Raw genomic sequence first — 56,464 nt, 5'->3', positions numbered from 1 at the left:
AATGCTGTTAAATTTTGTAGAGTTGGGGATATCATAACGATTTCTAATAAAAATGTAAACGGAAAATCCTTAATTGTCATAGAAGATTCAGGTATTGGGATTTCTAAAAACAATATAGATAAATTGTTTGCTTCTAATAAAAACTTCACAACCAAAGGAACTCAAAACGAAAAAGGAACCGGACTAGGTTTAACTATAGCCAAAGATTTAGTAGAACTAAACAACGGAAAAATTTGGGTAGACAGTACTGAAAATATAGGTAGTAAATTCTTTGTAGAGCTACCTAAAGCAGAATCCCTAGCATAAATTTCACTATAATATTTAAGTAAGTTAGAAGTTAGGTATTAGTTTTTAGGTAAAAAGACCTCTGCCATCATACAGCGCGCACTTCCTCCTCCACATGTTTCAATGGTCTCTAATGAACTTGAAATAATAGCACAATGCTTTTCAATACTGTTTATTTGAGATTTAGATAAACTACTATGAGCTGCTTCACTCATTACTAAGAAACGTTTATCATTTTCACCTTGCAACTGTAACATATTACCCGCAAAACTATGCATCTGAGCTTCTGTGATAGAAATGATTTCTTTTCCGTCTTGTCTTAAATGCTTTACAATACTTTTACGCTCTTTTTTATCATCAATACTATCTAAACAGATTACAGCAAAGTTTTCTGCGATACACATCATTACATTAGTGTGGTAAATAGGTAATCTTTTATTTTCAACAGACTGATAAGCTGTAAAAATCACAGGACTATATTCAAAATCTTCACAAAACTCTATAAATAATTCTTCATCTGCTCTTGGAGATAATGCGCAGTAAGCTTTTCTATTTACGCGATCTAAGATTACACTCCCCGTACCTTCTAAAAAATAGCCTTCGTGTTCTGCAGAAGTATAATCAACTATATTCTCTATAACAAAGCCTTCTTTCTCGAGCCTAACAAAAACTTCTTCTCTACGTTCCTTTCTTCTATTTTCTGCAAACATTGGATATTTTGCAACATCTCCATTGCTATGAAAACTTACCCAATTATTTGGAAACACAGAATCTGGAGTATCGTTTAATTTATCATCTTCTTCAACAATAACATTAATACCGACTGCTCTTAGCTTTTCTACAAAAGCATCAAATTCATTCTGAGCTTTAGCATTAATTTCAGCATTTTTTAAATCCAAATCTTCTTGAAAATAATTATTGACAGCCGTTTGTTCATTCATCCTGAAGTTAATAGGACGAATCATTAATATAGTGTTAGTCGTTTGTTGCATTAAATATAAATAAGGGTGTAAAATTAAACGCGAAGTTATAATTTTTTATATACAAATAACGTTAAAATCCCCCCTGTTCTTCTAACCTATTTACATATAGAAAACACCTCATTTAATTAGATAATTATTAAATTCTCTTAGAGCACCAAAATAGAGTATATATGTTTTCATGTTAATTATTATAAGTAAATTGTCACTCTAATTCTACATAATGAAAAAAATATTATTCCTAACGTTATTATTAGTTGCTTGTAACGAAAAGACTGATAAACCAACTGAGCCTGTTGATCCAGAAACACAACCCAAAACTGATTTTACGACTGTATTTGAAAAAAGCGAAGGATTAGAAACGGCAACTTATACCGAAACTATTACTTATTATGAAGCTTTAGCAAATACTTATTCTGAAATATCAATACAAGAAATTGGTAATACAGACGCAGGCAAACCTTTACATATTGTTACTTTAAACATGAAGGGTTCTAGTGACGATTTTGAAATCTTAAGAAAAGACAATAGAATTCTTTTAATTAATAATGGTATTCACCCAGGAGAATCTGACGGAATTGATGCTACCATGATGCTTTTTAGAGATATTGTTGATGGTAAAATAGAAGCTCCAAAAAACACAATTGTGGTAACTATTCCTATTTATAATATTGGCGGAAGTTTAAATAGAAACTCTACAACGCGTACCAATCAAAACGGGCCAGAAGAATATGGTTTTAGAGGTAATGCTCGTAATTACGATTTAAATCGTGATTTTATAAAATCGGACACTGAAAACGCTAAAACTTTTGCTGAAATTTTTCATTTAGTACAACCTGATGTTTTTATAGATAACCACGTTAGCAATGGTGCAGATTATCAATATACGCTAACTCATTTATTTACTCAGCATAATAAATTAGGAGGACCGCTTGACCAATTTATTCACACGGAAATGATGCAAACATTAGAACAAAAACTAGAAGCTAAATCTTGGGACATCACACCATATGTCAATGTTTTTAACCGCACACCAGATTCTGGATTTTCACAGTTTTTAGATACACCTCGTTATTCTACGGGTTACACTACTTTATTTAACACGCTTGGTATGATGGTAGAAACTCACATGCTTAAACCTTATAAGCAACGTGTAGAAGGCACTTATGAAGTTATGAAAAGCATGATTGAAATCACTGAAGAACAAGGTGAAAAAATAACGAAACTCAGAAAGGAACAAGCTAAATTATGGACTGCTGGTAACCATTACCCTTTAGCCTGGGAAATTGACACCACCAAATCATCAACAAGGGATTTTAAAGGTTATGAAGGCGAAATGATTCCGAGTGAACTTACCGGAGCCACACGTTTAAAATATGACAGAGCTAAGCCTTTTACTAAAGAAATTAATTATCAAGATTATTTTAAAGCTACAGATTCTGTTACCATTCCTAAAGCCTATATCATTCCACAAGGATGGCATAACGTCATTGATTTATTAAAATTAAATAATGTGGCATTCACTCAATTTGAAAACGATACAACACTAACCGTTGAATCTTATAAAATAGGAAATTATGAAACCCGAAAATCACCTTACGAGGGGCACTACGCTCATTACAATACAGAAGTAACAACGTCTAGCAAAAAAATAACATTTAGAAAAGGTGATTATTTGATTTCTACAAATCAAAAGGCAATACGCTATTTAATTGAAACATTAGAACCAACTGCTATAGATTCATTTTTTAATTGGAATTTCTTCGATACTATTCTTCAACAAAAAGAAGGATTCTCACCTTACGTTTGGGAAGATAAAGCTGAAGAACTTTTAAAAGGAAATAAAAAACTTCAAATGGAATTTAATGTAAAAATCAGCTATGATGATGAATTTGCAAATAATTGGTACGCACAATTAGATTGGTTACATAAACAAAGTAAACATTATGAGAAGGCTCATTTACAATATCCTGTTTATCGGGTAAAATAAACCTTGCGTAATAATAATATATTTAACTTTCTGAATTACAATAAATAATCATATCATGAAAAATAAAATTTTTAGCCTATTCTTTTTGGTTCTAATAGTTAGTTGTGCATTAGAATCTAAATTTGGTTTACCAAATGATGAAAAAATCAATACCGAATTAATAGGAACTTGGCTTGATATAAAAACTAACGAAACCCTTTTGATTAAAAAAAACAACGAAATGAGTTATAAGCTGATTCCTAACGACAGTACAGAGATCATTTTTTATTCTAAAAAAATTAAAGGGTTTAATGTTTTAAACATCGTTACAAATGACAACGGAGTTAAAACAAATTCCTTCTTTGGTTTTGAACTTAGAAATGACACATTAGAATTCTCTGAAGTAAATAAAGACCTAAAAGAAACCGATTTTAATTCTCAAGCTGAATTAATTAAATTTTTTAATGAAAATATTGATAAAAAAGGATTCTTTATTAATCCTACAATAGTAATTAGAGAGTAAAAAACGATATATAGAACTATATTTAAGACCTTATTTTCAACACATTAAAATCTGAAAAATATTTTTAAACGAATGTAAAAGCAATTAAAAAATAATATACATTTACTTAAAATTATAATAGCGTAATGCGCTCTAAATGAATAAATATATTGTTGTAAATCAACCTGAAAAATGGAACTTTTCAATTGATAATATAACTGTAATTTCTGCTCAAGATTATCTTACAAATCCTAAGTATTCTTTATTAAAAAATGCACGTATTTTTAATTTGTGCAAAGATTACTCGTATCAATCTAAGGGGTATTACGTATCACTTTTGGCAGAAGCCAGAGGTCACTTACCAATTCCAACTACAAAAAACATTGTAGATCTTAAAGCTTTAAAATTAGTAAGAATAGTCTCTGATGAATTTGATGACGTTATTCAACAAAGCTTAAAGAACATTAAATCGCAAGATTTTACGCTAAGTATTTATTTTGGACAAAATGTAGCTCAGAAATACAAAAACTTAAGTGCTTTGTTTTATAAGCATTTTCAAGTTCCGTTTTTACGTGTTAATTTTAACCATACAACAAAATGGAACATTCAGGGTATTAAAGCGATTTCAGAATCTGAAATTCCAGAAGAACACAAACCTAGCGTTCGCGAATTTGCTAATCAGTATTTTTCTAAGAAAAGATATGACACTGCTAAAGTTGCCAATCATGATTTTGACTTGGCTATTTTAGTTAACCCCAATGATCCGGCTCCACCAAGTAATCCTAAAGCCTTAAAAAAGTTTATAGAAATTGCTGAAAAGATGAATATCTATGCAGAGATTATTGAACCCAAAGATTTATCGAGACTCTCTTCTTTTGATGCATTATTTTTAAGACAAAGCACGGAGGTGAATAATGAAGCCTACACTTTTGCCAGAAAAGCACAACAAGAAGGCATAGCGATCATAGATTATCCAAATGCCATTTTAAAATGCTGCAACAAAGTATATATGGCAGAAGCCATGAACAATGCAAACATTAGTACACCAAAAACAGTCATTGTACACAGTAATAATCGGAATTCTGTTTTAGAACAAACAGGATTACCTTGTGTGTTAAAAGCACCAGATTCTACTTTTTCGTTTGGCGTTAAAAAAGCACAAACACAAAAAGAGTATGATATTCTAGTAACAGAAATGCTTAAAGAATCTGATTTAATAATTGCTCAAGAGTTTTGTCCTTCAGATTATGATTGGCGCATTGGTATTATAGATAATAAACCTTTTTTTGCTTGTAAATATTATATGGCAAAAGGACATTGGCAAATTTACAATTGGAAAGCAACCAATAAAAACGAACAAGATGGTGACGCCGATTGTTTAGCAATTGAAGATGTGCCAAAAAATGTTATTGATATAGCACTAAAATCTGCTAAATTAATGGGACTTGGCCTCTATGGTGTTGACATAAAAGTTGTAGATGGCAAATTAATGGTTATTGAAATTAACGACAATCCTAATATTGATTTTGGTGTAGAAGATGAGCATTACGGAGATGTCGTTTACAAAAAAATTCTTACTGCACTTAAAAAACGATTAGAGTAAATTAATGATTAAAAAATATCACTTATTCGAAGTTTATGGAATTGAACTCGAATATATGTTAGTTAATAATAAAACATTCAAAGTTGCGCCTCAAGTTGATGAACTACTCACCTTAAAAGCGGGTCAATTAGAAGCAGATATTGATAACGGAGCTATTGCTTGGAGTAACGAATTGGTCGCGCATGTCATTGAACTAAAAACTAATGGACCAGCAAAAAACACAGATGATTTATCCGACAAATTCCATGCTAACATTTTAGAAATTGATACACTTTTAAAGCCATTAGATTTACAGCTTCTGGGCTCTGCATCTCACCCTTTGATGAATCCAAACACAGATACACAACTTTGGAAACACAGTTATAGTAAAGTTTATGCACTTTACAATACTATTTTCAATTGCAAAGGTCACGGTTGGAGTAATGTGCAAAGCACACATATTAATCTACCTTTTTATGATGACAAGGAATTTGAAAAACTACATGCAGCAATTAGAATCATCTTACCTATTTTACCAGGATTATCTGCGAGTTCACCAATTTTAGACGGAAAAATAACAGGATTTAAAGACACAAGATTAGAGTTTTATAAAACGAATCAAAAAGAAATCCCTGAATTAACGGGTTTGGTTATTCCAGAACAGACATTTTCAAAATTAGATTATTATGCTACAATTTTAGAGCCTATAAAACGCGCCATTCAACCTTATGATAAAGACAAAATTTTAGATCAACATTTTCTAAATTCTCGTGGTGCTATTGCTCGTTTTGACAGAAATGCAATTGAAATACGTTTGCTAGATATTCAAGAATGTCCTAAAGCAGATATTGCTATTTGTGCTTTGATTATTGAAGTCTTAAAAGCTTTAGTCAATAAAGAATTTAGCACTATGAAAGATCAAAAATCATGGACTAAAGAAGACTTATTTCCTATTTTAAATGACACGATAAAACATGCCGAAAATTCTAAAATTGAAAATAAAGACTATTTAAAATTATTCGGGTTAAAAGAGTCTTCAAATGTTAGTGATCTTTGGAAACACTTATACCAATCTGTAAAACCAAAGTTGCAACAATCTCATTACTCTGCCATCGAATTCATTTTAAAAGAAGGAACTTTGGCTACAAGAATACTTAAAGCAGTTGGCACTGAAAATAATGACACTCATATTATTTCAGTTTACAGACAGCTTCAAGAATGTCTACAAGTTAATGAATTATTTCAACCTTGAAACTCATTTTAACCTGTGAGCATGGCGGAAACGAAATCCCTACGGCTTACAAAAAGCACTTTAAAAACAAAGCTATTTTAAAAACTCATCGTGCTTTAGACTTGGGTGCTTTAGATCTATTTCAAACTTTAAAACCGCTGTCTGATGCTTTCTATTTCAGTACAACATCACGTTTATTAATAGAACTAAATCGTTCATTGCATCATAAAAATTTATTTTCTGAGTATATAAAAGACCTCGCTAAAATTGAGAAAACAAAAATTATAAATACCCATTATTTACCGTACAGAACATCTGTAGAAGATAATATTAGAAGCTTTATTAAAAAGGGTGATTCAGTACTTCATTTATCTATTCATAGTTTTACACCTTCTTTAAATGGAGAAAATAGAAACTGTGATATTGGCTTATTGTATAATTCTTCTAACAAACAAGAAAAACAGTTGTGCAAACAATTAAAGTTAGAACTTTTAAAACAAGACCCGAACTTAAACGTAAGATTCAACTATCCGTATTTAGGAAAAGCTGATGGGTTTACAACCTATTTAAGAAAACAATTTTCAGTACATTATTTAGGAATTGAAATTGAAGTGAATCAGAAATTCACAATAAACAACGTATTTGATTCTGACACAAAAACAAAGTTGTTTAATGCTATTTCGGTATTAAATACTAAATAAGATATCTTCACGACATAATGCAGCAGTCCGTTAAAGTGAAATATTTTCGTAAAAGACAAGGGGAAAATCTACTAAGAAGTACTTTTAATTTAAGTTTAAAAAAAAATCGTTTTCAAAATTACAGGTACATAATTTTGAAAACGATTTTTTAACGACACAATAAAGCTGTTTTAAACTAAAATTCTAATATTAGCATAACTATTCTCTAAAGCTTTTTGAGATGCTTTATCATCTAACCACTCTACTTTAGTAATACCCTCTTTTTCTTGAGGAAACAATTGACCATCAAAACTTGTTTTCATTTCAAACCAATGGGTAATTTTTATTCTAAGCTTACCATGACGTTTAAAAATATGATAGGTCGTCGGTATAGCTTTCACAATTTTTAAACCCTCAACACCTGTTTCTTCTTCAACTTCTCTAATCGCTGTTTCTTCAATAGTTTCATTGCGTTCAGCTTTACCTTTTGGCAAATCCCATTTATCGTTTCTATAAATAAAAAGAATTTCACCTTTATCATTATAGACTTTACCTCCACCAGCAACAACATTAGGTAAAAGCTTTAAAAACTTTTTAAGTAACTTATCCTCATTCTTATGTATTAAATGCACGGCCTTTAAATCCGTATTATTTAAAGTTTTTATGACTTTACCAATATTCACAGATTTTAAAAGAAAAGATTTAAAGTCAGTTTCCTTAGTATTCTCAGTAGTTAAAATTATAGGTTTATCACCTACATATATAGTGTACATCGTTTCGGTTGTTTCAACATTCTATATGTAAAAATATTATTTTTTTCGAGAAAGTATTTGAAATGAAAATTTAATTAATTTAAAATTTCTTAAGATTTAAAAATCATTATTTTTGTAATATGATTTTTAACAAAGATACCGCCAAAAAAACAGCCGAGGTTTTATTGCAGATTAATGCTATAAAATTACAACCCGAAGACCCTTTTACTTGGGCTTCAGGCTGGAAATCTCCAATTTATTGTGATAATAGAATTGTATTATCCTACCCACTCGTAAGAAATTACATTAGGGAAACAATAGCTAGAAACATTGAAACACTCTATGGTAAGCCAGATGTAATTGCTGGTGTTGCTACAGGTGCAATAGGAATTGGAGCTTTAGTTGCAGAATATTTAAACCTACCTTTTGTTTACGTTAGACCAGAAGCAAAAAAGCATGGTCGTCAAAACCAAATTGAAGGTTATATTGAAAAAGGACAAACTGTTGTTGTTGTAGAAGATTTAATCAGCACAGGAATGAGTAGTCTTAATGCTGTTACTGCTTTAAATGAAGCAGAAGTTAACGTAAAAGGCATGGTTGCAATTTTTTCTTATGGATTTGATGTTGCTCAAAAGAATTTTGAAGAAGCTAATGTAGAATTACATACACTTGGTAATTATGAAAATTTATTAGAACAAGCCGTAGATACCTTTTATATTACTACAGAACAACAAGACATTTTAGCACAATGGAATGCCAATCCTAGCGAATGGAACGCTAATTGATGTAAATATCGTAAAGTTGCTTTATATAGATTTATTAAATAAATTTTATCAATTCAACTAAGCAGCTTAACAACAAACGGTTTTACACTATAATATACATAAGAATATGAAATTAGAATCTCCAAAAGTAACTTTAGATCAATCAGCAGAAACAACCTTTAACTTTCTATCTGATGTTAAAAATTTTGAAAGCTTAATGCCAGAAAACATTAGCAAATTTGAAGTTTTAGACAATGATAAATTTCTATTTGCGTTAAAAGGAATGCCAGAGATTGTTTTAAAGAAAAAAGAGGCAACTCCTAATAATAAAATTGTTTTGGGTGCTGCAGGTGGAAAATTAGATTTTTCATTAATTGCAGATATCACGGAAATTGAAGCTAATAAAACTGAGGTGAAATTAAATTTTGAAGGAGAATTTAATGCTATGATGGGCATGATGATTAAAGGCCCAATTAGTAAATTTATTGAGACTTTAGTTACAAATATGAAAACTAAAATCTAAAAACCTATAGTTACAAGTTTGGATTTAATATAGCAGTTTTATTTCCTTTAAGTCAAAAAACTCAACAACGTTATCTTCCATCCAAACTTGTAATAATCCAGTTTCAGAAACTCCTTTTATAATTCCAGAAAAACGCTCGTTTTTAGAATTCACAAAAGTTGAAGGTTTGTCTTTTCTGAATAATAAATCTTCATACGCTAACTTAATCTCTTCAAATTTCTGAGATTCTAATATTTTAAAATAAATTTTCAGCTGTTTTAAAACTTCCAAAAGCACTTCATCTTTACTGTATACAACTCCTGTTAATAAACTCATAGAAGAAGCTTGTGGTAAATTTTCGAAAAATTTCTGGTTTACATTCAACCCAAACCCAATAATAGATCCTTGTAATTTGTTTGTTTTTATGACATTTTCAATTAAAATACCACATATTTTATTGTTTGATGACAAAATGTCGTTAGGCCATTTAATATGCAATTGAGGTATTTTAAAACAATTTAGTGCATTGGTAATTGCTAAAGCAACAGCCATACTTATGTAAAACTGATCCGTTACTTTAAAATCAAGAAGCCTTTTAAATACACTAACAGTAAGACTCTTGCCTTCTTCAGAACTCCATTTTGCTCCCATTTGGCCTTTACCATTCGTTTGTAAATTAGCCACAACAACCGTATAATCTTTAGGTAATGACACAGTTGCCAAGTCCTTAAGATAGGTGTTTGTAGAGTCAATGGCATTAAGTTTGATTATGTACATTTAATAGACAAATTTATTTTATGGTTTTCTTATGACATTATGCACTCACAAGAACTAAAAAAATAATAACTTTGCACAAAATTAATACAAATTAATGACGAAAGATAAAATACCTACAGACCAACTCATTACAACTATCCTTGGAGGTATAGAAGAAGTTAAAGGAAAAGAGATTACAATATTAGATTTACGAGAAATAGAAAATACAGTTTGTGACTATTTTATTGTTTGCGAGGGTACTTCTAACACACAAGTAAACGCAATCGTCAATTCCGTTCAAAAACAAGTTAGTAAAACATTAAAGGATAAACCTTGGCATATTGAAGGTACAGACAATGCTGAATGGGTTTTAATGGACTATGTTAACGTTGTAGTACATGTGTTTCAAAAACACATTAGAGAATATTACGATATTGAAGAGCTTTGGGGAGATGCAAAAATCACCAAAATAGAAACGAGTTACTAATAAAGACAGACGCTTAGAATGGCAAAAGACAATAAAAATTTAAACAAAAAACCGAAATTAAACCCTTATTGGATTTACGGAATTATCATTGCTGTATTTATTTCAATACAGCTTTTTTCTGGTGGGTTTGGTGAATCTACAGGAACACAAACAACTCCTGCTCAATTCTTAGATTATTTAAATCAAGGACAAGTAAAGAAAGTAGAAATTGTAAATAAAAGAGAAGCTAGAGTTTTCTTAACTGATGAAGCTAAAGAACAAGCGCCTCACAAAAAAACAAATTCTGAATCTATATTCCCTTCAGTTACTGCTGCTCCAAACTACAAGTTTGAGTTTGGTGATCTTCAGAATTTTGAAAAAGAAGTTAATGAGGTTATTAAAACTAACAACCTTAATACAGAATTAGTTTACGAAACAGAACATAATGTTTGGGGAGACTTCCTTTTAACATTATTACCGTTTGTACTAATTATTGGTGTTTGGATTTTTATTATGCGTCGTATGTCAGGTGGCGGTGGCGGCGGAGCCGGTGGTCAGATTTTCAATATCGGAAAATCTAAAGCGAAACTCTTCGATGAAAAAATAGATATTAAAACATCTTTTAAAGATGTTGCTGGTTTAGAAGGTGCTAAAGAAGAAGTGCAAGAAATTGTAGACTTCTTAAAGTTCCCTGAAAAATATACTGCTCTAGGTGGTAAAATACCTAAAGGTGCTTTATTAGTAGGACCTCCAGGAACAGGTAAAACATTATTAGCAAAAGCTGTTGCCGGTGAAGCTAAAGTACCTTTCTTCTCTTTATCGGGATCAGATTTCGTAGAGATGTTTGTAGGTGTTGGTGCTTCTCGTGTAAGAGATTTATTTAAACAAGCTAAAGAAAAATCACCATCAATTATATTTATTGATGAGATTGATGCCATTGGTAGAGCTAGAGGAAAAAATAACATGTCTGGTTCTAATGACGAGCGTGAAAACACATTAAACCAACTCTTAACTGAGATGGATGGTTTTGGAACTAACACAAATGTTATTGTATTAGCTGCAACAAACCGAGCAGACGTCTTAGATAGTGCTTTAATGCGTGCAGGTCGTTTTGACCGTCAGATTTATGTAGACCTTCCTGATGTAAGAGAACGTCAAGAAATTTTTGAAGTGCATTTACGTCCACTTAAGAAAGAAGAAACTTTAGATATCGATTTCTTAGCAAAACAAACTCCTGGTTTTTCTGGTGCAGACATTGCAAATGTTTGTAATGAAGCCGCTTTAATCGCTGCTAGAAAAGGAAAAAAATCAGTAAACAAACAAGATTTCTTAGACGCAGTTGATAGAATTATTGGTGGTTTAGAAAAGAAAAATAAAATTATTACTCCAGCAGAGAAGAGAGCTGTTGCTTTCCATGAAGCTGGTCACGCTACTGTAAGCTGGATGCTTGAGCATGCTGCCCCTTTAGTAAAAGTAACAATCGTACCTAGAGGACGTTCATTAGGTGCTGCATGGTATTTACCAGAAGAGCGATTAATTGTACACCCAGAACAAATGTTAGACGAAATGTGTGCTGCATTAGGTGGTAGAGCTGCAGAAAAAGTAATCTTTGATAAAATTTCTACAGGAGCACTAAGTGATTTAGAAAAAGTAACCAAACAAGCAAGAGCTATGGTTACTGTATATGGTCTTAGTGATAAAGTTGGTAACTTAACTTATTACGATTCTTCTGGACAATCTGAATATGGTTTCACAAAACCTTATAGTGAGAAAACAGCTGAACTTATTGATCAAGAAATTTCTGATATTATTGAAAAGCAATACGAACGTGCTATCAATTTATTAGAAAATAATAAAGACAAGTTAACTGAATTAGCAGAAGTGTTATTAGACAAAGAAGTTATCTTTAAAGATAATCTTGAAAAGATATTTGGAAAACGTACTTTTGAAAATAATTTAGTCAATAGCGAAGAGAAAGAATAAATCTCGCATGACTTACAATCATATAAAAAACTTAAATTAACCCTGTGTTAGTTTAAGTTTTTTTATATTTGAAATTAACACCAATACCAGGATTAATAGCAATTATTGAATGAGCTTTTTTAGTAAAATCTTCGGAAAAAAGTCTGAAAAAACTGAAGAACATATACCAAATCATGAGCGTGGCAAATATATGCCTGAAGTTAAGCTACCTGTAGATGAACGCTTTACTATTAATTTTAAAGCCAATGGTGGCAAATTTCTTTATTGTGAAAACATGGAGGAAATAACACAGAGTTTTAATGCTATTTTAGATGAAAATGATTGGCATAACGATAAAGTTTTTGTCATTGATAAACGTTTAACGGAATTATTTAAAGATTTTAACATCGATAAGACTCAAAAACTATCAGAAAGCAGCTATTTTTTATCAACTTGTGAGTATTTAATTTCTGATGATGGTTCATTATTAATTTCTTCAAATCAAATTGCAGAAAAAAAATTAATAGAATTACCAGATAATTTTATCATTTACGCAACAACAAGTCAATTTGTTGAAACAATTGGTGAAGGGTTAAAAGGTATTAAAGCAAAAAGCAAACAAAAAATACCTACAAATATCACTACAATAAAACATTTTAAGACTGCTGACGATAAAGATTTTTTAACTTACGGAAGTAGCTCTAAAAACTTATACCTACTCTTACTAGAAGATTTATAATGAAAGAGTTAGCAATAAGAGCCTTTTCTGGCGCTATATACGTAGCACTACTTATAGGCTCACTTTATTCTCAAATGTCTACAGTCGTTTTAATAGGACTTTTTGGTTTTATCTGTCTAACAGAGTTTAGCCGTCTTATAAACCTTAAATCTATAGCTCAATACCTCATATACTTTATTATTTACGTTAGCTTTTGGTACATATGTGTCTACAGTTCAAACAGTATAATCGCAGACGAAGCAATCGAGATTCTATTAGTAATTACAGTATTTGTAAACCTTATCTTAATAAAAGACTTATTTACTTCAAGAAAAATTCCACTATTCAAATATAAACGCCACATTGTTACAGCATTTTACCTCTCTAGCGGTTTTGTGTTTATGTTGCTTGTTGCTAATTTTAAAAGTGAATTTACACCCCTTTTATTATTAGGAGGATTTATGCTTGTTTGGATCAATGATAGTGCAGCATATTTAGTTGGAAAGAATTTTGGAAAACAAAAACTATTTCCGAGTATTTCACCTAAAAAAACAGTAGAAGGTTTTCTTGGAGGTTTATTTTTCGCTTGTATATCTAGCTATTTCATTGCATTCTATACAGATACGCTTGGATTTACATCGTGGTTAATATTAGCAATTATTGTCAGCGTTTTTGGTACTTTTGGAGACTTAATAGAATCTAAATTTAAACGCCAAGCAGGCGCAAAAGATAGCGGAACTATAATGCCAGGACATGGAGGACTATTAGATAGACTAGATAGTATTATCTTTGCCGCACCATTTATATATTTATTCTTAAGAATTTTAAAGTATGTTTCATAAAGAAGGTCACAAAATAATATTCATAACTCTTGTTATGGTTGTAGGTTCAATTTTTTTAATTGATGAATTTATTACCAACGAATGGTTACGAAAAGGATTAATGATTGCTGTTTTAGCATTTTTTGTATTAATCTTACAGTTTTTCAGAAACCCTAAACGCAACACTCACCCTAACGAAAATCAAGCATTGTCTCCGGTTGATGGTAAAGTTGTAGTAATTGAAGAGGTACAAGAAAATGAATTTTTTAAAGACAAACGTATACAAGTTTCAGTATTTATGTCGCCTATAAATGTTCACGTTACTCGCTACCCTATTGCAGGAAATGTAACTTATAGTAAATACCATCCTGGTAAATATTTAGTAGCATGGCACCCTAAAGCAAGTGAAGAAAATGAACGTACAACTGTAGTGGTTGAAAATGAACATTTCGGAAAAGTATTGTATAGGCAAATTGCAGGAGCATTAGCAAAACGTATTGTTAACTATGCAAAGGTTAATACACAAGCTGTACAAGGAGGTGATTCTGGATTTATTAAATTTGGGTCACGAGTAGATTTATTCTTACCTTTGGATGCTGAAATTAAAGTAGAACTGAACCAAAAAGTTCGTGGTGGCGAAAGTATCATTGCTGAAATAAAATAATGAATCCCAAAAAATTAGACATAGAATTTAAAGACGCTGTAGATCTTGTAAACGATCATACAGAACCTTTTCCTGCAGATTTTTTATTACGTTTATATGCCTATTATAAAAAAGCTACTCAAAATTATGACAGACCTAGCAGTCGTAAACCCATAATTAATGCTTTTAAGGCTAATGCACTATTTCAAATTAAAAACATTAGTAGAGACGAAGCAAAAAAAGAATATATAAATCTTGTTTCCAATTACTTTTTGTACAGAAAATAAAATTATTAGTCTCTAATTAAAGGCATTGTAGAACAACGTAATAAACCTTCTTGTTTAGCTATCTCAGCATAAGCTACTTCTTCTACAGTAAAGCCATTATCACGTAACCACGCATTTAATCTTGTAAAGTTTTTTTCTGAAATTATTACATCTTCAGAAATTGAAAATATATTACTATTCATATTATACATTTCATCTTTAGTAATTTCAAATACATTCTCTTTTCCGAAGAAATTCAATAACCATTCATATTCTCTTTCAATTAAGAATCCATTTTTATGTAGTATAGCTTTGTTTTTTCCAATGGGTTGAAAGCAACAATCTAAATGAAGTGCATTTTCTTTAGGATCAGTATTAGATTTACGAAGTTCAAATGATTTTACCGTTTTATGAGGAAATAATTCCTGAATAGCAATTACAGCATCCATATTAGTACGGGCTGTAATGTAATCTGAATAGTCTTCACCTGAATAAGTTCCTATAAATATATAATCATTATAAGGCATAACATCACCACCTTCTACATGGCATTCTTCAGGTAAAACGATAATATTTTCTTCACCAACTCGATCTAAAACTTGTTGAATTGCTTCATATTCACGCTCACGATCTGGTAAAATATTGGCTTCAATTAACTTATCATCGATAACAAAGGCAATATCTCGTGAAAAAATTTGATTATAGTTCGCTATTAATTTTGGTCTATAAACAGTGACATCATACTTTTTTAAGACTTCAACCACAGCTTCAATCTCCTTAACCATATCAGCTTCTTTAGGATAAGTACCTGCTTTGATATGCTGAACTGATTTAGGGTCATAAGCGTCCTCTAATGACGGAACAGGACCTATACTTTCTGCTGTTCCTAAAATTACTGCCCTAAGACGTGAAGTCTCGTTTTGTATATTTAATTTCATATGTATCTGTATTCTTAGCTAAAATAACATTTATGATTAGCACTAAAAAACTTAATGATTTTAACTTTGTAATAAATCTAAAAAAAAAGCTCCATATTAAAAATATGAAGCTTTTTGTAAGTGTTTATAATAAATTATCTTTCATCAACAGGCACAAATGGTCTGTATGTTTCACCAACATATAATTGTCTTGGACGACCAATTGGTTCTTGATTTCTTCTCATTTCTTTCCATTGTGCTATCCAACCTGGTAAACGACCTAAGGCAAACATTACAGTAAACATATCTACAGGAATTCCCATAGCTCTATAAATAATACCTGAATAGAAATCTACATTTGGATATAATTTTCTTTCAACAAAATAAGGATCTTCTAAAGCTTCTTTTTCTAAGCCTTTAGCAATATCTAAAATTGGATCTTGGATTCCTAAGTCTGCTAATAATTCATCTGCAGCAACTTTAATTATCTTAGCTCTAGGATCGAAATTTTTATATACTCTATGTCCAAAGCCCATTAAACGGAATGGATCATTTTTATCCTTAGCCTTAGCCATGAATTTTTTAGTATCTCCACCATCTGCTTGAATTGCTTCTAACATTTCTAAAACTGCTTGGTTAGCACCACCGTGTAATGGTCCCCAAAGTGCAGAAATACCTGATGCAAGAGAAACAAAAAGTCCCGCATGAGAAGAACCTGTAATTCTTACTGTAGATGTAGAACAATTTTGCTCATGATCACCATGTAAAATTAAAAGTTTATCTAATGCATTTACAAGAATTGGATTTTGTTTGTACTCACAATTTGGACTCTTAAACATCATTTTTACAATGTTCTCAACGTAGTCTAAACTATCATCTCCGTACTCTAATGGTAAACCTTGCTTTTTACGCATAGTCCAAGAAACTATAACAGGAAATTTACCTAAAATTGTTGTTATAGAATTGTACATAGCTTCTTCTGAAGCAACATCTACTGAAGATGGATAAAATGCTGTAAGCGCACTGGTAAGAGATGATAACACGCCCATTGGGTGTGCTGATTTTGGAAAAGCATCAAGAATCTTTTTAAGATCATCATCTACAATTGAATGCGATTTAATATCAGCATGAAATTGATCTAATTTTTCTTTATTAGGTAATTCTCCGAATATTAGTAAGTATATTACTTCTAAGAAATGTGCTTTTTCAGCAAGTTCTTCAATTGAATATCCTCTATATCTTAAAATACCTTTTTCTCCATCTAGAAAAGTAATAGCGCTTTCACAACTTCCTGTGTTTTTGAAACCTGGATCAATAGTGATAATTCCATTTGTAGCACTTCTCAAACTTTTAATATCTATTGCAACTTCTTTTTCTGTTCCAATTACAACAGGGAATTCATATTTTTCACCATTAATTTCTAATGTAGCTTTATCTGACATATTTTCTTTTCCGATTTAATAAATTATAAGGATTGTAAAATTACGAAATATTCAACGATTTAAAAAACACATTTATAATGGTTTTAACAATTTCTATGAATACAACAAAATTCACAACTTTTTTTATTACATATTTCTATTCCTATTAAATCAACATATTACAAAAGTGACCTTATATCTATCTATTTTTAATGAAGTAATTTCAGTATAAACTGTAAATTATTTAATCTTCATTCTAATTTTAGAACACTTCTACATATACTGAATCAACCAGTTTAAATATTCTAATAACAAAAATACGAGGTCTATATTTAAAATCATAAATAATAAGAGATTTAAATGCAAATACAATAATTTGTGTAACTATTTATTAATGATTTAGAACTTCTATAATCTAAAGAGAATTCATTTTTAAAGAAAAAAGAATTTAAGAGATAAGAATAAACATGTATTTTCCTTACAATGCAATAGTTTATATAAACCCTAGGGCACATATTAAATAAAGCATGAATTAATTAACTAAATTGTATGAATGTTAAATTTAAAGCACAAAAAAACCATCTAAAAATTAGATGGTTTTGATTTATATAAATGTTAAACTTAAAAAATTAAGCTTTTACATTAAATGCATTAGCTCCTGGAAAATAAGCAACATCTCCTAATTCTTCTTCAATACGTAATAATTGATTGTATTTAGCCATACGATCACTACGAGAAGCAGACCCTGTTTTAATTTGTCCACAGTTTAATGCTACAGCTAAATCTGCAATAGTATTATCTTCTGTTTCACCAGATCTATGAGACATTACAGAAGTATAACCTGCATTTTTCGCCATATTTACAGCTGCAATAGTTTCTGTTAATGTACCAATTTGGTTTACTTTAATTAAGATTGAATTAGCAATACCATTTTCGATACCACGAGATAAACGCTCCACGTTAGTTACGTATAAATCATCACCTACTAATTGTATTTTATCTCCAATTTTTTCAGTTAAATCTTTCCAACCGTCCCAATCGTTTTCATCCATACCATCTTCAATTGAAATAATAGGATATTTTGATGCTAATTCTGCAAGATAAGTAGCTTGTTCTTTACTTGTTCTTACTTTTCCTTTATCACCTTCAAAAAGAGTATAATCATATTTACCATCTTTATAGAATTCAGCAGCAGCACAATCTAAAGCGATCATAATATCAGTACCAAATACGTAACCAGCTTTTTCAACTGCCATTTTAATAGTATCTAAAGCATCTTCAGTTCCTCCTGGTAAGTTAGGTGCAAATCCTCCTTCATCACCAACAGCAGTACTTAAACCTCTGTCATGTAATACTTTTTTAAGGTTATGGAAAATTTCAGTTCCCATTTGCATTGCATGTGTAAAGTTTTTTGCTTTAACAGGCATAACCATAAATTCTTGAAATGCAATAGGCGCATCACTATGAGAACCACCATTGATGATATTCATCATTGGTAATGGTATAGTGTTAGCAGAAACACCACCTACATATCTGTATAATGGCATACCTAATTCGTTAGCTGCAGCTTTAGCAACCGCTAAAGAAACACCCAAAATAGCATTAGCACCTAACTTAGATTTGTTTGGTGTACCATCTAATTCTATCATCATTTTATCTATAGCATTTTGTTCAAAAACAGACATGCCTAATAATTCTTGAGCTATGTCAGAATTTACATTTTCAACAGCTTTAAGAACTCCTTTTCCCATATAAGTATCTCCACCATCTCTTAACTCAACAGCTTCATGCTCACCTGTAGATGCACCAGAAGGTACTGCTGCTCTACCCATAACACCGTTTTCGGTAGTTACATCTACTTCTACTGTTGGATTCCCTCGAGAATCTAAAATTTGTCTTGCGTGTACATTGATAATAATACTCATTACTTTTGATATTTAGTTAACTTTTATTTAATATTTAAAAGGCTGAAATTTTGTATAACACTAACAAAAATCAGCATTATAATACCTTATAACAACAAATTTACGAAAATCTACGGGGCAAAACTTGACATAAATCATATTTATGATTAAAGTTTACGATATTGTTTTCGTAACTAAAAAAACGCAATAAAAACTAAGTTTCATTGCGTTTAATAAATAATTTATTTTTTAATATTCTCTATAAACTGATCAAACAGATATAATGAATCATTTGGTCCAGGACTAGCTTCTGGATGATATTGAACTGAAAAACAGTTTTTATCTTTTAGCTTAATCCCTGCAACTGTATCATCATTTAAATGAACGTGTGTAATTTCTACATTGGCGTTAGCTTCAGTTTCTTCACGATTTATAGCAAATCCATGATTCTGAGAAGTAATTTCACCTTTTCCTGTTATTAAATTCTTAACAGGATGATTAATACCTCTATGACCATTATGCATTTTATAAGTTGAAATACCATTAGCTAAAGCAATAACTTGGTGTCCTAAACAGATACCAAATAAAGGTTTATTTTTAGCTATGATTTCTTTTGCTAAGTTAATAGCATCAACTAACGGTTCTGGATCACCAGGTCCATTAGATAAGAAATAACCATCTGGATTAAATGCTTCTAAGTCTTCAAATTTAGAATTGTATGGGAATACTTTAATATAAGCATCACGTTTTGCTAAATTTCTAAGAATATTTTTCTTAATTCCGATGTCTAAGGCAGCTATTTTATAAGTTGCATTTTCATCTCCAACAAAATAAGGCTCTTTAGTAGATACTTTAGATGCAAGTTCTAAACCAACCATTGAAGGAATTTCCGCTAGTTGTTTTTTAAGACCTTCAATATTATCTACCTCAGTAGAAATAACGGCATTCATAGCACCATTATCTCTTATATAACTTACTAAAGCACGAGTATCTACATCTGCAATAGCTAAAGTGTTATACTTCTCGAAGAATTCTTCTAAAGATGCATCTCCTGCAGGTCTTGAATAATTAAAGCTGAAATTTTTACAAATTAATCCAGCAATCTTAATATCATCTGACTCTACTTCATCTGCCTTAGTACCGTAATTTCCGATATGAGCGTTAGTAGTAACCATTAACTGACCATAATACGATGGATCTGTAAATATTTCTTGGTAACCTGTAGTACCTGTATTAAAACAGACTTCACCGAAAGCAGAACCTTCTTTACCTATAGATTTACCGTGAAAGATTGTTCCGTCTGCTAAGAGGATGATCGCTTTTTTTCTTTGTTTATACTTCATGACTTAAATGTGAGTTATTAAGCTGTTAGTTATTTTTAAAATATTAAAGTATTTAAAACACTCTATATTAATTTATTATGCGTTAAGGATTGAACGGTTTGTTTGAGTTCCTCGCAGAGAGCGAGTAGTGAAAGCCTGACTTTTTTCTTAAAAAAAAAGTAACGCCCAAATTATCAATAATAACTTTTACAAAATTCCAAAAAAAAAGGATAAACTGAAACAGTTTACCCTTTATATTTTTAAATGCTTATTAACATTTATTCTTCTTCGTTTGAAGTCTCAGTTTCAGTAGCTGGAGCTGTTGTAGCTTTACTACCACCTCTTCTACTTCTACGAGTTGTTTTCTTAGGTGCTTTATCAGCATTATAGATTTCGTTATAATCAACTAATTCTATCATTGCCATATCAGCGTTATCACCTAATCTGTTTCCTAATTTGATGATACGTGTATAACCACCTGGACGATCACCAATTTTTGGTGCTACATCTCTAAACAATTCTGCAACTGCATCCGTTTGTCTTAGCTTAGCCATAACAATACGTCTGTTGTGTGTAGTATCTGTTTTAGATTTTGTAATCATAGGTTCTACAAACTGCTTTAAAGCTTTCGCTTTTGCAACGGTAGTATTAATACGCTTGTGCTCTATTAAAGAACATGCCATATTTGCTAACATTGACTTTCTGTGAGCTGTTTTTCTTCCTAAGTGGTTGAATTTTTTTCCGTGTCTCATGACTTTTGTTTTATCATCTTGCTACTAAACTCTATATTGAGGAGCAAAATATGATTATTAATAATTTTGTTAATTAAGTAAAATTAGATTCCTGCCTAAACAGGAATCTGAAATTATTTAATCTTTATCTAATTTATATTTACTTAAATCCATTCCGAAATTTAATCCTTTAACGTTTACTAGTTCTTCTAGCTCAGTTAAAGACTTCTTACCGAAGTTTCTGAATTTCATTAAATCATTTTTATTGAATGACACTAAATCTCCTAAAGTATCAACCTCTGCTGCTTTTAAACAATTAAGAGCACGTACAGAAAGATCCATATCAACTAATTTAGTTTTCAATAGTTGTCTCATGTGAAGTGATTCTTCATCATAAGTTTCAGTCTGTGCAATTTCATCAGCTTCTAAAGTGATACGCTCATCAGAGAATAACATGAAGTGGTGAATTAATATTTTGGCAGCTTCAGTTAAAGCATCTTTTGGATTGATAGATCCATCACTTTTAATTTCGAAAACCAATTTTTCATAATCCGTTTTTTGCTCAACACGGTAATTTTCAATACTGTATTTTACATTTTGGATTGGCGTAAAGATTGAATCAATAAATACAGTTCCTATTGCTGCTGAAGCTTTCTTATTTTCCTCTGCAGGAACATAACCTCTTCCTTTTTCAATAGTCAATTCCATATTGATGTTTACTTTAGGATCTAAGTTACAGATTACTAAATCTGTATTTAATACTTGGAAACCAGAAATAAACTTCTGAAAATCACCAGCTGTAATTTGATTTTGTCCTGAGATAGAAATTGTAACAGTTTCGTTATCAACTTCTTCAATTTGACGCTTAAAGTTAACTTGCTTTAAGTTCAAAATCATTTCAGTAACATCTTCAACTACTCCAGAAATTGTAGAAAACTCATGATCTACTCCTTCTATTTTAATTGATGTAATAGCAAAACCTTCTAATGAAGATAATAAAACTCTTCTTAAAGCATTCCCTACTGTTAAACCATATCCTGGCTCTAAAGGTCTGAATTCGAATTTACCTTCGAAATCAGTAGAATCAATCATGATTACTTTATCAGGCTTCTGAAAATTTAATATTGCCATATATTCTTCGTTTTAATTGTTATTTGGTTGCGCGATTTATAAGTTTGAAGAACTCCTATAAAACCTTTGGCCAAATACCAATGTGATTAATATTTATTATTTAGAGTAAAGTTCAACGATTAACTGCTCGTTGATTTGTTCTGGAATCTGAATTCTTGCAGGAACAGCAACATAAGTACCATTCATTGTATTAGTATTCCAAGTAATCCACTCAAAAACTTGACTAGAATTAGATAAAGAACTTTGAATAGCCTCTAAAGATTTAGATTTTTCTCTAACAGCAACAACATCTCCAGCTTTTAATTGGTAAGAAGGAATGTTTACTTTTTCACCGTTAACTGTAATATGTCTGTGAGAAACTAATTGTCTAGCTCCACTTCTAGAAGGAGAAATACCCATTCTGTAAACAACGTTATCTAAACGAGATTCACATAATTGAAGTAAAACTTCACCTGTAATTCCTTTAGCAGAAGTTGCTCTTTTGAACATATTTCTGAATTGCTTTTCTAAAATACCGTAAGTATATTTAGCTTTTTGCTTCTCCATTAACTGAACAGAATATTCAGATTTTTTACCACGACGACGAGTGTTTCCGTGTTGTCCTGGAGGATAATTTCTTTTTTCGAAGGCTTTGTCGTCTCCGAAGATAGCTTGTCCGAATTTACGGGCTATTTTAGTTTTAGGACCAGTATATCTTGCCATTTTAATTTGTTTTAAAGAGTGATAGTTGAATTAAGGTCTTAATCTTATCCTTCAAAAATCGTTGATCTCTTATTAATACTTGTTATAATTTTTCAGTTTGCAAATTTACACAAAATAAACTAATACCAACACATAAATGGATGATATTAGTTTATTTGAAAATTTTGGTAAGTCTTCTAACTAAAGTAAGTTAGAAATCTAAATGATATTTAGATTAAACTCTACGTCTTTTAGGAGGACGACAACCGTTATGTGGCATTGGAGTTACATCAATAATTTCTGAAACTTCAATACCTGCATTGTGTATAGATCTGATAGCAGATTCTCTACCGTTACCAGGTCCTTTAACGTATGCTTTTACTTTCTTTAAACCAGCTTCTTTAGCTACTGCTGCAGCATCTTCTGCAGCTAATTGAGCAGCGTATGGTGTGTTCTTTTTAGAACCTCTAAAACCCATTTTACCAGCTGATGACCAAGAAATAACGTCACCTTTTTTATTTGTTAAAGAAACAATGATGTTATTAAATGAAGCTGTAATGTGAGCTTCACCAATTGCATCTACTATAACTTTACGTTTTTTTGTACTTGCCTTTGCCATTTTATTTTTAGCTTTTAGTTTTAGTTAATAGTCGCTAGAATCCTAAACCGTTAAATTTCAAACAGATTCTTTCCAACGTCTAAAGACTAAAGACTATTATTACTTAGTTACTTTCTTTTTGTTAGCAACTGTTTTACGTCTTCCTTTTCTTGTACGTGAGTTATTCTTAGTACGTTGTCCTCTTAATGGAAGACCAACTCTATGACGAATACCTCTGTAACATCCAATATCCATTAATCGCTTAATGTTCATTTGAGTTTCAGAACGTAATTCACCTTCGATTTTGAAAGTTCCAACAGATTCACGGATTGCTCCAATTTCATCGTCAGTCCAATCTTGTACTTTTGTGTTTTCATCAACTTTAGCAGCAGCTAAAATTTCTTTTGATCTACTTCTACCTACTCCGTAGATATAAGTAAGAGAGATAACACCTCTTTTTTGTTTTGGTATGTCTACACCTGCAATTCTTGCCATAATTACCCTTGTCTTTGTTTGAATCTAGGATTCTTTTTGTTAATGACGTAAAGTCTACCTTTTCTGCGCACTAATTTACAGTCCGCGCTTCTTTTCTTTACTGATGCTCTAACTTTCATCGTATTAGTATCTATAAGTTATACGAGCCTTAGTTAAATCGTAAGGACTCATTTCTAATTTCACCTTATCTCCTGGTAACAACTTAATGTAATGCATACGCATCTTACCTGAGATATGTGCAGTCACTATATGACCATTTTCTAATTCAACACGAAACATTGCATTAGATAATGCTTCAATAATTGTTCCGTCTTGTTCTATTGCTGCTTGTTTTGCCATAATTATATCTTATTATTGCGCAACCGCTTTTCTATTTTTACCTGTTTTCATCAAGCCATCATAATGCTTATTTAATAAATAAGAATTAATCTGTTGCATTGTATCAATAGCTACACCAACCATAATTAAAAGAGATGTACCTCCGAAGAATAATGCCCAACCTTGTTGTACACTTAACAACTTAACTATAAATGCTGGAAAAATAGCAACTAAAGCTAAGAATATAGATCCTGGTAAAGTAATCTGAGACATAATTTTGTCTAAATATTCTGATGTTTCAGATCCTGGACGAATACCTGGAATAAATCCACCGCTACGTTTAAGATCATCAGCCATTTTGTTAGTTGGAACTGTAATCGCTGTATAAAAATATGTAAATACAATAATTAATAAAGCGAAAATTAAATTATACCAAAAACCAAATATATCAGAGAAGTTAGATTGCATCCATATTCCAGAACTTGTATCTTTTAACCATGCTGATTGACCAATTAAACCAGGTACAAACATAATAGCTTGTGCAAAGATAATTGGCATAACACCAGAGGCATTCAATTTTAAAGGTAAAAACTGACGTGAACCAAATACATTTTTCTCATATCCACCAGAAGCAGTTCTTCTTGCATATTGTACAGCTACTTTTCTAACTGCCATAACTAAGAATATAGCTCCTACTATAATTAAGAACCAAATTAAAAGTTCAATTAATATCATCATGAAACCACCATTTCCACCTTCTAATCGAGAGTACATATTCTGCACAAAAGCTTGTGGTAAAGTAGCTATAATACCAACCATAATTAATAATGAAATACCATTACCAATTCCTTTATCAGTTATTTTTTCACCTAACCACATTGCAAATACACAACCTGTTACTAAAACAATTACTGAAGAAAAGTAAAAAATACTTTCACTAAAACCAGGTACTAAAATAGCACTTAACGAAGTTGCACCTGATAATCCAGGAACACTAGCTAAGTAAGCAGGTGCCTGTACTAAACAAATACCAATAGTTAACCATCGAGTTATTTGAGTGATCTTCTTTTGACCACTCGCTCCTTCTTTCTGAAGTTTTTGTAAATAAGGAATCGCAATACCCATTAATTGAACTACAATGGAAGCAGAAATGTAAGGCATAATACCTAAAGCAAAAACAGATGCATTAGCAAATGCTCCACCTGTAAATGCGTTTAACAATCCTAAAATACCACTAGAAGTTCCATCTTGTAAACCACCTAATGCATCGATATTGATACCAGGTAATACAACCTGAGCACCAAAACGATAAACCAACAACAAACCTAAGGTTAGAATAATTCTATCCTTAAGTTCTGTGATTTTCCAAACGTTTTTTAATGTTTCTATTATTTTCATCCTAAAAATCTTATAAAGTTACAGCTTCACCACCAGCAGCTTCAATAGCAGCCTTTGCCGTAGCAGTAAATTTATGAGCAGTTACTGTTAATTTTGCTTTTAACTCACCTCTACCTAAAATTTTAACTAGCTCATTTTTGCCAGCTAAACCTAAAGATATTAATGTATCAAAATCAATACTATCTTCGATTTTCTTCTCATCAACTAACTTTTGTAAAGTATCTAAGTTTACACCTTGATGCTCTATACGGTTAATATTAGTGAAACCAAACTTAGGTACACGTCTTTGAATTGGCATTTGACCACCTTCAAATCCTACTTTCTTAGAATAACCTGAACGAGACTTTGCTCCTTTGTGACCACGTGTAGCGGTACCACCTTTACCAGAACCTTGTCCACGTCCAATACGCTTTCCTTGATTTTTTACTGAACCTTCTGCAGGTTTTAAATTACTTAAATCCATTCTTAAGTTATATTTTTAAGCTTCTTCTACAGAAACTAAATGTTCAACTTTCTTAACCATACCAAGGATGTTTGGTGTGGCGTCGTGCTCTACAACTTGTCCAATCTTTTTTAAACCTAAAGCTGCTAATGTAAGCTTTTGTCTTTTAGTACGATTGATTGCACTTTTTACTTTTTTTACTTTAATCTTTGCCATCTTATCCTATCGATTATCCGTTAAATACTTTTTCAAGTGAAATTCCACGCTCTTTAGCAACAGACTTAGCATCTCTTAATTGTAATAAAGCATCAAAAGTTGCTTTTACAACATTATGAGGGTTTGAAGATCCTTGAGACTTAGATAATACATCATGTACACCTACTGCTTCAAGAACAATTCTTACCGCACCACCTGCAATTACACCTGTACCAGGTGCAGCTGGGATAATGTTAACTCTAGCTCCACCATACTTACCTTTTTGTTCGTGTGGTATAGATCTATTTATAATTGGAATTCTCACCAAGTTTTTCTTAGCATCTTCAATAGCTTTTGCAATTGCAGTAGCTACATCTTTAGACTTACCTAAACCTTGACCTACAACATTTGTTTCGTCACCTACAACAACAATAGCAGAAAAACCAAATGCTCTACCACCTTTTGTTACTTTAGTTACACGCTGCACGCCAACTAAGCGATCTTTTAATTCTAATCCGCTTGGTTTAACAAGCTCTGCGTTTTTATATTTTTGATACATAATGTCTTAAAATTTAAGTCCTGCTTCTCTAGCACCTTCTGCTAATGATTTCACTCTACCGTGATATAAGTAACCACCTCTATCAAAAGAGATTGTTTCTACACCAGCTTTGATAGCTTTTTCTGCAACAGATTTACCTACTAAAGTAGCTATTTCAGATTTGTTTCCTTCAGACTTTACAATGTCTTTGTCTCTTGAAGATGCAGCAGCTAAAGTGTTACCAGTTACATCATCTACGACTTGAGCATAAATTTCTTTATTACTTCTAAAAACAGCTAATCTTGGTCTTGTTTGAGTACCAGATACTACCTTACGGATTCTGCTCTTAATTCTTAATCTTCTTTCGTTCTTTGTCAATGCCATAACTTAATTATTAAGCTGATTTACCTGCTTTTCTTCTAATTTCTTCACCAACAAACTTGATACCTTTTCCTTTGTAAGGTTCAGGTCTTCTGAAGCCGCGAATCTTAGCTGCAACTTGACCTACCAATTGTTTGTCAAAAGACGTTAATTTAACTCTTGGATTTTTACCTTTTTCTGAAATAGTCTCAATTGTTACTTCTGGAGCGATGTCCAAAACAATATTGTGAGAAAATCCTACGGCTAAATCTAATTTTTGTCCTTGATTAGACGCTCTATAACCTACACCAACTAATTCTAGTTCTTTGGTCCAGCCTTTAGAAACACCTTCTATCATGTTAGCAATTAATGCTCTATAAAGACCATGTTTTGCTCTTAAATCTTTCTTGTCAGAAGTACGTTCTAATGTAATAGTACCATCTTCTAATGTAATTTCAATTTCCGAATACTCTTGAGTTAATTCACCTAATTTACCTTTAGCGGTAATAGTGTTATCTTTAATCTCAACTGTAACACCTTCAGGAACTGTTATTGGGTTTTTACCTATTCTTGACATAATTTCCTGTTTTTAGTATACGTAACATAATACTTCACCACCTACATTTTCTCTCTGCGCTTGTTTTCCTGTCATCACTCCGTGAGACGTAGAAACAATAGCAATACCTAATCCGTTAAGGATTCTTGGCATTTCGTTAGATGAAGCATACTTACGTAAACCTGGTTTACTGATTCTTTGAATTTTTTTGATAACTGATTCTTTAGTCTCTTTACTGTACTTCAAAGCAATTTTGATAGTACCTTGTACTGAAGAGTCATCAAATTTATAACTTAAGATAAATCCTTGATCGAATAATATCTTAGTTATTTCTTTTTTTAAGTTAGATGCAGGAATCTCAACCACTCTGTGATTTGCCTTAACTGCGTTTCTAACTCGCGTTAAATAATCCGCTATTGGATCTGTATTCATATGTATTAATTTGCGGTAGCGGTTTTCGACACTATTGCCAAACCTAAAACCAATTTATAATTTTACCAACTTGCCTTTCTTACACCTGGAATTAAACCTTGGTTAGCCATTTCTCTAAACATTACACGAGAAACACCAAATTGTCTCATATAACCTTTTGGTCTACCTGTAAGTTTACAACGGTTGTGCTGACGTACTGGTGATGCATTTTTTGGTAACTTTTGTAATGCTTCGTAATCTCCAGCTTCTTTCAAAGCTTTCCTTTTCTCTGCATATTTAGCTACCGTTTTAGAACGCTTCACCTCACGGGCTTTCATTGATTCTTTAGCCATAATTTAATTCTTTTTAAAAGGTAATCCTAATTCTGTTAATAATGACTTAGCTTCCTTATCGGTTTCAGCTGAAGTCACAAATGTAATATCCATTCCTGAAATCTTATTAACTTTGTCAATATCAATTTCTGGAAATATGATTTGTTCTACTACACCTAAGTTATAGTTTCCACGACCATCAAAACCTGTAGCTTTAATTCCGTTAAAATCTCTAACACGTGGTAAAGCTGAAGTCACCAAACGATCTAAGAATTCATACATTTGCTCACCTCTTAACGTAACTTTTGCACCAATTGGCATCCCTTTACGTAATTTAAAAGAAGCAACATCCTTCTTAGACATTGTATGTATAGCTTTCTGTCCTGATATTTTTGTAAGTTCTTCTACTGCGTGATCGATTAATTTCTTATCCGCAACAGCAGCACCAACACCTTTAGATATCACTATCTTAGTAAGCTTAGGTACTTGCATTACATTTTTATATCCAAATTCTTCCGTAAGAGCAGGAACAACTTTGTCCTTATACTCTTGTTTTAATCTTGCAACGTAAGCCATAATTAAATTACTTCATTAGATTTTTTAGAAAATCTTACTTTATTATCACCATCCATCTTATAACCAACTCTAGTTGTTTCTCCTTTAGAAGTTAACAACGATAAGTTAGAAATATGTAAAGATGCTTCTTTCTCTACAATACCACCTTGAGGGTTTTGTGCGCTTGGTTTAGTATGTTTCTTAACCATGTTCACACCTTCTACGATGGCTTTGTTCTTATCTATTAATACTTTAAGTACTTTACCTTCTGATCCTTTATGATCACCAGCTATTACTTTTACTGTATCTCCTGATTTTATTTTAAGCTTTGTCATTTTATTTATCAATTAAAGCACCTCTGGTGCCAATGATACAATTTTCATGAATTGTTTATCACGAAGTTCTCTAGCTACAGGACCAAAAACACGAGTTCCTCTCATTTCCCCTTGAGGATTTAAAAGTACACAAGCGTTATCGTCAAATCTAATGTAAGATCCATCAGGACGTCTTACTTCTTTAGCTGTACGTACAACTACTGCAGTAGAAACAGCACCTTTCTTAATGGCACCATTAGGAGTAGCATCTTTAACAGCTACTACAATCTTATCACCTACAGAAGCATATCTTCTTTTAGTTCCACCTAATACACGGATAGTTAAAACTTCCTTTGCACCAGTGTTATCAGCTACTTTTAATCTTGATTCTTGTTGTAACATAATTACTTCGCTCTTTCAATTATTTCTACTAATCTCCAACATTTAGATTTACTTAAAGGTCTTGTTTCCATGATCTTTACTGTATCTCCTTCGTTGCAGTCATTTGTCTCATCGTGCGCGACATATTTCTTAGTCTTTAACACGAATTTTCCATACATAGGGTGTTTTACTTTCTTAACTTCAGCTACAACAATAGATTTCTCCATTTTGTTACTAGTTACGATCCCTATACGTTCTTTTCTTAAATTTCTTTTTTCTTCCATCTTTCAGCAGAATACAATTATTGTACGTCTCTTTTAGTTAGTTCTGTTGCCACTCTAGCTACTGTGCGACGCGCAACTCGTAACTGAATTGGATTATCTAAAGGTGATATAACATGTGCCATTTTCAGGTCTGTATAATTCTTTTTAGATTCACTAAGTTTCTCTTGTAACTCAGCTATTGAAAGCTCTTTAATCTCTGATTGCTTCATAATATCTTTCTATTAAGCTTCGTAATCTCTAGCTATGATAAACTTAGTTTTTACAGGAAGTTTCTGTGCTGCTAATCGAAGTGCTTCTTGAGCAGTTTCTAATGGCACACCACTTATTTCAAATAACATACGTCCTGGTTTTACTACTGCTGCCCAATATTCAACGGCACCTTTACCTTTACCCATACGTACTTCAAGAGGCTTTTTTGTAATAGGCTTGTCTGGAAAAATTTTAATCCATAACGATCCTTCTCTTTTCATGAAACGTGTAGCGGCTATACGTGCTGCTTCTATTTGACGTGCAGTTATAAAAGTCGATTCTAATGATTTAATACCGAAAGTACCATTTGATAACAAATGACCTCTTCCCGCATTTCCTTTCATACGTCCTTTTTGCTGCTTACGAAATTTTGTTCTTTTAGGCTGTAACATTTTGTCTTTTCTTTAAAAAATTACTTTCTACGACGAGATTGGTTCTTATTTCCACCACGTCCACCTTTGCTCTTTTGTTTAGATAAGCCTACTAATGGAGAAAGTTCTCTTTTTCCATATACTTCACCTTTCATTATCCAAACTTTGATACCAAGTCTACCGTATGTAGTATGTGCTTCTACAAGAGCATAATCAATGTCAGCTCTAAAAGTAGATAAAGGAATACGTCCTTCTTTATAGTGTTCAGAACGTGCCATTTCAGCACCATTCAAACGACCACTAATCTGAATTTTAATTCCCTCAGCATTCATACGTATTGCGGCAGCAATAGCCATTTTTATTGCACGTCTGTATGAAATTCTACTTTCAATTTGACGAGCAACACTAGCAGCTACTAAATAAGCATCTAACTCAGGTCTTTTAATTTCAAAGATGTTCAATTGAACTTCTTTGCCAGTAATTTTCTTAAGCTCTTCTTTTAACTTATCTACCTCTTGTCCACCTTTTCCGATAATAATACCAGGTCTAGCAGTAGTGATAGTAACGGTTACAAGTTTAAGCGTACGCTCAATAATTACTCTACTTACACTAGCTTTAGATAAACGCGCGTGAACGTATTTTCTAATCTTATCGTCTTCGGCAAGTTTATCACCATAATCGTTTCCTCCGTACCAGTTAGATTCCCATCCTCTGATAATTCCTAAGCGATTTCCGATTGGATTTGTCTTTTGTCCCATATCTCTATCTTAGCTTTGTGTTTTATTTATTGAATCTACTACCACAGTTACGTGATTAGATCTCTTTCTAATTCTATGTGCTCTACCTTGAGGTGCTGGACGCAATCTCTTTAACATAGAACCACCATCTACTCTAATTTCTTTGATAAACAATTTAGCTTCTTCAACATCAGCATCTTCGTTTTTAGCTTGCCAGTTTGCGATTGCAGACATTACAAGTTTTTCTAAACGACGTGAAGCTTCTTTTTGACTAAATCTAAGAATCTGAAGAGCTTTCTCTGCCTTCTCTCCTCTTACTAAATCCGCAACTAAACGCATTTTTCTTGGAGATGTAGGACAGTTATTTAGCTTAGCAAAAGCAACCTGCTTCTTCTCAGCTTTAATAGCATCCGCCATTTGTTTTTTACGACTTCCCATGATTCTTATTTTTTACCTTTATTCTTAGCACCTGCATGACCTCTAAAAGATCTTGTCGGTGAAAATTCTCCTAACTTATGCCCTACCATGTTTTCAGTAACAAATACTGGAACAAATTGACGACCGTTATGGACAGCTATAGTTTGACCAACAAAATCTGGAGAAATCATTGATGCTCTAGACCAAGTCTTAATAACTGTCTTCTTATTTGAAGCTACATTTTCTGCAACTTTTTTATCCAATTTATAATGGATATAAGGTCCTTTTTTTAATGAACGTGCCATACTTTCTTAATTATTTCTTTCTACGTTCTACAATATACTTATTACTCGCTTTAGTCTTAGAACGTGTTCTAAATCCTTTAGCAGGAATACCGTTTCTAGACCTTGGATGTCCACCTGAAGATTTACCTTCACCACCACCCATTGGGTGATCGACTGGGTTCATCACTACTGGTCTTACTCTTGGACGTCTACCTAACCATCTACTTCTACCTGCTTTACCAGACACAGTTAATTGATGATCAGAGTTAGAAACAACACCTATAGTAGCCATACATGTTACTAGAATCATTCTAGTTTCACCAGATGGTAACTTTACAGTAGCAAATTTATCACCTCTTGCCATTAATTGAGCAAATGCACCAGCACTACGAGCCATTACAGCACCTTGAGCAGGACGAAGTTCTATACAAGAAATAATTGTACCTAAAGGTATTTCACTTAAAGGCATTGCATTTCCAATTTCTGGAGCAATACCTGTTTCACCAGACACTATATTTTGACCTACTTGCAAACCATTCTGAGCGACAACATAACGTTTCTCACCATCTTGGTAATTTAATAGAGCAATAAATGCTGTTCTGTTTGGATCGTATTCAATTGTTTTAACTTCAGCAGGGATACCCGCTTTGTTACGTTTGAAATCGATAATACGATAACGTTTCTTATGACCTCCACCTACTTGGCGAATTGTCATTTTTCCTCGATTGTTTCTACCACCTGATCGTTTTTTCGGAGCAAGCAAGCTTTTCTCCGGCTTATCAGTAGTAATGGCATCGAATCCATTTACTACTCTAAATCGCTGACCTGATGTGATCGGTTTTAATTTTCTTACTGACATTAATGTCTAAAATTACATGTTAGTGTATAAATCTATTACTTCACCTTCCGCCAGTTGTACAATTGCTTTTTTAACAGCATTTGTTTTACCATGTTGAACACCAGTTTTTGTAAACTTGGTCTTACGATCTGGACGGACATTTATTGTACGAACTTTTTCAACAGAAACTCCATAAGCAGCTTCCACCGCTTTTTTGATTTCTACCTTGTTCGCCTTAGTGTTCACTTCAAATGCATATGCATTAAACAACTCACTTTGTTTCGTTGCCTTTTCTGTGATTATAGGTTTTCTTAAGATACTCATCTGTTCTATTTACTTAAATTCGATTCAATTCCTTCTAAAACACCTTCAATTAGAACTACTTTATTAGCATTCATAATCTTGTAAGTGCTTAATTCTGAGGTAGTTATTACTTCAGCCCCTTTAAAATTGCGGGAAGACAAATATACATTATTATTTGACCCAGCCAACACAATTAAAGATTTTTTCTTATCTAACTCTAAAGCCTTTAAAACATCAACAAAGTTTTTAGTTTTTGGAGATTCAAAACTGAAATCTTCTAATACTAAAATTGAATTGTCTTTTGCTTTAATACTTAATGCAGATTTACGAGCTAATCGTTTAAGGTTTTTGTTTAATTTAAAACCATAATTTCTTGGTCTAGGACCAAACATACGACCACCACCTCTGAATACACCAGACTTAATACTACCTGCTCTTGCAGTACCAGTACCTTTTTGTTTTTTAATCTTACGTGTACTACCTGTAATTTCTGCTCTTTCTTTTGCCTTATGCGTACCCTGTCTTTGATTTGCTAAGTATTGCTTAACATCTAAATATACAGCGTGGTTATTAGGCTCTATAGCGAACACTTGTTTAGAAAGCTCAGCTTTCCTACCTGTGTCTTTTCCGTTTATATCTAAAACTGCTATCTCCATTACTTCTCAATGATTACATAAGAATTTTTGTGACCAGGAACACATCCTTTTACCACTAGTAAGTTCTTTTCTGGAACTACTTTGTAAATTCTTAAATTTTGAACTTTTACTGTTTCACCACCCATTCTTCCGGCCATCTTCATACCTTTGAATACTCTCGCAGGATAAGAAGCTGCACCAATAGAACCTGGAGCTCTTAAACGGTTATGTTGACCATGCGTTGCTTGACCTACACCACCAAAACCGTGACGTTTTACTACACCTTGAAAACCTTTTCCTTTAGAAGTACCTGCAACATCTACAAATTCTCCTTCAGTAAATTGTTCTACTGTGATAGCATCACCTAATTTGTACTCCGAATCAAAACCTTTGAATTCAACAACTTTGCGTTTTACAGAAGTACCCGCTTTTTTAGCATGACCTAAGTCTGCTTTAGTAGCGCTTTTTTCTGTCGCGTCATCGAAACCTAATTGAAGTGCAGAATAACCATCCACTTCTTCAGTTCTGACTTGGGTAACGATACATGGTCCAGCTTCGATTACTGTACAAGGAATGTTCTTCCCATTTTCATCGAAAATGCTGGTCATACCGATTTTTTTTCCAATTAACCCAGACATAATTATTATTTATTTATTATTAATTAATCAAACTTTGTAAGTGTATATTAACTTACTATATAAAATTCAAGGCTGAAAATACGTTTCAGCCCTGAATTGTATTTATTACCGTTTTTCCCTCGCTCGCAGCTTAGGACATGTTAGTGTTTTATCACACTTTAATTTCAACTTCTACTCCACTTGGTAATTCAAGTTTCATTAAAGCGTCAATTGTTTTAGAAGATGAAGAATAAATATCTAATAATCTCTTGTAAGAGCTTAATTGAAATTGTTCTCTAGATTTCTTATTAACGTGTGGTGAACGTAATACAGTGAATATTTTCTTGTGAGTTGGTAAAGGAATTGGTCCTGTTACTACTGCACCTGTACTTTTTACTGTTTTTACAATCTTATCAGCAGACTTATCTACTAAGTTATGATCGTAAGACTTTAATTTGATTCTAATTTTTTGACTCATTTTCTTAACTTTTTAAGATTCTTCTCCTTTAGCTGCTTTGATTACGTCTGCTGACACGTTAGCTGGAGTTTCAGCATAATGTGAAAATTCCATAGTTGATGTTGCTCTACCTGAAGATAATGTTCTCAATGTAGTAACATAACCAAACATTTCTGAAAGTGGCACTGTAGCTTTAATAGTCTTTGCACCTGCACGGTCTCCCATACCTTCCATCATACCACGTCTTCTATTTAAATCTCCAACAATGTCACCCATGTTTTCTTCTGGTGTGATCACCTCAAGTTTCATGATAGGTTCCATTATAACCGCTTTTGCTGCTTTTGCTGAGTTTTTAAATCCAAGCTTTGCTGCTAATTCGAAAGATAGTTGATCTGAATCGACATCATGATAAGATCCATCTCTCAATGTCACTTTCATTGCGTCTACTTCAAATCCTGCTAATGGTCCATTTTGCATAGCCATTTTAAATCCTTTTTCAATTGAAGGGATAAATTCTTTAGGAACGTTACCACCTTTAATTACAGATTCAAACTGTAAACCTACAACACCTTCATCTGCTGGTTCAATCGTAAATACGATATCAGCAAACTTACCACGACCACCAGATTGTTTTTTATAAACTTCTCTATGATCTGCAGATTGTGTAATAGCTTCTTTATATTCAACTTGTGGCTGACCTTGGTTAACCTCTACATTAAATTCTCTCTTTAAACGATCTACAATTACATCTAAGTGTAATTCTCCCATTCCAGAAATAATAGTCTGTCCTGAAGCTTCGTCTGAACGCACTGTAAATGTAGGATCTTCTTCAGCTAATTTAGCTAAGCCCATTCCTAATTTATCTACATCTGCTTTTGTCTTAGGCTCAACCGCGATACCAATTACTGGATCTGGAAAGTCCATAGACTCTAATACTAAAGGATGTTTTTCGTCAGTAAGTGTATCTCCTGTTTTGATAGATTTAAATCCAACAGCAGCTCCAATATCTCCAGCTTCTATATAATCAATTGCATTTTGCTTGTTAGCATGCATTTGATAGATACGAGAGATACGTTCTTTTTTACCTGAACGATTGTTCAATACGTAAGAACCTGCATCTAAACGACCAGAATAAGCTCTAAAAAATGCTAAACGACCTACAAAAGGATCAGTTGCAATTTTAAATGCTAAAGCAGCAAACGGCTCCTTAACACTTGGCTTACGAAGCTCTTTCTCTTCTGTATCAGGATTCACACCAACAATACCATCCTTATCCATAGGAGAAGGTAAGTAACGACATACAGCATCTAATAAGAACTGTACACCTTTGTTTTTGAAAGCAGAACCACAAATCATAGGAATAATTGCCATATCCATTACAGCAGCTCTAAGTGCAGCATGCACTTCATCTTCCGTAATAGAATCTTCATCTTCCATGAACTTCTCTAGTAAGTTCTCATCGTATCCAGCAACTTCCTCTATAAGTAGTGCTCTATATTTTTTAGCTTCAGCTTTAAGATTCTCTGGAATTTCAATAACATCAAAAGTTGCCCCTTGAGTTTCATCATGCCAAACAATAGCTCTATTCTTAACTAAATCTATAATTCCTTTAAAATCTTCTTCGTCACCAATGTTTAAAACGATTGGCACCGCGTTAGATTTTAACATATCTTTTACTTGTTGACAAACACTTAAAAAGTCTGATCCTTGACGGTCCATTTTATTAACGAAACCAATACGAGGCACTTTATAGTTATCTGCAAGTCTCCAGTTAGTTTCAGATTGAGGCTCAACACCATCAACTGCACTAAACAAGAAAACTAAACCATCAAGTACACGTAAAGAACGATTTACTTCAACAGTAAAATCTACGTGACCTGGTGTATCAATAATATTAAAATGGTAACTCTGTGCTTCAGGAGTTGGTTGTGCATTTTCCTTTGGAAAAACCCACTCACATGTAGTAGCTGCAGAAGTAATTGTAATACCTCTTTCTTGCTCTTGCTCCATCCAGTCCATAGTTGCAGCACCATCATGTACTTCACCTATTTTATGTGAAACACCTGTATAATAAAGAACACGTTCTGTAGTTGTAGTTTTTCCAGCATCAATGTGAGCTGCAATTCCTATATTTCTTGTAAGTCTTAAATCTCTTGCCATTTCTTAAAATCTAAAGTGTGAGAAAGCCTTATTTGCTTCTGCCATTTTATGAGTATCAGTTCTTTTCTTAACTGCTGCTCCTTCTTCTTTAGCTGCTGCTAAAACTTCTGCCGCTAAACGTTGCGCCATAGATTTTTCGTTTCTCTTACGCGAAAAGCTAATTAGCCATTTCATTGCAGTTGAAACCTTACGGTCTGGACGAATCTGCATTGGAATCTGAAATGTAGCACCACCAACACGACGACTACGTACTTCTACGTGAGGCATTACGTTAGATAAAGCTTCTTTCCAAATCTCTAAAGCTGTTTTTTCGTCATCATTCTTTTTCTCTTCAACAATATCAATTGCATCATAGAATACTTTAAAAGCGATAGACTTCTTACCATCCCACATCATCATGTTAACAAAACGTGTTACTAACTGATCATTAAATCTTGGATCTGGTAAAAGCGGTCTCTTTTTTGCTGCTCTTTTTCTCATGTCTTCTTCTTAAAGTTTTAAATTACTTCTTAGGGCGTTTTGCACCATACTTAGATCTACGTTGCGTTCTTCCTGATACACCTGCTGTATCTAAAGCACCACGAACGATGTGATATCTAACTCCTGGTAAATCTTTTACCCTTCCACCTCTAACCAATACTATCGAGTGCTCTTGTAAATTGTGACCTTCTCCACCAATGTATGCATTTACTTCGTTTCCGTTTGTTAAACGAACCCTTGCTACCTTACGCATTGCTGAGTTAGGTTTTTTAGGTGTCGTTGTATAAACACGAGTACATACACCACGTCTTTGAGGACACGAATCTAAAGCAGCCGATTTACTCTTCTTGGTTATTTTGGCTCTTCCTTTTCGTACTAATTGTGAAATTGTTGGCATATATTTCTATATAAAATTTATTAATCCTCACTTTTGAGGGCTGCAAAGGTACAAATTAATATCTATAATTCAAATAGTTGTGTATTAATTTTCTAAAGAAATAGAAACTTTTATTTCAATCCTATATAATATGCTCTATTTTTACGTTGATATAATAGTTACACTATTAATTACTGATGCCAAATACAAGCCGTATTTTTTTTGTTTTTTATTCCCTATTGGTTTTCTCAAACTTAGGGAATGCACAATCTATTTTATTAAAAGTAGAAGGTGAATCCATAAAAAAGACAGAAGTCATTGACTCACTTGGATACCTTAAAAACTTTAATAATTATAATACACTTCAAGCAGAGCTAACTAGTTTAAAAACAAAACTAACAAAAGAAGGTTATATAGACACCGATATTAAAAACATAACCAAACAAAACGACACTCTTTTTTTAGCTTCTCTTCTTTTGGGCGAAAAAATAAACACCATCAGAATTTATTATAATTCTAGTTTCAATACCGAATTATTAAACTTTATTAATCATAAGAAAGGTGAAGCTTATTATGAAGTTGAAATAGCAGATCTTGAATCTTCATTAAATACATTAAATTCTAAAATTGCAGAACAAGGTGATCCGTTTTCAACTTTACAACTTATTGACATTACAAAATTAAATCCTGGAACTATTTCAGCACAGCTAAAAATTATAACCAATCAAAAAAGACGGATCGATAAAATCATAGTTAAAGGATATGAAAAATTCCCTAAATCTTACATCAAGCATTTTCTCAAATTAAAAACGGGGAAATCTTTTAATCTAAATGCTATAAAAGAAAAAATTGAACTTTTAAATAATATACAATTTGCTCGCAAGATAAAAGATCCTGAAGTGCTTTTTACAAAAGACTCAACAACCTTATATCTATATGTAGAAAAAACGAATACTAATAATTTTGATGGATTCTTAGGTTTCGGAACTAACGAAGACACAAATAAGATAGAATTTGATGGTTATTTAGACTTACGCCTTATTAACAACCTTAATTACGGAGAAACAATTAATCTATATTATAAAAGTGATGAGATAGACCAGCAAACCTTTAAAGTCGATGCCGACTTACCATATATATTTTCCTCTCCAATAGGTCTTCAACTTGGTCTTAACCTTTTTAAAAAGGATTCTACTTTCCTTAACGCGAATCAATCTGCAAAAATCAATTACCTTATCAACGCAGAACAAAAAATAGGACTAGGTATTACGTCTACTAAATCGACAAATTTACTAGAAGATGACACTACAACTCTGAATGATTACACTACAAACTATTACACTTTAAGCTACAATTATTCAAAATTTCAATCATATGATTCTTTATTTCCTATAAATTTTTGGCTAGATTTTTCTTCTGGATTTGGAGACAGAACAAATGATGTAGGAATTCAAAAGCAAACAGTATTCAATATTGAAACCTTCAAAATATTTAATTTCAATAATAAAAATAGTTTTTATACTAAATTAAGTGGTGCCATTTTAACTTCAGATGATTATTTAGATAATGAATTATTTCGTTTTGGAGGCATTAATTCCATAAGAGGATTTGAAGAAAATAGTTTAGTTGCAAATCTATACGGAGTTCTAAATACAGAATACCGTTATCGACTAAATAGCAATATCTATGTACACTCCGTAATTGATGCTGCATATTTAGAAAATCAACTTACCAACAGTAAAGAAAAGCTCTTTGGATTTGGCTTTGGTTTTGGTTTACTAACAAATGCGGGATTATTTCGGTTGAACTACTCTAGCGGAAAGACAGAAAATAAATCCTTTAAATTATCGGATTCTAAGGTACATCTTAGTTTGACTGCTACTTTTTAAAAAATTAAAAATATGCTTAAAAAATTACTCTTTATTTTTTATATAATTATAAATTTTACACACTCTCAAAACACTATTGGTACAACCTTAGTTACAAATCAAGCTTCTGATGGTTACACTTTATTCTCTGCCTTCACAGAAACTTATCTTATTAATAATTGCGGTCAAGTAATAAATCAATGGTCAAGTAATTTCACTCCCGGGAACGCTGTTTATCTACTAAAAGATGGAAGTATATTAAGAGCAGGAAAAACAGAAACTCAAGATATAACATTTGGAGGACAAGGGGGAGTGATTGAAATTTTTGATTGGAGCGGTAACCTTACTTGGCAGTATTTTTATGACACACTAGAAATGAGACAACACCATGATGTATTTCCAATGCCTAATGGCAATATCCTTATCTTAGCAGTAACTAGACTATCGAATTCTGAAGCCATACAATTAGGAAGAAATCCGGCATTATTAACAGAAAGTGATTTATATAACGAACAAATTATAGAAGTAACTCCCATAGGCACAAACAATGCACAAATTGTATGGGAATGGAATGTTAAGGATCATGTTGTTCAGGATTATAATTCTACAAAAGATAATTTTGGAAATGTAAGTTTAAGTCCCGAGAAGTTAAATATCAATTTTTTAAATGGTGGCAACGGAGACTCGAATTGGCTTCATTTTAATTCAATTTATTTCAATTCAATTTTAGATCAAATTGTTATAAGCTCAAGGAATTTAAGTGAAATTTACATCATAGACCATTCTACCACTACAATACAAGCTAGCAGTAATACTGGTGGTACTTACGGTAAAGGAGGTGATTTATTATATCGCTGGGGAAATCCACAAGCTTATAATCAAGGTAGTGAATTAGACAGAAAACTGTATGGACAACATTCCCCATATGTTATAGAGCCAGGATTTACAGACGAAAATAAAATTATGGTATATAATAATGGCCGAGGTAGAGAAGAAGAATTTTCTGAAGTCTATATACTAAATCCACAAACTGAAAGTCCTGGAGTATATTCCCATTTAACAAATACACCTTACAGCCCTTCTGAACCTGATTATACATATGGAAATACAGGTTCTGAAATGTTTTATTCTAGCACATTAAGTAGCTCACAACGCTTATCTAATGGTAATACGCTAATTTGTGAAGGTGCAAACGGACGATTTTTTGAAATAAATGAAAACAAGGATATTGTTTGGGAATATATAAACCCAATAAACACAACTACAGGAAATGTTATTTCTCAAGGTGCTAATTCATCTAGTTTTATTAATGTAAGCTTTAGAGCACATAAATACGAGAGTAACTATGAAGCCTTTAGAAATAAAGATTTAACTCCAGGAAATCCTATAGAAATTAACTCCAACATAACCCCATGTCAAAACCTAAGCACTACAACTTATAAAACACCAATAACCAAACTATACCCAAATCCCACAAATAAATCTGTAAAAATAATTTCTAATACAATTATTAATAAAATTGAAGTCTACAACTTAGTCGGTCAAAAAATTAGCAGCACAACTTTAAATAACATAGACTTAACAGATCAAGTAAATGGTGTTTATTTTTTTAAAATCCACACTAACACATCTATTATAACAAAAAAGGTGATTAAAAAATAAATGTAAAAAAACTAGAATTTATTTGATAAACCATCACAATATTAGGATAGATTTTTTTATACCTTTGCAGCATGAAGAACGAAACTACAATTTTTGGAATTAGAGCAATTATAGAAGCTATTAAATCTGGCGAAACCATAGATAAGGTTTTTATGCAGAAAGGACTCCATGGTGAATTGTTTCAAGGATTAGAACTTGCTATTCGTACTGAAGGCATTAATTCTTCATACGTACCTGTTGAAAAACTAAACCGATTAACAAAAGGAAATCATCAAGGTGCTGTTGCTCAAATTTCCCCAATAGAATTTCATGATATAGACGAATTAGTAACAAACGTCTTAGAATCAGGAAAAACACCTTTATTCCTATTATTAGATCAATTAAGTGATGTTAGAAATTTTGGTGCTATTGTTCGTACTGCAGAATGCACAGGGGTCAATGGAATTATTATTCAGAAAAAAGGTGGAGCACCTATAAATGGAGATACTATTAAAACAAGTGCTGGAGCTATTTTTAAGATTCCGATTTGTAAAGTAGATCATATTAAGGATGCTGTATTTCATATGCAAGCTTCCGGAATTAGAGTTATTGCTGCAACTGAAAAAGCTGAAGAATTTGTATATAATGTTTCCTTTAAAGAACCTTGCGCCATAATTATGGGATCTGAAGGTAGAGGTATTAACCCATCTGTTTTAAAAGTTGTTGATGATAAAGCTAAACTTCCTATACTTGGGGAAATAGAATCTTTAAATGTATCTGTAGCTTGTGGTGCTTTTTTATACGAAGCAGTAAGACAAAGACAGTAAAAAAAAACATCTTAATTTTAAATTAAACCCTATAGATTAAAATCTCATAGGGTTTTTATTTTGATCTAAAATCATCTTATTTACAAAACTCCTATTTTACCACCAACAAGTCTTACATAAAGTTTTGAATATTCTTGAGTATTTCACCTACTACTCATACATAAAAACATCACCCTTTAATTTCTTTACGCACTCGTTTATCATTTAAAAAGGGGTATTCTTATATCAAACTTGGCACCTAAATAATAACTTAAAGAATTATAGTAAAACTTATTATTCCTTATTTCACTCACACTCTGCCCTATAATTTTAAAACACAATGTCTCAACTATTCTTTGGAATGGTTAAAATCCTAAAAATAATAAACAAACCTTTAACATTCTCTCTAATCCGAAGAATTGAGTCTATCAAATAGTGGGAATTACTAAAAAAGATGATTTATAAATTATTATCTATTAATTTCTTTATCTTTTAATTAAGAACTCCTTAAATATCAAGATATTATTAGGTATTTAACATTTTTTAACCCATATTTACTAAAATTTTAACAAAAATATGGGAACAAATTTACAAAAAACACTAATGCTATTCATGGCTTTAGTCGTGCAATTAACATTTGCACAAGAAAAAACAATTTCTGGGACTGTTACAGATGCCTCAGGTATACCACTACCTGGAGCAAGTATTATTGTCAAAGGAACTTCAAATGGAGTTCAATCTGATTTTGACGGAAAATACATTTTATCCGCTAATGTAAGTGACGTTATAGTAATCACATACATTGGCTTAAAAACACAAGAAATAACAATCACCTCCGCTAGCATTTTTGACGTAAAAATGGAAGAAGATGCTTCTGCTTTAGATGAAGTAGTAATAACAGGTGTATCCGGACCAACATCAAGAAATAAACTTTCCGTGACAGTAAATAAAGTTGGCGAAAGAGATCTTGAAAATATTCCTACAACTTCTGCTGCAAGTGCCTTACAAGGTAAAGTGGCGGGTGTTTCTGTTACAAACTTTGGGCAACCTGGGCAAGGGGCAAGTATTCAATTAAGAGGAAGCAATAGTTTTTATGGATCTCAAACTCCATTAACAATCGTTGATGGTGTTTTTGTTGAAGGTGGTTTACAAGATATAAACTCTGATGACATAGCATCCATAGAAATTGTTAAAGGCGCCTCTGCTTCAGCATTATACGGATCTAGAGCAGGGAACGGTGTAATTGTTGTCACCACTAAAAAAGGAAAATCAGGAGTTGTTAGCGTAACTGTAAAATCTGAAATCGGATTTACACAATTAAACAACTTTGTAGACACTAATAATTCTCACCATTATGAACTAGCCTCAGACTGGCAAGACTATCAAGGTACTTATACAAAGTATCAAGGCATTACATACCCTTCGGATTACGACGGAGTAGATTACAGTAATATTTCTGGTACAAGAATTGAAAGTGATGATCATTATGCAGATAATCCTTATGGGGTTTACTACAACCCTCAAGAACAATTTTTTAGATCAGGTATTACTTCAAACTACTATGTTTCAGCAGCAGCAGGTAGCGAAAATTCTAACGTATTCTTTTCTGCCAATCAAACCAAAACAACGGGTGTGCTAAAAGAAACAGATGGATATGAAAAAGTTTCTGCTAGATTGAATGCAACCTATAATATTACAGATTGGTTAACATTTGAAACTTCTAATAATTTCATAAGAAGTATTGATAATTCTCCTGGTGGAACTGGAGACATCTTTTTTGACTTACTTGTATCTCAACCAGATTCAGATTTAACAGGGTCTAACCAAAATGGACAACCCTATGTTTTAGTACCTTCTAGGTTTTACAATACATCAACCAATCCTATTTATCCACTTTGGTCCAACCCTGAAGAAGAAACTATTAATAAATTTTTAGGTTCATATAAACTAAACATAGAATTTACGGATTATTTAAATTTAGACATGGATTATGCCATTGAGAGTATAGATGCTAAATTTACAGATTTTAATTCTAATTCAATGTTAACCACAGGAGGGACTCAAGCAACATTATTCTCTACTAATCAAGTTGGTAATTTTTATCAAAGCAACTCTAGAAATACATCTCAGAAAGCACAAATTACTTTAAACTTCTTTAAGGAATTTGGAGAATTAAATATATCATCAAAATTAAGTTATTTATTAGAAGATACAGATTATAATCAATTTGACGCATATGGCTTTAATCAAATATACGCAGGTATTAATCAATCACTAGACAATTACAGCGATAGTCTTATTGGATCTGATGTATCATCAGTAAACGCTAGAAACTTTTTTGGAATCGTTGGATTAGACTATAAAGACCGATATATTTTAGATGCCATGTACCGAATTGATGGAGCTTCTACTTTTGGTGAAAACGAAAAATGGAATGACTACTACCGTGTATCAGGTGCTTACAGAATTTCGAAAGATTTAAACATAGATAATATTAATGAAATGAAATTCCATGTTGCCTATGGTACAGCAGGACAAAGACCAGGCTATAGTTGGCAATATCAAAATCAAGAAATTATAAATGGAGTTTTAGCAGGAGGAGGTAGTACTGCTGCAAATCCTGATTTAAAACCATCTAAAACCACAGAGCTTGAATTTGGTTTTACAACAAGATTATTTAGTCGTATAAATTTCGAGGCAGTTTACTCAAAATCAAAAACAGAAGATCAATTTATGTTTGTTGATTTATTCCCTCCTACATCAGGTGCTAATGTAAGCACTTGGATCAATGGAGGTACAATAGAATTTAACACTTTAGAAATGAGCTTAGGTGTTGATATACTAAGAGATGGAGATTTTAAATGGAATTCTTCAGTTGTATTCGACACTTCATCTAATGAGCTTACAAAGCTAAATGTTTCACCACGAACCATAGGACCAAATTCTGACACTTCAACAAACTATGCAGGACAAATATTCAGAATAGAAGAAGGTGTAGAACATGGTACTATGTGGGGTTACTCTTTTGTAAGAAATTTAGACCAAATGGCAAATCAATTACCTTCTGGCGCGTCTATTGAAGATTATGCAGTTAACAGAGATGGCGTTGTAGTGGCAAGAAATACTATTGGAACAGTAAACGAACAACCAATTAGCTTAGTCGATGAAAATGGAGATAAAGTCATCGGAGAAATAGGAAATGCAAATGCAGATTTTAAACTTGGATTTAGAAATGACTTTAGTTACAAAAATTTCGGGTTATACTTTCTTTTTGATTGGAAACAAGGCGGAGATATCTACAACAGAAATGGACAATGGTTAACAAGAGATTACAGACATGAAATGTTAGACCAAACTGGTTATGCTGCTTCTGAAAAGAAAACAGTAGACTATTACCAAGGACTTTATGCAACTAATGAAGATAATGAATTTTGGGTAGAAGATGGTACTTATGTAAAGCTGCGTGAATTATCTATATTTTACACATTCCAAAAAGAGCAATTATCTAAAGTTGGTAATGGATTCTTCGATTCTATAAAAATTGGTTTAACAGGAACTAACTTACTAACCTTTACAGATTATTCAGGTTGGGATCCAGAAGTTCAATTATATGATTCAAACACTCAACAGTATTATGCCGTAGACCAGAATTCATACCCTATAACATCCAGTTATAACCTATCATTCACGTTTAAATTTTAAGAAAATGAAAAACTATAAATCATATACAATATTACTATTCATCCTAGCGATGTTTAGTGCCTGTGAGGACTTTGACGCTTCTTTAGAAGAATCTTACACACAAAATCCTACTCCAGAAGATATAGCAACTGAAGCAACAGCAATTAGTGCTTTTCAAAGTTGGTATTTTAATTCAAATGCCTATAATGGCCCAGGACTAATGTTAACAACTATGGCAGACATGAACACCTGCCCTTGGGGTAACGCAGCTATGCAAGACATGTCTAGCGAACCTAGAGCAGCATGGTCTAACGACCCTGGGTACTCTAATGCCGTCGCATTAGAGGAATATTACGCTAATATGTACTCATTACTTGCTAACCAAACAACACTTATAACAGCCATGGAAGGAGGACTAGAAGTAAGTGACCCAGCTAAAATTGAATGTCTTGCTAGATTTGGACAAGCTGCAGCAATTGGATACCTTGCTCTTGTTTTTGACCAAGTATGGATTGTAGACGAAACAGGTTTACTATTTGAAGGTGAAGCAGGGACACCAGAGCAAGCTATGGAAATCGCTTTAGAAAAATTAGACATCGCTATTGAATTAGCTAGTAATAACAGTTTCACTGTTGATGCTGTAAATGGCATGACTTTATCTAGTAGCCAATGGGCAGAATTTTTAAACACACTAGGAGCAAGATTACTTGCTAATGTTGCTAGAAATTCTACACAAAGAGACAACACAGATTGGCCCCGCGTTTTAACATACGCTAACAACGGATTAACTTATGATTTAAATGTACTAAGTGATGGTTGGATAAACTGGGCTACTGAATGGTCTTTATACATGACATACAGTGGCTGGGGAAGAGTAGATATGAGAGTTGTAAACTTAATGGATCCTTCAATGCCTTCAAAATGGACTAGTACAAGTGGTTACCTACCAGAAGCTACAAGCTTAGATAATAGATTAGCTACAGACTTTCAATATCTAGACAGCCAAGATTTCCCAGCAAATCGAGGAATTTATCACTATTCAAATTACAGACACTCTAGATATGATTCAGAGACACATTTAATAGAATACACCGGTTCAGTACCAGAAATGTTAAAAGCTGAAAACGACCTTTACAAAGCAGAAGCGATATTAAGATCTGGTGGATCAGTTTCTGATGCCGTAAGTGTAATAAACAGCTCTTCTAGAGTATTAAGAGGAGGATTAACTCCCCTTAGTTCTGGAGCTAACGCAACGACTGTTTACGACGCTATTAATTACGAAAGATCAGTTGAATTACAATCTATTGGCCTTGGCCTTGGCTTCTTTAATATGAGAAAGAATGACCTACTACAAATCGGAACACCTTTACATTTGCCGGTTCCTGGATCTTACCTGTTAGCTGGTGGATATGACAATTACACTTTTGGAGGAGTAGCCAATGCAGATGGTATTAATGTTTCAAATGGAGGTTGGTAAGCTTTATAAATTAAAAATATTATAAAATATGAAAAAATCAAATATAATTATCACTCTAAAAACTGTGTTTCTAGCATCTGCAATACTTTTTATATCTTGTGAAGATGATGACATAGAAAGTGACGCAGGCAAAGTAATCCCTAATATAACTAGCTTAGAAGGAGCAACCGTTGCTTATCAAGGCGATGTATTAACTTACAATGTATATCCACCTAGAGGCGGATCGGAATACACATGGACTGTAACAGGAGGGACAATTCAAATGTTAGAAGGTAGAACAGATAAAATCAATGTCTTATATGAAACTATTGGAACAGGTTCTATATCTGTTTTTGAAACTGCTGCAAACGGCTTAACATCAGACACCGTAGAAATACCAGAAATAACAATTTTTGGAACACCTTGTGAATGGACTGTAAATATGAATGATTCTTATGGTGACGGATGGAACGGAGCATCACTTAGCTTTAGTGTTTCCGGTATAGTAATCGGAGAGGCTAGCATAGATTCTGATACCGGAACTGCAATTATCCAAGTTCCTAACGAAGGAGATTTAGAAATAACCTTTAATTCTGGTGATTACGACGAAGAAGTAACTTTTGAGATATTTGACGCATCAGGAACTTCTATTTTAGCCGATGGCCCTACTCCTGCAACAGGTGTTGTTTATTCTGGAGTAAATATTTGTCCGTGATAAATTAAATAATAACACAACAACAAAAAGAGGTCTTCTAATTATAGAAGACCTCTTTTTAATTAAATAGTAAAGCTTGTAATATATTTTTTTACATCAAATAGTTAAATAAACACCTTGCATTCTAAATAAAATCAAAATATAAAATATTTCAATTTTCAGGTTCAGTTTTCTTGAATGTATAAGTAATCTTAAACTCTTGTGAGTTATTACTTATAATTTTATGGGTATCTATTTTAGATTCTGATTCTATTTCGGGCTCTGGCTCAATCTCAATAAAATTACCATTTTCATCAAAGTGCTTCATAAACGGATCATCATCTTCATTATAATCTGGCTCTTCCCATTTATAACGCTCTGGTTTAGCAACTTGTTTTCTAAAAATTAACGCAAATACCAAACCGGTGATTAATCCACTTAAATGACCTTCCCAAGACATACCACTTTTAATTGGAAACACATACCAAATCATACTTCCATAAAGAAAAATTACCACTAAAGACAATGCTATAAGTCGATAATGTTTTGCGAAAATTCCTTTAAAAAACATAAAACTTACCAAGACGTAAATCAGCCCACTTGCCCCAATATGATTACCAGAACTAGCAATGAGCCATGTTAAGAATCCTGAGATAACAATACCAAAACCGATAACTCTCCAAGCAATTTTATGGTAGAAGTAAAATAAGGCTATAGATAGCAAAAAAAGAGAAACAGAGTTATTGTAGATATGATTAATATCTCCGTGTAAGAATGGACTAGTAAAAACCCCTATAAGCCCTTCTACTTTTTGAGGCCTTATTCCAAAAGCTTTAATACTACTATCAATTCTAACCTGATACCAAAACACCATCCAAATAACAAACAACATCACCAACGGATAGATGATAATATTATTAGAGTATTTAAAATGTTGTGTTTTGTTCATATTCAAATTTATAAGAAAGTCTTTCAAAATTATAGCCAAAAACGAATTGTCTGTAATATTGGCAGAAACACGAAACTCATTCTCTTGATTTTTATATGAATTTAATCAAATTCATTAAACCATCACAAAAGCATTTTGTAATTTTGAGTTATGAATATTCCATTAGCAGAACGTTTAAGACCACATACACTGAATGACTATTTAAGTCAACAACATTTAGTAGGTAAAGAAGGTATGTTGTACCATCAGATTAAAAGTGGAGTACTTCCTTCACTTATACTTTGGGGACCTCCTGGAATTGGAAAAACCACATTAGCCAATATTATTGCTAATGAATCTGAACGCCCATTTTTTAAATTAAGCGCCATCAATTCTGGTGTAAAAGACATTAGAGAAGTTATTGATAAGGCTAAAAAAAGTGGTGGATTATTCACCGCTAAAAATCCTATTTTATTTATTGACGAGATTCATAGATTTAGCAAATCTCAACAAGATTCTTTACTTGAAGCTGTAGAAAAAGGTTGGGTAACCTTAATTGGAGCCACAACAGAAAATCCAAGTTTTGAAGTGATTTCGGCATTATTATCACGATGCCAAGTTTATACTTTAAATGCTTTTAGCAAAACTGATTTAGAAGACTTATTACAACGTGCCATAACGAAAGACACCGTTCTTTCTAAATTAAATATTGAATTAAAAGAGACCGAAGCTTTACTCCGATTATCTGGAGGAGATGCTAGAAAATTATTAAATATTTTTGAATTACTAGTCGCTTCTTTTGAAGAAGGAGATATTGTTATCACTAATGATTTAGTGATGAAACAAGTGCAACACAAAGCTGCTCGATACGATAAAACAGGAGAACAACATTACGATATAATTTCAGCATTTATAAAATCGATAAGAGGAAGTGACCCCAATGCTGCTGTGTATTATTTAGCACGTATGATTGAAGGTGGTGAAGATGTAAAATTTATTGCAAGACGACTTTTAATTTTAGCAAGTGAAGATATTGGTAATGCAAACCCTACTGCTTTAGTACTTGCTAACACTACTTTTCAGGCCGTTTCTGTTATTGGCAATCCAGAATCTCGGATTATACTAAGTCAATGCGCTACATATTTAGCTAGCTCACCAAAAAGCAACGCAGCTTACGAGGCTATTGGAAGAGCGCAACAATTAGTTAAAGAGACAGGTGATTTATCGGTACCAATACCGATGCGAAACGCACCTACAAAACTGATGAAAGAATTAGGCTATGGAGAAGCTTATAAATATTCTCATAATTATGAAAATAATTTTGCTCATCAAGAGTTTCTCCCAGAAGAAATAGCCAATACTAAGCTATATAACCCAGGAAATAATGCACGTGAGCAATCGCAACGTAATTATTTAAAAACGCTGTGGAAAGACAAATATGGTTATTAGAATTTAATATCTAAAACTCTCACTTCTAAACTTGTTCCTTCATTTTGAGAATAAATCCATTGATCATCTTTATTAAAAACAATGGCATTTTTATCTTTTACTAAAAACACATCTTTAGCGTATGTAGCCAATAAAATCATTACCACTTTTGGTTCTGAATTTACGAGTTGAAATCCATTAGTTATAGCTTGTGCATAATAAAGTTCTGATGTTGTTTCTTTACTTGAACTTACAACATCTTCTGCTTTCTTATCCTTAACTTCTACTTTAGGAACTAGAACTTTAGTATCTTCTTCTGTAATTTCCTTTTCCTTGGCAACAACCTTCATTACTGTAGGTTCTTCTTCTTTTGAAGTCTCTACAATCTTTTCTTTAGCTACATATTTATAATTTAAATTTTTAAAAGTTTCAAAAGCATCCCTCAAAGCCTGATTATAAGCTTTTGGATATTCCTTTAGTCTAGATTCACCAATCTTAGATTTTATTACAACCTCTCCATAACAATCTTTCAGTATAACTTCTACTCGGGTCTTAAACATGGTTTTTTCCTCATTAGACACATCAGCAGTTAAAGCTGAGCAACGATCAGATTTTATATCTTCTGGCACATTATCAATTAAATAAGCTTCATAACCATACTTTTTGAATAAAAATTCAGAAAGAGAATTTAATTGATATTGATCGTCACTTTTAGAAAACTCAAATGAATTAGGTATAATGATATATTTATAATCATTAATATTTTTTTGAGCATTACCACAAACAGTTATGATGATAAATGAAATTGTAAATATTATTTTCTTAATCATGATATTAAATTTTAAAGGTGATTTGCAAGCATTTTTAAATTTGTAATTCTTTTATAAGTATGATTATAATCTGAAGCTTTATAATCAAAATGAATTGTGTCCATCCCAATATTATGAGCACCTTCTATGTCAGCCTCAAGATTATCTCCAATCATTATGCTTTCGCTAGCTTTTGCTTTAGCAATATCTAATGCAAAATTAAAAATCTTAGGATTCGGTTTTTTAACACCTACCATTTCAGAATTTGTAACAGTCTTAAAATAAGATCTGATATTTGAAGAAATCATTTTCTTTTCTTGAGCTTCCTCAAACCCATTGGTAATAATATGCAATTGATATTTATCCTTCAGATAATCTAATATTTCAAAAGTACCATCAAATAAGTTATTAAAAGACGATAGGTTTTCAATATAAGCATCAGATAAATGATCAATCATAGCATCATCAACCTCTACTCCTACTTTATCAAAAGCATCTTTTAATCTGCCATAGCGTAATGCAGACTTTGTCACTTTTTCTTCTCTGTAAAGTTTCCAATAATTAAGATTTATAGGTTCGTAAACCGATAAAAAATCATTCAAACTAATTTCAATTTTATTCAGCTTAAAAATTTTCTCAAAAGTTAATCCTGAATTCTTATCAAAATCCCAAAGTGTATGATCTAAATCGAAAAAAACATGCTTTATTTGGTGTGTCATTCTTCTGAATCTAATATTAAGTTGAATAAAGATCGAAAACCTTCCCAACGGTCTAAATTACTAAATGAGTAATTATGAAATACAGGAGTAAAAATACCATTTACAGCTTTAACTTCGTCTATTACTTCTTGTAAATGCTCTGTTTTATCTAATAGAGAATCATACTTTAATAGCGCAAAATCTAAACAATGATATGGATTTATTTGAAGTGGTGTTTGTACTTCATAATCCAAATCGTAAAATTGAAATGGTGTACAAGTACCTGCCCTAAAACCTAAGGTATCAATATAACCCATTGTAAAATCTTGATTAATTTCTAACTCGACTAAGTTTCTATATGAAATAGGTAAATTTAACTTCGAAAAAGAGTGACGTACCGCATTTAAATCTATATGCGTTATCGCTTCCATTTTAAGTTTCTCCTTTTTAAGAATAGCAACATCATTTAGTGAAAAATAAGAGGCCTTAATCCCAACATTACAATAATCTGCAACCGACTTAATTAATGAAATAAAATCTTTTTTTGTTGTGCTTATTCCTTTATCATAAGTAGAATAATCACCTATTAAAAATAATACTGTAAATTTTATTTTATTAGCCTTTTGTTTTCTAATAATCCACTTAAAAGTATCATACGGATCTCGCTTAAAACCCATTAAAACAGTATATCTTAAATATAATTGTTTAAGTTTTAAACGTCTTAGATCATTCAGAGTTCCTCCAATGGTTCTCAAAAAACCTTTATGCTTAAAATAATACGCCATAGGCACATCAATCACAGGCTGTACGGTGTATTTTCGTTCAGGAAAATTATAATCAGGGAAACGTTGCATTAAAACATCTTTTAATTTATAAGCCCAAAGATCTACAACAGGTTGATTTAAAAATTTATGATGAAAAGCTAAACTTTCAGACGCTAAAAAACGCCCATATTCATCTTTTACATGAGGTAAATATTCTTCATATCGACTTAGCATATAAAAGGATGCTGCAAAAATATCGAAAGGCAAATCACTACGTTCACTTGTAGCAAAGAAACCTTTAGTATTACCCCATTGTTGCACATTGATTTCTAAATCAGATAAACCATGATCAAATAACAAGTCATGACTTCTAACAAACAATTCATTACTTAAAGGCTTTTTTGCATAAGACATTTTTAAGCTATCGTGTGCAATAAAATCTTCTACTTTAGATGTAAATCTCACTTCTATTCCTAAAACACGTCTGCATATATGCTTAAACGTATAGGTAACACGTGGTGTGATTTTGTGAGTATAAACTAATAACATAAGGTCTTGAAAATTCTAAAAGATAAAAATAACAAATTCCAACTGCATTCTCCGTTAATTCCACAGCGAGTTGGTATTGATTTTATTTGAAGTTTTATTATAAAGATTAGCCCATTTGATTTTCATCTGCAAAACTATAATAAGCGTTCTCGGTTATTATAAGATGATCTAAAACTGAAATATCTAAACTTTGAGCTGCAAGTTTTAATTTTTGAGTAATATCGATATCTGCTTTACTTGGTCTTAAAGCCCCTGAAGGATGATTATGACATAATATTAATGCTATTGCACCAACTTCTAATGCGTTTTTAAGCACTAAACGCACATCGACTAAAGTTCCTGTGATTCCGCCTTTACTTAATTGGTTTTTCTTAATCACTTTATTTGAATTATTAAGATATAAAATCCAAAATTCTTCATGAGGCAAATCACCAATGATGGGTTGCATTATATCAAAAACAGATCGACTAGAGTTAACCTTATCTAACCGCAACGCATCTTCTAGCCTTCTACGCCTCCCCAATTCTAAAGCCGCAGTAATCGTAATTGCCTTAGCTTCACCAATACCTTTAAACTCCATTAATTGCGCAATAGACAATTTACCCAAAGCATTAAGATTGTTATTTACACTTGCAAATATGCGTTTACAAAGAGCAACAGCACTTTCTTCTCGATTACCACTACCTATTAAAATAGCTATAAGTTCGGCATCACTCAAAGTCGTTTTCCCCTTGTCTCTGAGCTTCTCTCGAGGCTGATCATCTTGTGACCAATTTTTAATTGAAAACGAAGTAGGTTTCTCTGACATGCACTAAAGATAAAAAATTGTAAATTTCGAGTGTCATTAAATTCAAATATTATGAAATCTATTTTTGAAGAATCCGGTTATAACGATATTAAAACCCGTATTGAAACTCTAAATAAAGACTCTAAGTCTCAATGGGGAAAAATGAATATCGGCCAAATGGCATGGCATTGCCAAGGCCCTTTTAATATTATGCTAGAAAAAGAAGACTACAAATTAAAACCTAGCTGGTTAGCTAAAGTATTTTTCAAAAAGTCTTTATATAATGATAAACCTTGGAAAAAGGGATTGCCAACAGCTAAGGTTTTAAAAACTAAAGAATCTAAAGATTTTAACGCAGAAATATTAAAATTAAAACCATTAATTGACGAAAGTCACGCTCTTAAAGAAAAAACAGAATGGGCTTCTCATCCTGCTTTTGGTTATTTTACAGCACAACAATGGGGACAAATGCAATACAAACATTTAGATCATCATCTTAAACAGTTTGGTGCATAAATAAATCTAAGAACCATTTTTAATCATTAACTATATTTCATTTGTATCCACCAAAACAACATCAAGATAACGACATTAATCATTTAATTGAAGTCATCAAAGCATACCCTTTAGCAACCGTAATATCGGTAGAAAATAATCTTCCCTTAATTACACATTTACCTTTAATTTATGAAGACGAAAAGCTAATTGGTCACATTGATATTAATAACCCACAAGCTAAATTATTAAAAGACAATCGTGATGTAACACTTATTTTTAGTGGTCCAGAATGTTATATTTCACCAAGTATTTTTGAAACGGCGCATCTTCCGACTTGGAATTATATTAAAGTCCACTTAACAGGAAAAGTAAAAGCTAATACAGACAATGCAGCTTTAAAAAAGTCATTAATTACTATGACTGAATTTTTAGAAGCTCCTGACCCGAAATATATTTTAAATGCAGATAATCCTCGATTAGATAAAAATCTTGATTATATTGTAATGTTCGAAATTACCATCACCCATTGGGAAGGTAAATTTAAACTGTCTCAAGACAAAAAAAACATTGATATTAAAGCTGCTAGAGAAGAATTAATAAAAGCTAACACAACTAACATTGAAGAATTTTTAAACACTATATTTTAAATCCCAAATTATGAAGTATCTATTTACATTTTTTTTCATTCCTTTATTTCTACTAAGTTCTACAAGCCAAAAAGAAACATTTGTTGGCAAATGGATTGGTGAGGATCAAAACGAAATTGGTTATTTAATTTTTGACAACGAAGGTTATGCTGCATTTGAAATTAATGGCCAAGTTATGGGAGGTAAAAAATTTATTATGAAAGGTGAAAAAGGTAAAATGACCTATACTGTTAATTATAACACCACTCCTATTGAAATTGACTTAAAAGTAACAAAAATAGAATCAGGAGAATCACAAAACATCCTTGCAATAGCTGAATTTACCGACAAGGATACAATGAATTTTAATCTGAGTTTTGACAATGTAAGACCAACTGAGTTTGACAAAAATTCAATCACACTAAAACGCGTTAAGTAAAACTTACTTTTCAAATTATAAACTACCTTATATAATCGTGATTATAAGGTAGTTTTTTGTTATTTAGCAGTTCCAAAAAATTGAATCTAAAAATAGAATAAGGAATGCCAATTACACTTTTATCATCACCATTACAAGGGTTTACTGACTTTCGATTTCGAAATGCATTTAATCACTATTTTGGGGGAATTGATACATTTTACGCTCCTTACATAAGGTTCAATAAAAAATTAATTATAAAAAACTCTTATAAACTCGATTTACAACTCGAAAATAATTCTGAACTCGAAGTGATTCCGCAAATCATGACCAATAGTGCTGATGAATTTCTATTTGTTGTCGATTATATTCAAGAATTAGGCTACAAAGAATTAAACTGGAATTTAGGTTGTCCATATCCAATGGTAACCAATCGTGGTATGGGTTCGGGATTAATTTGTGATCCAGAAAAAATCAATCATATTTTAGATCGTGTGCACCGTGAAACAGATATTCTCGTTTCTATGAAAATGCGTATGGGTTATGAAAACCCAGAAGAAATATTAAACACCTTCCCTATTCTAGATCAATATCCACTAAAAAATATAGCGATTCACGCCCGTATAGGAAAACAACTTTATAAAGGTGGTGTAAATTTAGAGGCCTTTGAGAAATGTACAGAAAGCACCAAACATAAACTCTATTACAATGGTGATATTACATCTG

At 32.2% G+C, this 56,464-nt stretch carries 69 protein-coding genes (2 of these 69 only partly in view); 25 read left to right on the top strand and 44 right to left on the bottom strand.

What is annotated here, in order from left to right; genetic code table 11:
• On the top strand, positions 1-306 hold the end of the coding sequence (locus tag HSX10_RS09060; protein WP_217363256.1) for a tetratricopeptide repeat-containing sensor histidine kinase. Its footprint begins 1,863 nt before the window's first position; only the last 306 of its 2,169 coding nucleotides appear in the window; the start codon falls outside the window, past its left edge; it ends in the stop codon at positions 304-306.
• A 38-nt stretch (positions 307-344) separates the two neighbouring features.
• On the opposite strand, the gene ctlX is transcribed toward HSX10_RS09060, so the two are convergent.
• The gene (gene ctlX, locus HSX10_RS09055) at positions 345-1,277 is read right to left on the bottom strand and encodes a citrulline utilization hydrolase CtlX (RefSeq protein ID WP_173587893.1); all 933 of its coding nucleotides are present in this window, start codon (positions 1,275-1,277) and stop codon (positions 345-347) included.
• A 211-nt stretch (positions 1,278-1,488) separates the two neighbouring features.
• Here ctlX and HSX10_RS09050 point away from each other — a divergent pair, with 211 nt between their 5' ends.
• The 5 genes from HSX10_RS09050 to HSX10_RS09030 all read left to right on the top strand — a co-directional run bounded on the left by HSX10_RS09050 (position 1,489) and on the right by HSX10_RS09030 (position 7,250).
• Positions 1,489-3,255 (top strand): M14 family metallopeptidase, encoded by a 1,767-nt coding sequence (locus HSX10_RS09050; protein WP_173587892.1) that lies wholly within the window; start codon positions 1,489-1,491, stop codon positions 3,253-3,255.
• Positions 3,256-3,310: 55 nt separating this feature from the next.
• Positions 3,311-3,757 carry a hypothetical protein gene (locus HSX10_RS09045; protein ID WP_173587891.1) on the top strand — a complete coding sequence of 149 codons (447 nt, stop codon included), beginning with the start codon at positions 3,311-3,313 and terminating at the stop codon, positions 3,755-3,757.
• A 136-nt stretch (positions 3,758-3,893) separates the two neighbouring features.
• A complete protein-coding gene (locus tag HSX10_RS09040; RefSeq protein WP_173587890.1) occupies positions 3,894-5,339 on the top strand; it encodes a RimK family ATP-grasp domain-containing protein in 1,446 nt (481 codons plus the stop codon).
• 4 nt (positions 5,340-5,343) lie between these two features.
• Complete coding sequence (locus HSX10_RS09035) at positions 5,344-6,570, top strand: glutamate-cysteine ligase family protein (RefSeq protein WP_173587889.1); 1,227 nt, start codon at positions 5,344-5,346, stop codon at positions 6,568-6,570.
• Positions 6,567-7,250, top strand: a complete 684-nt coding sequence (locus HSX10_RS09030) for an N-formylglutamate amidohydrolase (RefSeq protein WP_173587888.1) — start codon at positions 6,567-6,569, stop codon at positions 7,248-7,250. Before HSX10_RS09035 ends, HSX10_RS09030 begins: the two co-directional genes overlap by 4 nt.
• A gap of 170 nt (positions 7,251-7,420) precedes the next feature.
• On the opposite strand, the gene HSX10_RS09025 is transcribed toward HSX10_RS09030, so the two are convergent.
• The gene (locus HSX10_RS09025) at positions 7,421-8,002 is read right to left on the bottom strand and encodes an NUDIX hydrolase (protein WP_173587887.1); all 582 of its coding nucleotides are present in this window, start codon (positions 8,000-8,002) and stop codon (positions 7,421-7,423) included.
• Between the two features lie 119 nt (positions 8,003-8,121).
• Here HSX10_RS09025 and pyrE point away from each other — a divergent pair, with 119 nt between their 5' ends.
• Positions 8,122-8,766: an orotate phosphoribosyltransferase gene (gene pyrE, locus HSX10_RS09020; protein WP_173587886.1), complete on the top strand. Its 645-nt coding sequence runs from the start codon at positions 8,122-8,124 to the stop codon at positions 8,764-8,766.
• 106 nt (positions 8,767-8,872) lie between these two features.
• Entirely contained in the window at positions 8,873-9,268 is a 396-nt protein-coding gene (locus tag HSX10_RS09015) for an SRPBCC family protein (protein WP_173587885.1), read from the top strand.
• Between the two features lie 24 nt (positions 9,269-9,292).
• On the opposite strand, the gene HSX10_RS09010 is transcribed toward HSX10_RS09015, so the two are convergent.
• Positions 9,293-10,024 (bottom strand): biotin--[acetyl-CoA-carboxylase] ligase, encoded by a 732-nt coding sequence (locus HSX10_RS09010; protein WP_173587884.1) that lies wholly within the window; start codon positions 10,022-10,024, stop codon positions 9,293-9,295.
• A gap of 94 nt (positions 10,025-10,118) precedes the next feature.
• Between HSX10_RS09010 and rsfS the strand changes: the two genes are divergently transcribed.
• The 6 genes from rsfS (at position 10,119) to HSX10_RS08980 (ending at position 14,900) form a co-directional block, all read left to right on the top strand.
• Positions 10,119-10,490 carry a ribosome silencing factor gene (rsfS, locus tag HSX10_RS09005; RefSeq protein ID WP_173587883.1) on the top strand — a complete coding sequence of 124 codons (372 nt, stop codon included), beginning with the start codon at positions 10,119-10,121 and terminating at the stop codon, positions 10,488-10,490.
• 18 nt (positions 10,491-10,508) lie between these two features.
• A complete protein-coding gene (gene ftsH, locus HSX10_RS09000; protein ID WP_173587882.1) occupies positions 10,509-12,452 on the top strand; it encodes an ATP-dependent zinc metalloprotease FtsH in 1,944 nt (647 codons plus the stop codon).
• Positions 12,453-12,561: 109 nt separating this feature from the next.
• Complete coding sequence (locus HSX10_RS08995) at positions 12,562-13,170, top strand: LUD domain-containing protein (protein WP_173587881.1); 609 nt, start codon at positions 12,562-12,564, stop codon at positions 13,168-13,170.
• Positions 13,170-13,991, top strand: a complete 822-nt coding sequence (locus tag HSX10_RS08990; RefSeq protein WP_173587880.1) for a phosphatidate cytidylyltransferase — start codon at positions 13,170-13,172, stop codon at positions 13,989-13,991. The genes HSX10_RS08995 and HSX10_RS08990 overlap by 1 nt, the downstream gene beginning before the upstream one ends.
• Positions 13,981-14,634, top strand: a complete 654-nt coding sequence (locus tag HSX10_RS08985; protein WP_173587879.1) for a phosphatidylserine decarboxylase family protein — start codon at positions 13,981-13,983, stop codon at positions 14,632-14,634. Before HSX10_RS08990 ends, HSX10_RS08985 begins: the two co-directional genes overlap by 11 nt.
• Positions 14,634-14,900: an acyl-CoA-binding protein gene (locus HSX10_RS08980; protein ID WP_173587878.1), complete on the top strand. Its 267-nt coding sequence runs from the start codon at positions 14,634-14,636 to the stop codon at positions 14,898-14,900. Before HSX10_RS08985 ends, HSX10_RS08980 begins: the two co-directional genes overlap by 1 nt.
• A 5-nt stretch (positions 14,901-14,905) precedes the next feature.
• Here HSX10_RS08980 and HSX10_RS08975 read toward each other — a convergent pair whose 3' ends face one another.
• From HSX10_RS08975 to rpsL, 36 genes are all read right to left on the bottom strand, one after another.
• The gene (locus HSX10_RS08975; protein ID WP_173587877.1) at positions 14,906-15,817 is read right to left on the bottom strand and encodes a dimethylarginine dimethylaminohydrolase family protein; all 912 of its coding nucleotides are present in this window, start codon (positions 15,815-15,817) and stop codon (positions 14,906-14,908) included.
• Positions 15,818-15,951: 134 nt separating this feature from the next.
• On the bottom strand, positions 15,952-17,238 hold the full coding sequence (locus tag HSX10_RS08970) for a citrate synthase (protein WP_173587876.1): 1,287 nt from the start codon (positions 17,236-17,238) through the stop codon (positions 15,952-15,954).
• A 608-nt stretch (positions 17,239-17,846) separates the two neighbouring features.
• Positions 17,847-19,142, bottom strand: coding sequence for a phosphopyruvate hydratase (eno, locus tag HSX10_RS08965; RefSeq protein ID WP_173587875.1), 1,296 nt, complete (start codon positions 19,140-19,142; stop codon positions 17,847-17,849).
• A gap of 221 nt (positions 19,143-19,363) precedes the next feature.
• Positions 19,364-20,464: a glutamine-hydrolyzing carbamoyl-phosphate synthase small subunit gene (gene carA, locus HSX10_RS08960; protein ID WP_173587874.1), complete on the bottom strand. Its 1,101-nt coding sequence runs from the start codon at positions 20,462-20,464 to the stop codon at positions 19,364-19,366.
• 257 nt (positions 20,465-20,721) lie between these two features.
• Positions 20,722-21,195: a 50S ribosomal protein L17 gene (rplQ, locus tag HSX10_RS08955; RefSeq protein ID WP_173587873.1), complete on the bottom strand. Its 474-nt coding sequence runs from the start codon at positions 21,193-21,195 to the stop codon at positions 20,722-20,724.
• Between the two features lie 117 nt (positions 21,196-21,312).
• Positions 21,313-22,305 carry a DNA-directed RNA polymerase subunit alpha gene (locus tag HSX10_RS08950; protein ID WP_173587872.1) on the bottom strand — a complete coding sequence of 331 codons (993 nt, stop codon included), beginning with the start codon at positions 22,303-22,305 and terminating at the stop codon, positions 21,313-21,315.
• A gap of 96 nt (positions 22,306-22,401) precedes the next feature.
• Positions 22,402-23,007: a 30S ribosomal protein S4 gene (gene rpsD / locus HSX10_RS08945; protein WP_173587871.1), complete on the bottom strand. Its 606-nt coding sequence runs from the start codon at positions 23,005-23,007 to the stop codon at positions 22,402-22,404.
• 214 nt (positions 23,008-23,221) lie between these two features.
• Positions 23,222-23,605 (bottom strand): 30S ribosomal protein S11, encoded by a 384-nt coding sequence (gene rpsK, locus HSX10_RS08940; protein ID WP_173587870.1) that lies wholly within the window; start codon positions 23,603-23,605, stop codon positions 23,222-23,224.
• 99 nt (positions 23,606-23,704) lie between these two features.
• Positions 23,705-24,079 (bottom strand): 30S ribosomal protein S13, encoded by a 375-nt coding sequence (gene rpsM, locus HSX10_RS08935; RefSeq protein WP_173587869.1) that lies wholly within the window; start codon positions 24,077-24,079, stop codon positions 23,705-23,707.
• A 2-nt stretch (positions 24,080-24,081) separates the two neighbouring features.
• Entirely contained in the window at positions 24,082-24,198 is a 117-nt protein-coding gene (gene ykgO, locus HSX10_RS08930; RefSeq protein WP_008269159.1) for a type B 50S ribosomal protein L36, read from the bottom strand.
• Positions 24,199-24,202: 4 nt separating this feature from the next.
• Positions 24,203-24,418, bottom strand: coding sequence for a translation initiation factor IF-1 (gene infA, locus HSX10_RS08925; RefSeq protein ID WP_007094967.1), 216 nt, complete (start codon positions 24,416-24,418; stop codon positions 24,203-24,205).
• A 12-nt stretch (positions 24,419-24,430) separates the two neighbouring features.
• Positions 24,431-25,795: a preprotein translocase subunit SecY gene (gene secY / locus HSX10_RS08920; protein ID WP_173587868.1), complete on the bottom strand. Its 1,365-nt coding sequence runs from the start codon at positions 25,793-25,795 to the stop codon at positions 24,431-24,433.
• 10 nt (positions 25,796-25,805) lie between these two features.
• Positions 25,806-26,258: a 50S ribosomal protein L15 gene (gene rplO, locus HSX10_RS08915; protein WP_173587867.1), complete on the bottom strand. Its 453-nt coding sequence runs from the start codon at positions 26,256-26,258 to the stop codon at positions 25,806-25,808.
• A gap of 15 nt (positions 26,259-26,273) precedes the next feature.
• A complete protein-coding gene (gene rpmD / locus HSX10_RS08910) occupies positions 26,274-26,453 on the bottom strand; it encodes a 50S ribosomal protein L30 (RefSeq protein WP_020897638.1) in 180 nt (59 codons plus the stop codon).
• 13 nt (positions 26,454-26,466) lie between these two features.
• A complete protein-coding gene (rpsE, locus tag HSX10_RS08905; RefSeq protein ID WP_173587866.1) occupies positions 26,467-26,991 on the bottom strand; it encodes a 30S ribosomal protein S5 in 525 nt (174 codons plus the stop codon).
• A 6-nt stretch (positions 26,992-26,997) separates the two neighbouring features.
• Positions 26,998-27,354, bottom strand: coding sequence for a 50S ribosomal protein L18 (rplR, locus tag HSX10_RS08900; protein WP_173587865.1), 357 nt, complete (start codon positions 27,352-27,354; stop codon positions 26,998-27,000).
• 10 nt (positions 27,355-27,364) lie between these two features.
• Positions 27,365-27,907: a 50S ribosomal protein L6 gene (gene rplF, locus HSX10_RS08895; RefSeq protein WP_173587864.1), complete on the bottom strand. Its 543-nt coding sequence runs from the start codon at positions 27,905-27,907 to the stop codon at positions 27,365-27,367.
• A gap of 12 nt (positions 27,908-27,919) precedes the next feature.
• Entirely contained in the window at positions 27,920-28,318 is a 399-nt protein-coding gene (rpsH, locus tag HSX10_RS08890) for a 30S ribosomal protein S8 (protein WP_173587863.1), read from the bottom strand.
• Positions 28,319-28,380: 62 nt separating this feature from the next.
• Entirely contained in the window at positions 28,381-28,650 is a 270-nt protein-coding gene (gene rpsN / locus HSX10_RS08885; RefSeq protein WP_173587862.1) for a 30S ribosomal protein S14, read from the bottom strand.
• Between the two features lie 3 nt (positions 28,651-28,653).
• Positions 28,654-29,205, bottom strand: coding sequence for a 50S ribosomal protein L5 (gene rplE / locus HSX10_RS08880; RefSeq protein WP_173587861.1), 552 nt, complete (start codon positions 29,203-29,205; stop codon positions 28,654-28,656).
• Positions 29,206-29,207: 2 nt separating this feature from the next.
• Positions 29,208-29,519, bottom strand: coding sequence for a 50S ribosomal protein L24 (gene rplX, locus HSX10_RS08875; protein ID WP_173587860.1), 312 nt, complete (start codon positions 29,517-29,519; stop codon positions 29,208-29,210).
• A 12-nt stretch (positions 29,520-29,531) separates the two neighbouring features.
• Positions 29,532-29,900, bottom strand: a complete 369-nt coding sequence (rplN, locus tag HSX10_RS08870; RefSeq protein WP_115818548.1) for a 50S ribosomal protein L14 — start codon at positions 29,898-29,900, stop codon at positions 29,532-29,534.
• A 2-nt stretch (positions 29,901-29,902) separates the two neighbouring features.
• Positions 29,903-30,163, bottom strand: coding sequence for a 30S ribosomal protein S17 (rpsQ, locus tag HSX10_RS08865; protein ID WP_173587859.1), 261 nt, complete (start codon positions 30,161-30,163; stop codon positions 29,903-29,905).
• A gap of 17 nt (positions 30,164-30,180) precedes the next feature.
• Positions 30,181-30,372 carry a 50S ribosomal protein L29 gene (gene rpmC, locus HSX10_RS08860; protein WP_173587858.1) on the bottom strand — a complete coding sequence of 64 codons (192 nt, stop codon included), beginning with the start codon at positions 30,370-30,372 and terminating at the stop codon, positions 30,181-30,183.
• 12 nt (positions 30,373-30,384) lie between these two features.
• Positions 30,385-30,804: a 50S ribosomal protein L16 gene (rplP, locus tag HSX10_RS08855; protein WP_173587857.1), complete on the bottom strand. Its 420-nt coding sequence runs from the start codon at positions 30,802-30,804 to the stop codon at positions 30,385-30,387.
• Between the two features lie 20 nt (positions 30,805-30,824).
• Complete coding sequence (gene rpsC, locus HSX10_RS08850) at positions 30,825-31,541, bottom strand: 30S ribosomal protein S3 (RefSeq protein ID WP_173587856.1); 717 nt, start codon at positions 31,539-31,541, stop codon at positions 30,825-30,827.
• A gap of 9 nt (positions 31,542-31,550) precedes the next feature.
• Positions 31,551-31,958, bottom strand: a complete 408-nt coding sequence (gene rplV / locus HSX10_RS08845) for a 50S ribosomal protein L22 (protein ID WP_173587855.1) — start codon at positions 31,956-31,958, stop codon at positions 31,551-31,553.
• 5 nt (positions 31,959-31,963) lie between these two features.
• The gene (rpsS, locus tag HSX10_RS08840) at positions 31,964-32,242 is read right to left on the bottom strand and encodes a 30S ribosomal protein S19 (RefSeq protein ID WP_020897652.1); all 279 of its coding nucleotides are present in this window, start codon (positions 32,240-32,242) and stop codon (positions 31,964-31,966) included.
• 10 nt (positions 32,243-32,252) lie between these two features.
• Positions 32,253-33,080, bottom strand: coding sequence for a 50S ribosomal protein L2 (rplB, locus tag HSX10_RS08835; RefSeq protein ID WP_173587854.1), 828 nt, complete (start codon positions 33,078-33,080; stop codon positions 32,253-32,255).
• A 12-nt stretch (positions 33,081-33,092) separates the two neighbouring features.
• On the bottom strand, positions 33,093-33,383 hold the full coding sequence (gene rplW, locus HSX10_RS08830; protein ID WP_173587853.1) for a 50S ribosomal protein L23: 291 nt from the start codon (positions 33,381-33,383) through the stop codon (positions 33,093-33,095).
• A 5-nt stretch (positions 33,384-33,388) separates the two neighbouring features.
• The gene (rplD, locus tag HSX10_RS08825) at positions 33,389-34,018 is read right to left on the bottom strand and encodes a 50S ribosomal protein L4 (RefSeq protein WP_173587852.1); all 630 of its coding nucleotides are present in this window, start codon (positions 34,016-34,018) and stop codon (positions 33,389-33,391) included.
• Positions 34,018-34,635 carry a 50S ribosomal protein L3 gene (gene rplC, locus HSX10_RS08820; RefSeq protein WP_173587851.1) on the bottom strand — a complete coding sequence of 206 codons (618 nt, stop codon included), beginning with the start codon at positions 34,633-34,635 and terminating at the stop codon, positions 34,018-34,020. The genes rplD and rplC overlap by 1 nt, the downstream gene beginning before the upstream one ends.
• Positions 34,636-34,786: 151 nt before the next feature.
• A complete protein-coding gene (rpsJ, locus tag HSX10_RS08815) occupies positions 34,787-35,092 on the bottom strand; it encodes a 30S ribosomal protein S10 (protein ID WP_007650482.1) in 306 nt (101 codons plus the stop codon).
• Positions 35,093-35,104: 12 nt separating this feature from the next.
• Positions 35,105-37,231 carry an elongation factor G gene (gene fusA, locus HSX10_RS08810; RefSeq protein WP_173587850.1) on the bottom strand — a complete coding sequence of 709 codons (2,127 nt, stop codon included), beginning with the start codon at positions 37,229-37,231 and terminating at the stop codon, positions 35,105-35,107.
• 3 nt (positions 37,232-37,234) lie between these two features.
• Positions 37,235-37,711, bottom strand: a complete 477-nt coding sequence (gene rpsG, locus HSX10_RS08805) for a 30S ribosomal protein S7 (protein ID WP_020897658.1) — start codon at positions 37,709-37,711, stop codon at positions 37,235-37,237.
• Between the two features lie 22 nt (positions 37,712-37,733).
• Positions 37,734-38,108 (bottom strand): 30S ribosomal protein S12, encoded by a 375-nt coding sequence (rpsL, locus tag HSX10_RS08800; RefSeq protein WP_019386263.1) that lies wholly within the window; start codon positions 38,106-38,108, stop codon positions 37,734-37,736.
• Positions 38,109-38,284: 176 nt separating this feature from the next.
• Between rpsL and HSX10_RS08795 the strand changes: the two genes are divergently transcribed.
• The 6 genes from HSX10_RS08795 to HSX10_RS08770 all read left to right on the top strand — a co-directional run bounded on the left by HSX10_RS08795 (position 38,285) and on the right by HSX10_RS08770 (position 48,254).
• Positions 38,285-39,976, top strand: coding sequence for a POTRA domain-containing protein (locus HSX10_RS08795; RefSeq protein ID WP_173587849.1), 1,692 nt, complete (start codon positions 38,285-38,287; stop codon positions 39,974-39,976).
• Positions 39,977-39,988: 12 nt separating this feature from the next.
• Positions 39,989-41,617: an aryl-sulfate sulfotransferase gene (locus HSX10_RS08790; protein WP_173587848.1), complete on the top strand. Its 1,629-nt coding sequence runs from the start codon at positions 39,989-39,991 to the stop codon at positions 41,615-41,617.
• A 71-nt stretch (positions 41,618-41,688) separates the two neighbouring features.
• Positions 41,689-42,423 carry a 23S rRNA (guanosine(2251)-2'-O)-methyltransferase RlmB gene (gene rlmB, locus HSX10_RS08785; protein ID WP_173587847.1) on the top strand — a complete coding sequence of 245 codons (735 nt, stop codon included), beginning with the start codon at positions 41,689-41,691 and terminating at the stop codon, positions 42,421-42,423.
• Positions 42,424-42,978: 555 nt separating this feature from the next.
• Positions 42,979-46,104, top strand: coding sequence for a SusC/RagA family TonB-linked outer membrane protein (locus tag HSX10_RS08780; RefSeq protein WP_173587846.1), 3,126 nt, complete (start codon positions 42,979-42,981; stop codon positions 46,102-46,104).
• A 4-nt stretch (positions 46,105-46,108) separates the two neighbouring features.
• Positions 46,109-47,560: a RagB/SusD family nutrient uptake outer membrane protein gene (locus HSX10_RS08775; protein ID WP_173587845.1), complete on the top strand. Its 1,452-nt coding sequence runs from the start codon at positions 46,109-46,111 to the stop codon at positions 47,558-47,560.
• A 28-nt stretch (positions 47,561-47,588) separates the two neighbouring features.
• Positions 47,589-48,254, top strand: a complete 666-nt coding sequence (locus HSX10_RS08770) for a hypothetical protein (RefSeq protein ID WP_173587844.1) — start codon at positions 47,589-47,591, stop codon at positions 48,252-48,254.
• A 151-nt stretch (positions 48,255-48,405) separates the two neighbouring features.
• Here HSX10_RS08770 and HSX10_RS08765 read toward each other — a convergent pair whose 3' ends face one another.
• Positions 48,406-49,182, bottom strand: coding sequence for a rhomboid family intramembrane serine protease (locus tag HSX10_RS08765; RefSeq protein WP_173587843.1), 777 nt, complete (start codon positions 49,180-49,182; stop codon positions 48,406-48,408).
• Positions 49,183-49,332: 150 nt separating this feature from the next.
• Here HSX10_RS08765 and HSX10_RS08760 point away from each other — a divergent pair, with 150 nt between their 5' ends.
• Positions 49,333-50,610, top strand: a complete 1,278-nt coding sequence (locus HSX10_RS08760) for a replication-associated recombination protein A (protein ID WP_173587842.1) — start codon at positions 49,333-49,335, stop codon at positions 50,608-50,610.
• Here HSX10_RS08760 and HSX10_RS08755 read toward each other — a convergent pair.
• The 4 genes from HSX10_RS08755 to radC all read right to left on the bottom strand — a co-directional run bounded on the left by HSX10_RS08755 (position 50,607) and on the right by radC (position 54,217).
• The gene (locus tag HSX10_RS08755) at positions 50,607-51,419 is read right to left on the bottom strand and encodes a hypothetical protein (RefSeq protein ID WP_173587841.1); all 813 of its coding nucleotides are present in this window, start codon (positions 51,417-51,419) and stop codon (positions 50,607-50,609) included. The genes HSX10_RS08760 and HSX10_RS08755 overlap by 4 nt on opposite strands.
• An 11-nt stretch (positions 51,420-51,430) precedes the next feature.
• Positions 51,431-52,117: a YjjG family noncanonical pyrimidine nucleotidase gene (locus HSX10_RS08750; protein ID WP_173587840.1), complete on the bottom strand. Its 687-nt coding sequence runs from the start codon at positions 52,115-52,117 to the stop codon at positions 51,431-51,433.
• The gene (locus tag HSX10_RS08745) at positions 52,114-53,409 is read right to left on the bottom strand and encodes a polysaccharide deacetylase family protein (RefSeq protein ID WP_173587839.1); all 1,296 of its coding nucleotides are present in this window, start codon (positions 53,407-53,409) and stop codon (positions 52,114-52,116) included. Before HSX10_RS08745 ends, HSX10_RS08750 begins: the two co-directional genes overlap by 4 nt.
• Positions 53,410-53,515: 106 nt before the next feature.
• Positions 53,516-54,217 (bottom strand): RadC family protein, encoded by a 702-nt coding sequence (gene radC, locus HSX10_RS08740; protein WP_173587838.1) that lies wholly within the window; start codon positions 54,215-54,217, stop codon positions 53,516-53,518.
• A 51-nt stretch (positions 54,218-54,268) separates the two neighbouring features.
• Here radC and HSX10_RS08735 point away from each other — a divergent pair, with 51 nt between their 5' ends.
• The 4 genes from HSX10_RS08735 to HSX10_RS08720 form a co-directional block, all read left to right on the top strand.
• Positions 54,269-54,712, top strand: a complete 444-nt coding sequence (locus HSX10_RS08735; protein ID WP_173587837.1) for a DUF1569 domain-containing protein — start codon at positions 54,269-54,271, stop codon at positions 54,710-54,712.
• 41 nt (positions 54,713-54,753) lie between these two features.
• Positions 54,754-55,341: an FMN-binding negative transcriptional regulator gene (locus HSX10_RS08730; RefSeq protein ID WP_173587836.1), complete on the top strand. Its 588-nt coding sequence runs from the start codon at positions 54,754-54,756 to the stop codon at positions 55,339-55,341.
• Positions 55,342-55,351: 10 nt separating this feature from the next.
• Positions 55,352-55,759: a hypothetical protein gene (locus tag HSX10_RS08725; RefSeq protein ID WP_217363255.1), complete on the top strand. Its 408-nt coding sequence runs from the start codon at positions 55,352-55,354 to the stop codon at positions 55,757-55,759.
• Between the two features lie 104 nt (positions 55,760-55,863).
• Positions 55,864-56,464, top strand: partial view of a tRNA dihydrouridine synthase gene (locus tag HSX10_RS08720; protein WP_173587835.1) — the 5' portion only. The gene runs 344 nt beyond the window's last position; the window shows 601 of its 945 coding nt (coding positions 1-601); it begins with the start codon at positions 55,864-55,866; the stop codon falls past the right edge of the window.

It is taken from the genome of Winogradskyella undariae, assembly GCF_013285155.1.
Lineage (GTDB): Bacteria > Bacteroidota > Bacteroidia > Flavobacteriales > Flavobacteriaceae > Winogradskyella > Winogradskyella undariae.
This window is presented reverse-complemented; position numbering and strand designations above follow the sequence as displayed.

What these genes read in the sequence shown, in the direction of transcription:
- rpmC (WP_173587858.1), bottom strand. Translation starts at nt 30,372, where the DNA reads ATGAAGCAATCAGAGATTAAAGAGCTTTCAATAGCTGAGTTACAAGAG.
- radC (WP_173587838.1), bottom strand. Translation starts at nt 54,217, where the DNA reads ATGTCAGAGAAACCTACTTCGTTTTCAATTAAAAATTGGTCACAAGAT.
- carA (WP_173587874.1), bottom strand. Translation starts at nt 20,464, where the DNA reads ATGAAGTATAAACAAAGAAAAAAAGCGATCATCCTCTTAGCAGACGGA.
- rpsM (WP_173587869.1), bottom strand. Translation starts at nt 24,079, where the DNA reads ATGGCAAGAATTGCAGGTGTAGACATACCAAAACAAAAAAGAGGTGTT.
- HSX10_RS09045 (WP_173587891.1), top strand. Translation starts at nt 3,311, where the DNA reads ATGAAAAATAAAATTTTTAGCCTATTCTTTTTGGTTCTAATAGTTAGT.
- rplP (WP_173587857.1), bottom strand. Translation starts at nt 30,804, where the DNA reads ATGTTACAGCCTAAAAGAACAAAATTTCGTAAGCAGCAAAAAGGACGT.
- HSX10_RS08745 (WP_173587839.1), bottom strand. Translation starts at nt 53,409, where the DNA reads ATGTTATTAGTTTATACTCACAAAATCACACCACGTGTTACCTATACG.
- rplD (WP_173587852.1), bottom strand. Translation starts at nt 34,018, where the DNA reads ATGGAGATAGCAGTTTTAGATATAAACGGAAAAGACACAGGTAGGAAA.
- rpmD (WP_020897638.1), bottom strand. Translation starts at nt 26,453, where the DNA reads ATGGCAAAGATTAAAGTAAAAAAAGTAAAAAGTGCAATCAATCGTACT.
- rsfS (WP_173587883.1), top strand. Translation starts at nt 10,119, where the DNA reads ATGACGAAAGATAAAATACCTACAGACCAACTCATTACAACTATCCTT.
- HSX10_RS08750 (WP_173587840.1), bottom strand. Translation starts at nt 52,117, where the DNA reads ATGACACACCAAATAAAGCATGTTTTTTTCGATTTAGATCATACACTT.
- pyrE (WP_173587886.1), top strand. Translation starts at nt 8,122, where the DNA reads ATGATTTTTAACAAAGATACCGCCAAAAAAACAGCCGAGGTTTTATTG.
- rpsN (WP_173587862.1), bottom strand. Translation starts at nt 28,650, where the DNA reads ATGGCTAAAGAATCAATGAAAGCCCGTGAGGTGAAGCGTTCTAAAACG.
- rpsE (WP_173587866.1), bottom strand. Translation starts at nt 26,991, where the DNA reads ATGTATCAAAAATATAAAAACGCAGAGCTTGTTAAACCAAGCGGATTA.
- HSX10_RS09015 (WP_173587885.1), top strand. Translation starts at nt 8,873, where the DNA reads ATGAAATTAGAATCTCCAAAAGTAACTTTAGATCAATCAGCAGAAACA.
- rpsH (WP_173587863.1), bottom strand. Translation starts at nt 28,318, where the DNA reads ATGAATACAGATCCAATAGCGGATTATTTAACGCGAGTTAGAAACGCA.
- HSX10_RS08765 (WP_173587843.1), bottom strand. Translation starts at nt 49,182, where the DNA reads ATGAACAAAACACAACATTTTAAATACTCTAATAATATTATCATCTAT.
- infA (WP_007094967.1), bottom strand. Translation starts at nt 24,418, where the DNA reads ATGGCAAAACAAGCAGCAATAGAACAAGACGGAACAATTATTGAAGCA.
- HSX10_RS08995 (WP_173587881.1), top strand. Translation starts at nt 12,562, where the DNA reads ATGAGCTTTTTTAGTAAAATCTTCGGAAAAAAGTCTGAAAAAACTGAA.
- ykgO (WP_008269159.1), bottom strand. Translation starts at nt 24,198, where the DNA reads ATGAAAGTTAGAGCATCAGTAAAGAAAAGAAGCGCGGACTGTAAATTA.
- rplO (WP_173587867.1), bottom strand. Translation starts at nt 26,258, where the DNA reads ATGGATTTAAGTAATTTAAAACCTGCAGAAGGTTCAGTAAAAAATCAA.
- HSX10_RS08975 (WP_173587877.1), bottom strand. Translation starts at nt 15,817, where the DNA reads ATGAAATTAAATATACAAAACGAGACTTCACGTCTTAGGGCAGTAATT.
- rplX (WP_173587860.1), bottom strand. Translation starts at nt 29,519, where the DNA reads ATGACAAAGCTTAAAATAAAATCAGGAGATACAGTAAAAGTAATAGCT.
- HSX10_RS09050 (WP_173587892.1), top strand. Translation starts at nt 1,489, where the DNA reads ATGAAAAAAATATTATTCCTAACGTTATTATTAGTTGCTTGTAACGAA.
- HSX10_RS09040 (WP_173587890.1), top strand. Translation starts at nt 3,894, where the DNA reads ATGAATAAATATATTGTTGTAAATCAACCTGAAAAATGGAACTTTTCA.
- HSX10_RS08795 (WP_173587849.1), top strand. Translation starts at nt 38,285, where the DNA reads ATGCCAAATACAAGCCGTATTTTTTTTGTTTTTTATTCCCTATTGGTT.
- ctlX (WP_173587893.1), bottom strand. Translation starts at nt 1,277, where the DNA reads ATGCAACAAACGACTAACACTATATTAATGATTCGTCCTATTAACTTC.
- HSX10_RS08990 (WP_173587880.1), top strand. Translation starts at nt 13,170, where the DNA reads ATGAAAGAGTTAGCAATAAGAGCCTTTTCTGGCGCTATATACGTAGCA.
- rpsG (WP_020897658.1), bottom strand. Translation starts at nt 37,711, where the DNA reads ATGAGAAAAAGAGCAGCAAAAAAGAGACCGCTTTTACCAGATCCAAGA.
- HSX10_RS08790 (WP_173587848.1), top strand. Translation starts at nt 39,989, where the DNA reads ATGCTTAAAAAATTACTCTTTATTTTTTATATAATTATAAATTTTACA.
- HSX10_RS08760 (WP_173587842.1), top strand. Translation starts at nt 49,333, where the DNA reads ATGAATATTCCATTAGCAGAACGTTTAAGACCACATACACTGAATGAC.
- rpsC (WP_173587856.1), bottom strand. Translation starts at nt 31,541, where the DNA reads ATGGGACAAAAGACAAATCCAATCGGAAATCGCTTAGGAATTATCAGA.
- rplW (WP_173587853.1), bottom strand. Translation starts at nt 33,383, where the DNA reads ATGAGTATCTTAAGAAAACCTATAATCACAGAAAAGGCAACGAAACAA.
- HSX10_RS08980 (WP_173587878.1), top strand. Translation starts at nt 14,634, where the DNA reads ATGAATCCCAAAAAATTAGACATAGAATTTAAAGACGCTGTAGATCTT.
- rplN (WP_115818548.1), bottom strand. Translation starts at nt 29,900, where the DNA reads ATGTTACAACAAGAATCAAGATTAAAAGTAGCTGATAACACTGGTGCA.
- rpsJ (WP_007650482.1), bottom strand. Translation starts at nt 35,092, where the DNA reads ATGAGTCAAAAAATTAGAATCAAATTAAAGTCTTACGATCATAACTTA.
- rpsL (WP_019386263.1), bottom strand. Translation starts at nt 38,108, where the DNA reads ATGCCAACAATTTCACAATTAGTACGAAAAGGAAGAGCCAAAATAACC.
- rplQ (WP_173587873.1), bottom strand. Translation starts at nt 21,195, where the DNA reads ATGAGACACGGAAAAAAATTCAACCACTTAGGAAGAAAAACAGCTCAC.
- rpsK (WP_173587870.1), bottom strand. Translation starts at nt 23,605, where the DNA reads ATGGCAAAGGCAAGTACAAAAAAACGTAAAGTTATAGTAGATGCAATT.
- HSX10_RS08775 (WP_173587845.1), top strand. Translation starts at nt 46,109, where the DNA reads ATGAAAAACTATAAATCATATACAATATTACTATTCATCCTAGCGATG.
- rplC (WP_173587851.1), bottom strand. Translation starts at nt 34,635, where the DNA reads ATGTCTGGGTTAATTGGAAAAAAAATCGGTATGACCAGCATTTTCGAT.
- rpsS (WP_020897652.1), bottom strand. Translation starts at nt 32,242, where the DNA reads ATGGCACGTTCATTAAAAAAAGGACCTTATATCCATTATAAATTGGAT.
- HSX10_RS09035 (WP_173587889.1), top strand. Translation starts at nt 5,344, where the DNA reads ATGATTAAAAAATATCACTTATTCGAAGTTTATGGAATTGAACTCGAA.
- HSX10_RS08770 (WP_173587844.1), top strand. Translation starts at nt 47,589, where the DNA reads ATGAAAAAATCAAATATAATTATCACTCTAAAAACTGTGTTTCTAGCA.
- rplE (WP_173587861.1), bottom strand. Translation starts at nt 29,205, where the DNA reads ATGGCTTACGTTGCAAGATTAAAACAAGAGTATAAGGACAAAGTTGTT.
- eno (WP_173587875.1), bottom strand. Translation starts at nt 19,142, where the DNA reads ATGAGTATTATTATCAATGTACACGCAAGACAAATTTTAGATTCTCGA.
- HSX10_RS09010 (WP_173587884.1), bottom strand. Translation starts at nt 10,024, where the DNA reads ATGTACATAATCAAACTTAATGCCATTGACTCTACAAACACCTATCTT.
- HSX10_RS08735 (WP_173587837.1), top strand. Translation starts at nt 54,269, where the DNA reads ATGAAATCTATTTTTGAAGAATCCGGTTATAACGATATTAAAACCCGT.
- HSX10_RS08985 (WP_173587879.1), top strand. Translation starts at nt 13,981, where the DNA reads ATGTTTCATAAAGAAGGTCACAAAATAATATTCATAACTCTTGTTATG.
- HSX10_RS08780 (WP_173587846.1), top strand. Translation starts at nt 42,979, where the DNA reads ATGGGAACAAATTTACAAAAAACACTAATGCTATTCATGGCTTTAGTC.
- HSX10_RS08950 (WP_173587872.1), bottom strand. Translation starts at nt 22,305, where the DNA reads ATGGCAATATTAAATTTTCAGAAGCCTGATAAAGTAATCATGATTGAT.
- rpsD (WP_173587871.1), bottom strand. Translation starts at nt 23,007, where the DNA reads ATGGCAAGATATACTGGTCCTAAAACTAAAATAGCCCGTAAATTCGGA.
- ftsH (WP_173587882.1), top strand. Translation starts at nt 10,509, where the DNA reads ATGGCAAAAGACAATAAAAATTTAAACAAAAAACCGAAATTAAACCCT.
- HSX10_RS09025 (WP_173587887.1), bottom strand. Translation starts at nt 8,002, where the DNA reads ATGTACACTATATATGTAGGTGATAAACCTATAATTTTAACTACTGAG.
- rplV (WP_173587855.1), bottom strand. Translation starts at nt 31,958, where the DNA reads ATGGGAAGTCGTAAAAAACAAATGGCGGATGCTATTAAAGCTGAGAAG.
- rpsQ (WP_173587859.1), bottom strand. Translation starts at nt 30,163, where the DNA reads ATGGAAGAAAAAAGAAATTTAAGAAAAGAACGTATAGGGATCGTAACT.
- rplB (WP_173587854.1), bottom strand. Translation starts at nt 33,080, where the DNA reads ATGTCAGTAAGAAAATTAAAACCGATCACATCAGGTCAGCGATTTAGA.
- rplF (WP_173587864.1), bottom strand. Translation starts at nt 27,907, where the DNA reads ATGTCAAGAATAGGTAAAAACCCAATAACAGTTCCTGAAGGTGTTACA.
- rlmB (WP_173587847.1), top strand. Translation starts at nt 41,689, where the DNA reads ATGAAGAACGAAACTACAATTTTTGGAATTAGAGCAATTATAGAAGCT.
- fusA (WP_173587850.1), bottom strand. Translation starts at nt 37,231, where the DNA reads ATGGCAAGAGATTTAAGACTTACAAGAAATATAGGAATTGCAGCTCAC.
- HSX10_RS08725 (WP_217363255.1), top strand. Translation starts at nt 55,352, where the DNA reads ATGAAGTATCTATTTACATTTTTTTTCATTCCTTTATTTCTACTAAGT.
- HSX10_RS08970 (WP_173587876.1), bottom strand. Translation starts at nt 17,238, where the DNA reads ATGTCAGATAAAGCTACATTAGAAATTAATGGTGAAAAATATGAATTC.
- secY (WP_173587868.1), bottom strand. Translation starts at nt 25,795, where the DNA reads ATGAAAATAATAGAAACATTAAAAAACGTTTGGAAAATCACAGAACTT.
- rplR (WP_173587865.1), bottom strand. Translation starts at nt 27,354, where the DNA reads ATGGCATTGACAAAGAACGAAAGAAGATTAAGAATTAAGAGCAGAATC.
- HSX10_RS08755 (WP_173587841.1), bottom strand. Translation starts at nt 51,419, where the DNA reads ATGATTAAGAAAATAATATTTACAATTTCATTTATCATCATAACTGTT.